At 71.8% G+C, this 56,108-nt stretch carries 47 protein-coding genes and 5 pseudogenes (2 of these 52 only partly in view); 21 read left to right on the plus strand and 31 right to left on the minus strand.

What is annotated here, in order from left to right; genetic code table 11:
* Both ACF9IK_RS36410 and ACF9IK_RS36415 read right to left on the minus strand, forming a co-directional pair.
* Positions 1 to 1,404, minus strand: partial view of a phytoene desaturase family protein gene (locus ACF9IK_RS36410; RefSeq protein ID WP_395298784.1) — the 5' portion only. It extends 30 nt beyond the left edge of the window; the window shows 1,404 of its 1,434 coding nt (coding positions 1-1,404); its start codon is at positions 1,402 to 1,404; its stop codon lies beyond the left edge, outside the window.
* A 180-nt stretch (positions 1,405 to 1,584) separates the two neighbouring features.
* On the minus strand, positions 1,585 to 2,313 hold the full coding sequence (locus ACF9IK_RS36415) for a hypothetical protein (protein WP_395298336.1): 729 nt from the start codon (positions 2,311 to 2,313) through the stop codon (positions 1,585 to 1,587).
* A 286-nt stretch (positions 2,314 to 2,599) separates the two neighbouring features.
* Between ACF9IK_RS36415 and ACF9IK_RS36420 the strand changes: the two genes are divergently transcribed.
* From ACF9IK_RS36420 to ACF9IK_RS36440, 5 genes are all read left to right on the plus strand, one after another.
* The gene (locus tag ACF9IK_RS36420) at positions 2,600 to 3,571 is read left to right on the plus strand and encodes an alpha/beta fold hydrolase (RefSeq protein ID WP_395298337.1); all 972 of its coding nucleotides are present in this window, start codon (positions 2,600 to 2,602) and stop codon (positions 3,569 to 3,571) included.
* An 8-nt stretch (positions 3,572 to 3,579) separates the two neighbouring features.
* On the plus strand, positions 3,580 to 4,086 hold the full coding sequence (locus ACF9IK_RS36425; RefSeq protein ID WP_395298338.1) for an RNA polymerase sigma factor: 507 nt from the start codon (positions 3,580 to 3,582) through the stop codon (positions 4,084 to 4,086).
* Positions 4,080 to 4,559 (plus strand): hypothetical protein, encoded by a 480-nt coding sequence (locus ACF9IK_RS36430; RefSeq protein ID WP_395298339.1) that lies wholly within the window; start codon positions 4,080 to 4,082, stop codon positions 4,557 to 4,559. The genes ACF9IK_RS36425 and ACF9IK_RS36430 overlap by 7 nt, the downstream gene beginning before the upstream one ends.
* Before the next feature lie 274 nt (positions 4,560 to 4,833).
* Positions 4,834 to 5,133, plus strand: coding sequence for a hypothetical protein (locus ACF9IK_RS36435; protein WP_395298340.1), 300 nt, complete (start codon positions 4,834 to 4,836; stop codon positions 5,131 to 5,133).
* Between the two features lie 62 nt (positions 5,134 to 5,195).
* On the plus strand, positions 5,196 to 5,780 hold the full coding sequence (locus tag ACF9IK_RS36440) for a hypothetical protein (protein ID WP_395298341.1): 585 nt from the start codon (positions 5,196 to 5,198) through the stop codon (positions 5,778 to 5,780).
* 42 nt (positions 5,781 to 5,822) lie between these two features.
* On the opposite strand, the gene ACF9IK_RS36445 is transcribed toward ACF9IK_RS36440, so the two are convergent.
* Both ACF9IK_RS36445 and ACF9IK_RS36450 read right to left on the minus strand, forming a co-directional pair.
* On the minus strand, positions 5,823 to 6,977 hold the full coding sequence (locus tag ACF9IK_RS36445; protein WP_395298342.1) for a permease: 1,155 nt from the start codon (positions 6,975 to 6,977) through the stop codon (positions 5,823 to 5,825).
* A gap of 328 nt (positions 6,978 to 7,305) precedes the next feature.
* A complete protein-coding gene (locus ACF9IK_RS36450) occupies positions 7,306 to 7,692 on the minus strand; it encodes a transglycosylase family protein (RefSeq protein ID WP_395292469.1) in 387 nt (128 codons plus the stop codon).
* Positions 7,693 to 8,201: 509 nt separating this feature from the next.
* Between ACF9IK_RS36450 and ACF9IK_RS36455 the strand changes: the two genes are divergently transcribed.
* From ACF9IK_RS36455 to ACF9IK_RS36465, 3 genes are all read left to right on the plus strand, one after another.
* A complete protein-coding gene (locus tag ACF9IK_RS36455) occupies positions 8,202 to 8,327 on the plus strand; it encodes a hypothetical protein (protein WP_395298343.1) in 126 nt (41 codons plus the stop codon).
* A gap of 63 nt (positions 8,328 to 8,390) precedes the next feature.
* Complete coding sequence (locus ACF9IK_RS36460; protein WP_395298344.1) at positions 8,391 to 8,975, plus strand: GNAT family N-acetyltransferase; 585 nt, start codon at positions 8,391 to 8,393, stop codon at positions 8,973 to 8,975.
* Positions 8,976 to 9,094: 119 nt separating this feature from the next.
* Positions 9,095 to 9,466, plus strand: a complete 372-nt coding sequence (locus ACF9IK_RS36465) for a VOC family protein (protein ID WP_395298345.1) — start codon at positions 9,095 to 9,097, stop codon at positions 9,464 to 9,466.
* Positions 9,467 to 9,499: 33 nt separating this feature from the next.
* Here ACF9IK_RS36465 and ACF9IK_RS36470 read toward each other — a convergent pair whose 3' ends face one another.
* The 3 genes from ACF9IK_RS36470 to ACF9IK_RS36480 form a co-directional block, all read right to left on the minus strand.
* Positions 9,500 to 10,411, minus strand: a complete 912-nt coding sequence (locus ACF9IK_RS36470) for an arginase family protein (protein ID WP_395298346.1) — start codon at positions 10,409 to 10,411, stop codon at positions 9,500 to 9,502.
* A 195-nt stretch (positions 10,412 to 10,606) separates the two neighbouring features.
* Complete coding sequence (pntB, locus tag ACF9IK_RS36475) at positions 10,607 to 12,091, minus strand: Re/Si-specific NAD(P)(+) transhydrogenase subunit beta (protein ID WP_395298347.1); 1,485 nt, start codon at positions 12,089 to 12,091, stop codon at positions 10,607 to 10,609.
* 6 nt (positions 12,092 to 12,097) lie between these two features.
* On the minus strand, positions 12,098 to 13,663 hold the full coding sequence (locus tag ACF9IK_RS36480) for a Re/Si-specific NAD(P)(+) transhydrogenase subunit alpha (RefSeq protein WP_395298348.1): 1,566 nt from the start codon (positions 13,661 to 13,663) through the stop codon (positions 12,098 to 12,100).
* A 281-nt stretch (positions 13,664 to 13,944) separates the two neighbouring features.
* On the opposite strand from ACF9IK_RS36480, the gene ACF9IK_RS36485 reads away from it, so the two are divergent.
* A complete protein-coding gene (locus tag ACF9IK_RS36485) occupies positions 13,945 to 14,502 on the plus strand; it encodes a hypothetical protein (RefSeq protein WP_395298349.1) in 558 nt (185 codons plus the stop codon).
* Positions 14,503 to 14,734: 232 nt separating this feature from the next.
* Positions 14,735 to 16,894 (plus strand): RNA polymerase recycling motor ATPase HelR, encoded by a 2,160-nt coding sequence (gene helR, locus ACF9IK_RS36490; protein WP_395298350.1) that lies wholly within the window; start codon positions 14,735 to 14,737, stop codon positions 16,892 to 16,894.
* 138 nt (positions 16,895 to 17,032) lie between these two features.
* Here the strand turns inward: helR and ACF9IK_RS36495 are convergent, their stop codons facing one another.
* From ACF9IK_RS36495 to ACF9IK_RS36515, 5 genes are all read right to left on the minus strand, one after another.
* On the minus strand, positions 17,033 to 17,278 hold the full coding sequence (locus tag ACF9IK_RS36495; protein ID WP_395298351.1) for a hypothetical protein: 246 nt from the start codon (positions 17,276 to 17,278) through the stop codon (positions 17,033 to 17,035).
* Entirely contained in the window at positions 17,275 to 18,435 is a 1,161-nt protein-coding gene (locus ACF9IK_RS36500) for an inorganic phosphate transporter (protein ID WP_395298352.1), read from the minus strand. The genes ACF9IK_RS36495 and ACF9IK_RS36500 overlap by 4 nt, the downstream gene beginning before the upstream one ends.
* A 126-nt stretch (positions 18,436 to 18,561) precedes the next feature.
* Positions 18,562 to 19,299 carry an MBL fold metallo-hydrolase gene (locus ACF9IK_RS36505; protein WP_395298353.1) on the minus strand — a complete coding sequence of 246 codons (738 nt, stop codon included), beginning with the start codon at positions 19,297 to 19,299 and terminating at the stop codon, positions 18,562 to 18,564.
* A gap of 266 nt (positions 19,300 to 19,565) precedes the next feature.
* Complete coding sequence (locus tag ACF9IK_RS36510) at positions 19,566 to 19,937, minus strand: fic family toxin-antitoxin system, toxin component (RefSeq protein WP_395298354.1); 372 nt, start codon at positions 19,935 to 19,937, stop codon at positions 19,566 to 19,568.
* A complete protein-coding gene (locus tag ACF9IK_RS36515) occupies positions 19,934 to 20,179 on the minus strand; it encodes a plasmid mobilization protein (protein WP_395298355.1) in 246 nt (81 codons plus the stop codon). The genes ACF9IK_RS36510 and ACF9IK_RS36515 overlap by 4 nt, the downstream gene beginning before the upstream one ends.
* A gap of 340 nt (positions 20,180 to 20,519) precedes the next feature.
* Between ACF9IK_RS36515 and ACF9IK_RS36520 the strand changes: the two genes are divergently transcribed.
* Positions 20,520 to 20,963, plus strand: a complete 444-nt coding sequence (locus tag ACF9IK_RS36520; protein WP_395298356.1) for a hypothetical protein — start codon at positions 20,520 to 20,522, stop codon at positions 20,961 to 20,963.
* Positions 20,964 to 21,018: 55 nt separating this feature from the next.
* Here the strand turns inward: ACF9IK_RS36520 and ACF9IK_RS36525 are convergent, their stop codons facing one another.
* Positions 21,019 to 22,584 (minus strand): DUF1254 domain-containing protein, encoded by a 1,566-nt coding sequence (locus ACF9IK_RS36525; protein WP_395298357.1) that lies wholly within the window; start codon positions 22,582 to 22,584, stop codon positions 21,019 to 21,021.
* Between the two features lie 280 nt (positions 22,585 to 22,864).
* Here ACF9IK_RS36525 and ACF9IK_RS36530 point away from each other — a divergent pair, with 280 nt between their 5' ends.
* Both ACF9IK_RS36530 and ACF9IK_RS36535 read left to right on the plus strand, forming a co-directional pair.
* Entirely contained in the window at positions 22,865 to 23,533 is a 669-nt protein-coding gene (locus tag ACF9IK_RS36530; RefSeq protein ID WP_395298358.1) for a GAP family protein, read from the plus strand.
* Between the two features lie 16 nt (positions 23,534 to 23,549).
* The gene (locus tag ACF9IK_RS36535) at positions 23,550 to 25,343 is read left to right on the plus strand and encodes a SulP family inorganic anion transporter (protein WP_395298359.1); all 1,794 of its coding nucleotides are present in this window, start codon (positions 23,550 to 23,552) and stop codon (positions 25,341 to 25,343) included.
* A 35-nt stretch (positions 25,344 to 25,378) separates the two neighbouring features.
* Here the strand turns inward: ACF9IK_RS36535 and ACF9IK_RS36540 are convergent, their stop codons facing one another.
* Together ACF9IK_RS36540 and ACF9IK_RS36545 are read right to left on the minus strand one after the other, a co-directional pair.
* Positions 25,379 to 26,101, minus strand: coding sequence for an NUDIX hydrolase (locus tag ACF9IK_RS36540; protein WP_395298360.1), 723 nt, complete (start codon positions 26,099 to 26,101; stop codon positions 25,379 to 25,381).
* A 132-nt stretch (positions 26,102 to 26,233) separates the two neighbouring features.
* A pseudogene (locus tag ACF9IK_RS36545) lies at positions 26,234 to 26,758 on the minus strand (YbaK/EbsC family protein); the annotation flags it as partial.
* A gap of 227 nt (positions 26,759 to 26,985) precedes the next feature.
* Here ACF9IK_RS36545 and ACF9IK_RS36550 point away from each other — a divergent pair.
* Positions 26,986 to 29,298: a family 20 glycosylhydrolase gene (locus ACF9IK_RS36550; RefSeq protein WP_395298361.1), complete on the plus strand. Its 2,313-nt coding sequence runs from the start codon at positions 26,986 to 26,988 to the stop codon at positions 29,296 to 29,298.
* A 40-nt stretch (positions 29,299 to 29,338) separates the two neighbouring features.
* Positions 29,339 to 29,887: a GNAT family N-acetyltransferase gene (locus ACF9IK_RS36555; RefSeq protein ID WP_395298362.1), complete on the plus strand. Its 549-nt coding sequence runs from the start codon at positions 29,339 to 29,341 to the stop codon at positions 29,885 to 29,887.
* A gap of 45 nt (positions 29,888 to 29,932) precedes the next feature.
* Here the strand turns inward: ACF9IK_RS36555 and ACF9IK_RS36560 are convergent, their stop codons facing one another.
* Both ACF9IK_RS36560 and ACF9IK_RS36565 read right to left on the minus strand, forming a co-directional pair.
* A complete protein-coding gene (locus ACF9IK_RS36560) occupies positions 29,933 to 30,259 on the minus strand; it encodes a type II toxin-antitoxin system PemK/MazF family toxin (RefSeq protein ID WP_395298363.1) in 327 nt (108 codons plus the stop codon).
* On the minus strand, positions 30,256 to 30,495 hold the full coding sequence (locus tag ACF9IK_RS36565; RefSeq protein ID WP_395298364.1) for a hypothetical protein: 240 nt from the start codon (positions 30,493 to 30,495) through the stop codon (positions 30,256 to 30,258). The genes ACF9IK_RS36560 and ACF9IK_RS36565 overlap by 4 nt, the downstream gene beginning before the upstream one ends.
* A 225-nt stretch (positions 30,496 to 30,720) precedes the next feature.
* Between ACF9IK_RS36565 and ACF9IK_RS36570 the strand changes: the two genes are divergently transcribed.
* On the plus strand, positions 30,721 to 31,161 hold the full coding sequence (locus ACF9IK_RS36570) for a hypothetical protein (protein WP_395298365.1): 441 nt from the start codon (positions 30,721 to 30,723) through the stop codon (positions 31,159 to 31,161).
* A gap of 124 nt (positions 31,162 to 31,285) precedes the next feature.
* Here the strand turns inward: ACF9IK_RS36570 and ACF9IK_RS36575 are convergent, their stop codons facing one another.
* Positions 31,286 to 32,491, minus strand: coding sequence for a hypothetical protein (locus ACF9IK_RS36575; RefSeq protein WP_395298366.1), 1,206 nt, complete (start codon positions 32,489 to 32,491; stop codon positions 31,286 to 31,288).
* Between the two features lie 67 nt (positions 32,492 to 32,558).
* On the opposite strand from ACF9IK_RS36575, the gene ACF9IK_RS36580 reads away from it, so the two are divergent.
* On the plus strand, positions 32,559 to 33,083 hold the full coding sequence (locus tag ACF9IK_RS36580) for a hypothetical protein (RefSeq protein WP_395298367.1): 525 nt from the start codon (positions 32,559 to 32,561) through the stop codon (positions 33,081 to 33,083).
* Between the two features lie 19 nt (positions 33,084 to 33,102).
* Here the strand turns inward: ACF9IK_RS36580 and ACF9IK_RS36585 are convergent.
* From ACF9IK_RS36585 to ACF9IK_RS36615, 7 genes and pseudogenes are all read right to left on the minus strand, one after another.
* Positions 33,103 to 34,097: pseudogene (locus ACF9IK_RS36585) on the minus strand (IS5 family transposase).
* Between the two features lie 260 nt (positions 34,098 to 34,357).
* Entirely contained in the window at positions 34,358 to 35,929 is a 1,572-nt protein-coding gene (locus tag ACF9IK_RS36590; protein WP_395298368.1) for an IS1182 family transposase, read from the minus strand.
* 200 nt (positions 35,930 to 36,129) lie between these two features.
* Complete coding sequence (locus ACF9IK_RS36595; RefSeq protein WP_395298369.1) at positions 36,130 to 37,410, minus strand: M14 family zinc carboxypeptidase; 1,281 nt, start codon at positions 37,408 to 37,410, stop codon at positions 36,130 to 36,132.
* Positions 37,411 to 37,677 carry a hypothetical protein gene (locus ACF9IK_RS36600; RefSeq protein ID WP_395298370.1) on the minus strand — a complete coding sequence of 89 codons (267 nt, stop codon included), beginning with the start codon at positions 37,675 to 37,677 and terminating at the stop codon, positions 37,411 to 37,413.
* A gap of 392 nt (positions 37,678 to 38,069) precedes the next feature.
* The gene (locus tag ACF9IK_RS36605) at positions 38,070 to 38,657 is read right to left on the minus strand and encodes a hypothetical protein (RefSeq protein WP_395298371.1); all 588 of its coding nucleotides are present in this window, start codon (positions 38,655 to 38,657) and stop codon (positions 38,070 to 38,072) included.
* Positions 38,658 to 38,979: 322 nt separating this feature from the next.
* Positions 38,980 to 39,639 (minus strand): TetR/AcrR family transcriptional regulator, encoded by a 660-nt coding sequence (locus tag ACF9IK_RS36610; protein WP_395298372.1) that lies wholly within the window; start codon positions 39,637 to 39,639, stop codon positions 38,980 to 38,982.
* Positions 39,640 to 40,165: 526 nt separating this feature from the next.
* On the minus strand, positions 40,166 to 44,437 hold the full coding sequence (locus ACF9IK_RS36615; protein ID WP_395298373.1) for an acyltransferase domain-containing protein: 4,272 nt from the start codon (positions 44,435 to 44,437) through the stop codon (positions 40,166 to 40,168).
* Positions 44,438 to 45,009: 572 nt separating this feature from the next.
* Here ACF9IK_RS36615 and ACF9IK_RS36620 point away from each other — a divergent pair.
* Positions 45,010 to 45,312, plus strand: a complete 303-nt coding sequence (locus tag ACF9IK_RS36620; RefSeq protein WP_395298374.1) for a hypothetical protein — start codon at positions 45,010 to 45,012, stop codon at positions 45,310 to 45,312.
* Positions 45,313 to 45,607: 295 nt separating this feature from the next.
* Entirely contained in the window at positions 45,608 to 46,129 is a 522-nt protein-coding gene (locus tag ACF9IK_RS36625; protein ID WP_395298375.1) for an SMI1/KNR4 family protein, read from the plus strand.
* Positions 46,130 to 46,426: 297 nt separating this feature from the next.
* Here ACF9IK_RS36625 and ACF9IK_RS36635 read toward each other — a convergent pair.
* From ACF9IK_RS36635 to ACF9IK_RS36645, 3 genes and pseudogenes are all read right to left on the minus strand, one after another.
* Positions 46,427 to 47,526 (minus strand): annotated as a pseudogene (locus ACF9IK_RS36635) (IS1634 family transposase).
* Positions 47,527 to 47,895: 369 nt separating this feature from the next.
* A complete protein-coding gene (locus ACF9IK_RS36640) occupies positions 47,896 to 48,705 on the minus strand; it encodes a thioesterase family protein (RefSeq protein ID WP_395298378.1) in 810 nt (269 codons plus the stop codon).
* Between the two features lie 322 nt (positions 48,706 to 49,027).
* Positions 49,028 to 49,723: a TetR/AcrR family transcriptional regulator gene (locus ACF9IK_RS36645; protein WP_395298379.1), complete on the minus strand. Its 696-nt coding sequence runs from the start codon at positions 49,721 to 49,723 to the stop codon at positions 49,028 to 49,030.
* Between the two features lie 768 nt (positions 49,724 to 50,491).
* Here ACF9IK_RS36645 and ACF9IK_RS36650 point away from each other — a divergent pair.
* On the plus strand, positions 50,492 to 51,274 hold the full coding sequence (locus ACF9IK_RS36650) for a response regulator transcription factor (RefSeq protein WP_395298380.1): 783 nt from the start codon (positions 50,492 to 50,494) through the stop codon (positions 51,272 to 51,274).
* 716 nt (positions 51,275 to 51,990) lie between these two features.
* On the opposite strand, the gene ACF9IK_RS36655 is transcribed toward ACF9IK_RS36650, so the two are convergent.
* The 3 genes and pseudogenes from ACF9IK_RS36655 to ACF9IK_RS37090 form a co-directional block, all read right to left on the minus strand.
* On the minus strand, positions 51,991 to 53,343 hold the full coding sequence (locus ACF9IK_RS36655) for a transposase (protein ID WP_395298381.1): 1,353 nt from the start codon (positions 53,341 to 53,343) through the stop codon (positions 51,991 to 51,993).
* A 209-nt stretch (positions 53,344 to 53,552) separates the two neighbouring features.
* Complete coding sequence (gene ltrA, locus ACF9IK_RS36660; RefSeq protein WP_395292928.1) at positions 53,553 to 54,983, minus strand: group II intron reverse transcriptase/maturase; 1,431 nt, start codon at positions 54,981 to 54,983, stop codon at positions 53,553 to 53,555.
* Between the two features lie 607 nt (positions 54,984 to 55,590).
* Positions 55,591 to 55,863, minus strand: a pseudogene (locus ACF9IK_RS37090) (IS5/IS1182 family transposase); the annotation flags it as partial.
* Between the two features lie 117 nt (positions 55,864 to 55,980).
* Here ACF9IK_RS37090 and ACF9IK_RS36670 point away from each other — a divergent pair.
* A pseudogene (locus ACF9IK_RS36670) lies at positions 55,981 to 56,108 on the plus strand (integrase core domain-containing protein); its annotated part runs 319 nt beyond the window's last position; the annotation flags it as partial.

Below are 56,108 nucleotides of genomic sequence, written 5' to 3' on the forward strand. Positions count from 1 at the left end.
ACGGCTCCCGCCGAGGTCGCGCAGGGCGGCCTCGGCGGCGTTGGCGCCGCACATGCCGTGGACGCCGGGGCCGGGCGGGGTGGCCGCGGAGCAGAGGTAGTGGCCGGGGACGCCGGTGGCGTAGGGGCGGAGGGTGACGCGGGGGCCGAAGAGCAACTGCGGGAGGTCCTTCGCGCCGGTCATGATGTCCCCGCCGACGAAGTTCGGGTTGTCCGCGGCGAATCCTGCGGTGGTGCGGACGGAGCGGCCGACGATCCGGTCCCGGAACCCGGGCGCGAACCGTTCGATCCGGGAGGTGATCGTCTCGGTGGCGTCGCCGTCGTAGCCGTGCGGCACGTGGGCGTAGCTCCACACGGGGTGGACGTCGCCGACGGAACGCTGCGGGTCGGCCAGGTACTGCTGGCCCACCAGGACGAACGGCCGCTGCGGCATCCGCCCGGCGGACACCTCCCGCTCGGCGGCGGCGACCTCCTCGAACGTCCCGCCGAGGTGCACGACGCCGGCTCGCCGCGCGGGTTCGGCGGTCCACGGGACGCCGCCGGCCACCGCGAAGTCGACCTTGAAGGCGCCCGGCCCGTGGCGGAACCTCCGGTAGGCGCGGGCCACGCGCGGTGGCAGACGGTCGCCGAGGATGTCGGCCACGGCACCGGGCGCCAGGTCGAGCATGGTGATGTCGGCGGGCGGGAGCTCGGCGGCCGAGCGGATCCTCCGGCCGGTCTCGACCGTGCCGCCGAGGTCCGCGAGCAGCGCGGCCAGCGCCCGGGTGATCGAGCCCGATCCGCCCTCGGCCACGGCCCAGCCGTACCGGTGGCCGGCGGCCAGGATGCCGAGGCCGATGCTCGCCGTGAGCGGCCGGTCCAGCGGCCGGAAGGCGTGCGCCGCGACGCCGCCGAACAGGGCACGGGCCCGTTCTCCGGTGAAGGCCCGCGCCAGGACCGCGGCCGGCAGCACGGCCGGCGCGCCGAAACGGGCGAGGCGCAGCGGGTGGCGGGGGAGGTGCAGCAGCGGGCGCATGATGTCCGCGGCGAGCTCCTCGTAGCCCACGGCGGGTGCGGCGAACAGCCGTCGCCAGCGCTGGCCGTCTTCGCCGAGCCCGGCCGCGGTCGCGTCGACGGAACGGTGCAGGACGCCGGCGGTGCCGTCGTCGAGCGGGTGGACGCAGTCGATCTCGGGGAGGCGCCACCGCAGGCCGTAGCGGTCCAGACCGAGGTCGCTCAGGAAGGGGGATCCGACGGTGATCAGGTGGACGGCGGAGCAGTGGTCGTGCAGCAGCCCGGGGAGGATCGCCTCGCCGCTGCGGGCGCCGCCGCCGATCTCGTCGGCGGCCTCCAGCACCGTGACGCGGAGGCCGGCCCGGGCCAGCCCGACGGCCGCGGCCAGCCCGTTCGGGCCGGCGCCGACCACGACGGCGGTCCGCCCGTCGTGTCGCCCGTGGTCGCGTCGTCCGTGCCGACCGCCGTCTCCAGGAGTGCCGTCCACGCCACCAGTCTCCCGTTCGGAACCGCTCGCAGCCCCGCGCCACGGCGGTGGGGCGGCCGATCCGCCGATCGGTCGGGACCGCAGATCCGCCGGGGCGACGGATCGTCAGCGATGCGGCGTGCCGCCGACGGCGTCCTTCAGCGCGTCGATCCAGGTCCGGCGGTCGGGCGGGTAGCGGCGCGCGGCGCGCTCCGCGCGGCGCGAGCCCGGCGGGTAGCGCCAGCGGGCCCACGGTGAGCCCGGCTTGGCCAGCCGGACGGAGGCGACCACGGAGACCAGGGGGACGAGCAGCCCGATCACGCCGAGGGCCGTCTTGCCCTTGAGGATCGCGCAGACGGAGAAGGCCACGTCCACCAGCATCAGTCCGGCGAACGCGAGGTGGTTGGCGGTGCCCGAGCCGACGTCGGAGAAGGGGTTGAACCCGGCGACCAGCAGCAGGCCGACCGCCACCGCCAGGAACGTCGCGTCGATCGACTTGCGTCCCTCGCTGGTCCAGTAGACGTCCTCCAGGTGCAGCCAGAGCGCGAACTCGTCGAGGGTCAGGGCGGCACCGGCGCCGAACAGCACCGCCAGGATCTGCACCCCGGGGCTCTCCGGCCGGTAGGCGAACTCGATCGCGCCCGACACCAGCATCGCGACGATGCCGTACACCTCGTGGTGCAGGTGGGTGCCGCCGACGCTCACGTCGCGGAACGGCCCACGGCCCGCCCGGATCATCCTCGTGATGGCCCGGGTGCCCGCGAAGGTCAGGATGAACGAGCCGAGCATCCAGAGCCCGATCCCCTGATTGGGCACGCTGATCACCACGTCGACTTCGACCTCGTCGTGCGGCACGGCCGCCCCGTTCCGTCAGCGTGGTGCGCGGGCACCGGGAGTGGGTCACGAACTGGCGGAGGGGAGGCGGCGCCGTGGCAGCGGCAAGCCCGGTTCCCGGTGCCTCCTCCGCATTGCCGAGCCTAGGCCAGTCCTGGGTGCGTTCACGGCACCGACCCGCTCCCGGCGGTGCCGCGGCGCCCGGGGGTCGGATGTGACGCGGGTCACGGGAGTGATCGGGGCGCGTGGCCGCTCTTCCTCGTGAACGCGTTCACGAGGGCGCGTCATGACCGCCGAGGAGCCTGCCGTGACGACCACCGAGGAGCCCGACATCGCTGCCGCCGCTCGACCGCCGGCGATCGCCGCCGACGGGCAGCTCCCCGCAGCCCGGGACCGCCCGTTCCCCGCCCTCCCCGGCGTGACCCACCGCTTCGTCACCGCGCGCGGCGTCCGCTTCCACGTCGCCGAGGCGGGATCGGGCGAACCCGTGCTCCTGCTGCACGGCTTCCCCCAGCACTGGTACGCCTGGCGCAGGGTCATCCCCGAGCTTGCGGAGGGCTACCGGCTGATCTGTCTGGACCTGCGCGGCTGCGGCTGGACCGACGCCCCGCGGGGCGGCTACGACTCCGAGGGCCTGGCCGGGGACGTGCTGGCCGTGCTGGACGCGCTGGGGCTGGACCGGGTGCACCTGATCGGACACGAGACCGGCGGCTGGCTGGGGTTCCGGCTCTGCCTCGCCGCGCCCGGGCGGTTCAGCCGCTTCCTCGCCGTCAACGCCGCGCACCCGTGGCCGCGCAGGCGGTTCGGGCTGCCGCTCTACGCGTGGCGCTACTGGTACACCGCCTTCTGGGAGTACCCGGGCATCGGGCGACGGGTCCTGCGGCACTGGCCCGGCTTCACCCGCTTCCTGCTGCGGCACTGGGCCGCCCGCCCGGACGCCTGGGACGAGGCCGCGCTGGAGGAGTTCGTCCAGGCCGTCCGGCCGGCGGAACGGGCCCGGGCGGGCGAGCAGCTGCTCTGGCAGTTCGTACTGCACGACATACCCGCGCTGGCCCGCGGCCGCTATCGTGGGCAGCGACTGCGGGTGCCGACCCTGATGCTGTGCGGGGAGCAGGACCCGGTGACCCGCCCCGGTCCACCGGCCGGCGGCGAGCGGCATGCCGACGACCTCGCGGTCCGATGGGTGCCGGGCGGCCACCTCCTGCCCGAGGAGGCCCCGGGCGCCGTCGCCGCCGCTGCCCGACGGCACTTCGGGAACCCCCTGGGCGGCGGGAGTTGATGACCGCCATGGCGAATCGCGTGACCGTCGACCCGGAGCTGGTCCGGTCCGCCCAGCGCGGAGACCCGATCGCCCTCGGGGAGCTGCTCGACGCGCTGGCGCCGTTCGTCGGCCGGATCTGCGGCCCGATCGCACTGCAGGACGGCCCGGACGCGACTCAGGAGGCACTGATCTCGATCCTGCGGAACATCGGCCGGCTCCGCGACCCGGCGGCCCTGTTCGGATGGGTCAAGGCGATCGCGGCGCACGAGGCGGTCCGGGTGGCCGAGCGGGCCGGGCGGACCGCCGCCGCGTCGCTGGAGGAGCTGCCGGCCCTCGCGGACCCGCAGCTGGCGGCCGACGTCGACGACGTCCTGGCCCGCCTGACGCCCGAACACCGGGCGGTGCTGGTGCTGCGCGATCTCGAAGGGGTGGACGAGGCCACGGCGAGCAACCTGCTCGCCGTACCGCCCGGCACCGTACGGTCCCGGCTCTTCCGGGCCCGGCAGAGTTTCAGGAAGGCGTGGGAATGGTGAGCCCGAACTGGCCGGTCGTCGACCTGGACCCGATCCGGCGCCTGCGGGTGCTGGCCGCGACGGTGCCGGGCGCGGTGCACCACGCCGAGATCCTGATCCCCGCACCGCTCGACCGGGTCTGGTCGGTGGCCTCCGACCTGGAGAACGAACTGCCCGAGCTGCTCGGAACGGTGAAGTCCTTCACGATCACCCGCGCCGAGGGCGAGCGGCTGGAGGCGTACGCGGTCGGCACGCTCGGGCAGCGGGCGCGGTTCGACGTCGTCCTTCGGCCCGGTTGGTGCCTGATGAGCAGCCGGTTCGTCATCGGCGCGATGGCGGTGGTCCAGGAGGACGGCGGCACCCGGTTCGGCTCGCTCGCCGGCTTCCGGCTGCCCGGAGGCCGGCTCCTCCGCCCGGCGGTCGCCTCTCTCGGCGACCGCGCCGTCCGCCGCTTCGCCGCCCACCCCCGCCTCCGGCCGGACGGCGGTGCCTGACGCCGCCCCTGAGCCGCTGTCCGGATGGCCGCCCGGGCCGCCGGACGTGAATGCCCGCCGACCGGCGAACCGCTCGGGCAAGAACGGTGCATGACGGTCCGTCCGGTCCTGCGAAGCGGTGAACGGTTTCGGGGCGATCGCCAGGTCCTCGGCACCGGCGGCCGCCCCGACCTCCGCTCCGTCGTCCTGACTCGCCCGGACAGCCGCCGGTGGACGCGTCGGCGGGCGGTTGACCGGTTTCCCCGCCCCGGGTGTCCCCGCCCGGGAACAATGGGTGTCTGAGACGAGGACCGAAGGGGTGGTGGAACCGCAGGTGACCGACCGGCCCTGGCCCGCCCGCCTCTCGCCGCAGGCCGCGAAGGTCCTCGCCGCGCTGCCCCCGCACGCCCGGGAGACGGTCCGCGACGTCCTCGACATCGCCTCCCGCACTCCGTGGGGGTGGCCGGCGTGGGACACCACCGACCCTGAGGGCGAGGACCTGCGCACCGCCGCCATCGGCGCGCTCACCGTCGTCTACCTGGTCAACCGCCTGGCCGGGCGACTGCACGTCATCGACATCGTGTGGCTCGGCTGACCGGTTCGGCGGCAGGGGAAAGGGGGTCGACCAAGATCACACCGCGCCCCTATGCTGGCGCGATGTCCGACAGCACACCCCCGACCCTGCTCTTCGTCATCGGCCCGGCCGCGGTCGGCAAGATGACCGTGGGCGGCGCCATCGCCGAGCGCACCGGCTTCAAGCTCTTCCACAACCACCTCACCATCGAGCCGCTGCTGAGGCTGTTCCCGTACGAGTCGCCCCAGTTCCAGCGCCTCAACCACGACTTCCGTGAGCAGATCCTCGCCGAGGCCGCCGCGAGCGACCTGCCCGGCCTGGTGTTCACCCTCGTCTGGGACTTCGACGACCCGGCCGACGCTGCACTCGTCGACCGTTATGCGGCCCCGTTCCGGGCGCGGGGCGCCCGGGTGCTGTTCCTGGAGCTCACCGCGGACCAGAGCGTCCGGCTGGAGCGCAACGCCGGCGAGTCGCGGCTGGCGGAGAAGGCCTCCAAACGCGATCTGGAGTGGTCCAACGCCAACCTGGTCGGCATGGACGGGACGATGCGACTGAACTCGGTCGACGACTTCGCCCACCTCCCCGAGGCGCACCTGCTGGTCGACAACACCCACCTCGAACCGGGTGAGGTCGCCCGGCGCGCGGTGGAGCACTTCGGACTCCGCTGACGCGGCTCCGGCCCGAGGCCGGCCGGACCGTCGCCGCCGGCCTCAGGCCGCGTGGTCGCCACCGGCCTGCGGTGAGCCGCCCATCATGCGGAGCATGGGAAGGCCGCCGGTCCGGACGAAGCGCACCAGCAGGACGGCGGCCAGCAGCAGGAAGGCGATGTTGAGGAAGGTCGTGTAGTTCCAGGAGACGCCCTCCATCGGAATGGTCGCGTCCGCGCGGTCCGGGATCAGTCCGAGCGCGCCGAAGCCGAGCTCGATGGCGTACCCGGCGATGACCATGGCCGGGTAGAAGGTCGCGAGCAGGAACAGGGCCATCCTCCGGCCGTAGTACTTCCGGTAGATGTTGAGGATGGGCAGGATCAGCAGGTCGGCGAAGATGAAGGAGATGACGCCGCCGAAGCTGATGCCGCCCTTCCAGAGGACGACGGCCAGCGGCACGTTGCCGATCGAGCAGACGAACGAGGCGATCGCCACCAGTGGCCCGATGAGCGGGCCCCAGACCTTGGACGCCACGGGGTGGCCCTCGAAGAAGAAGGCCTGCCAGAAGCTGTCGGGCACCCAGGCGGCGATCGCGCCGGCGATGAGCAGGCCCAGCACCAGGTCGCGCAGGATGGCGGCCCACTCCATGACGAACACGTGCGAGGTGGCGGTGAAGCCCTCCCCGGAGAAAAGCCGTTGTGCGAACGAGCCCTCGCGCTGCACGGACATGTCCATCGCCGCGTGGCCCTCCATCGAACCGGCCAGGCCGCGCTCGGCCTGGGTACGGGCCTCGCGCAGCAGCCGGTCGTGCAGGAACAGCCGGAAGAGGACCGCCAGCAGCGCGATCATGATCGGCCCGCCGACGAACTCGGCCGCGGTGAACTGCCAGCCCATCAGCAACGCCAGGATCACGCCGAGTTCGATGACCAGGTTGGTGGAGGCGATCTCGAAGGCCATCGCCGCGGTGAAGTCGGCCCCCTTGCGGAACAGTGAGCGGGCCAGCGCCACCGCGGCGTAGGAGCACGACGAGGAGGCCGCCCCCAGACCGGCGGCGACCACGAGCGTCCGGGGCCGGTCGTCCCCCAGCAGGCCGGCGACGGTGGCCCTGTGCACGACCGCCTGGACGACGGCGGAGAGCGTGAAGCCGAGGATCAGCGCCCAGGTGATCTCCCAGGTCATGGACCCCGTGATCGACAGCGCGTGCAGGACGGCATCCACGGGCTCTCGCGCCTTCCGCTCGGCTCCGGACCCGATCCGGGCCCGCTCTCCGCATCCGCGCGCAGCCCACTCCGCCCGCACGCAGCTCCAGGACAAGTTATGCCGCGTCGGCACGAATCCAGCGGCACCGGGCCGACGGCACCGCTGCGAGCCCTGCCGCGCCACCCCGACCGGCCTACCGCCGCCACGCCTCCCGGCCGTCGGTGGACACCGGTCGACTGCCCGCCGCCCGGGGTTTCGTCCAGCGGGCGGCCGCGGGTCTCGAACGGAGGGGTGTGTGCCGGGACGCCGTTGTTCCTGGGGCCGGTGGGGGGATGGGGTGGGGGTGTTACTTGGTGAGGCCGGCCTTGACGGAGCAGACGGGCCAGGCGCCGGGGCCCTGGGCGGCGAGGACCTTCTCGCCGATGGCGATCTGCTGGGCCTTGGTGGCCTGGTGGGCCTGGGGGGCGTAGGCGGTGCCGCCGAAGGCGGCCCAGGTGCTGGAGGTGAACTGGAGGCCGCCGTAGAAGCCGTTGCCGGTGTTGATGGCCCAGTTGCCGGTGGCTTCGCACTGGGCGACCTTGTCCCAGACGGAGGCGGGGGCGGCGGAGGCGGTGTTGGCCGTGACGAGGCCGGCCACCGGCAGGGCGGTGAGGGCCCCGGCCATGAGTGCCATGCGGACGCGGTTGCGGCGCTTGGTGGTGGTGGCGGTGGTGGTCTCGTTACGGATGGCCATGGGGTTTCCTTTCGGAAGGGGGTGTGCGGGCGTGCGGAACCAGGCCCTGGGGGGGGGTGGTTTCGGGGGGTGTGGCTCGCGTGGTCGGGCACCGGGTCGTCCCGGTGGGCGCTGGGCCTTGGTGGGGCGGTTCGTTCGGTGCAACGGGTTCGAAGCTACGGGGGTGGGTGGGGGGTTTCAAGGATTCTGAGGTTTGGGCTGGTCGGGGGGTGGTTACCTGAGGTATCGATCAAGGAATTGTGCTGCTTTGAAGGCAAATGTCCCGTTTTTCAAGATCGAACCTGGCTCGGGAGTGGTCCGCGCCACACGGGTTGGGCTGTGAGGCCGGACACATGGTCGACACCGTGTGACGTCCCGGTGCCGGCGGGTGTGTGAGTCGGTGGTGGTGCGGTCGTCCGGGGGTGGCCCGCACCACAGCCCTCACTCACCGCGCGGGTCCGGCCGACTCTCCGTGACATTCGGCCGGGATCGGCGGGTGCGCGGCCGGTCGGGAGCCTAGGGTGGCTGCCATGGCCGGCTACGAGCTGCAGCGCATCAACGCCTTCCTCGCCGGATTCGCCCGCCGGCAGGCCGAGCACACGGCCGACATCCCCGGTGGGTTCGCCGTGTTCGACGACCGCGTCGTGGTCTCATAACCAGGTGGTCGTCGACCGTGCCGGCGGCGACCCGGACGCGCTGCCGGGCTCGTGGACGAGGTGATGGGGGAGCGGTCGTTCCGCCTCGTCTCCGTGCTCGACGCGGCCTTCGGGGAGGCGTGCGCCGCTCCCTTCGAATGGGCCGGCTACCTGCACCGCACCTACCTGGTGATGCTCCACACCGGCCCGGTCCCCGCCGACCGGTCCGCCGGCGGCTGGCGTACGGCCGAGGACGTCGACCTGGAAGCGATCCGCGCGCCGCTCTCCGCACGGTGGCGCGCCCTCCTGCCCGAGGCCGGCGGCGAGGTGATCGACATGCTGGTCGACCGCCGCCGAACGCGCCTGCGAGGGGCCACCCGCGTGCAGGTCCTGGCTTCACGGGCGGAGAACGGCGAGCTGGCCGCCTGGGGCGACCTCTACCTCGAACCGACCCCCGGCATCGCCCAGGTCGAGGACCTGATGACCGCCGAGGCCCACCTGCGACGCGGCCACGCCGACGCCGTCCTCGCCACCGCCCTCCGCCGGGCGGCCGCCGCCGGCTGCGGGACCCGCTTCCTGACTGCCGACGCCGAGGGCTGGCCGCGCCACTGGCACGAACGCCGCGGCTTCACCCCCATCGGCCACTCCCACGGCTTCCGGCGCACCTGACCCCGGCGGAGCCGGGCCCGGCCGGACGGAGAGGCGGTCGCGAAGCGTGGAGCCGATCACTACGGTGGCGCCACACACGAATTCGAAGTCCGCTGCGCGACAGCCGTCACGGAGGTGCCATGCCCCTGAAGATGAAGCTCACGGCGATAACACTCGACTGCGCCGATCCCGCGGAGCTGGCCGCGTTCTACCGGGAGGCCACCGGGTTCGCGCCCCACCCGAAGTCCGACGGCGACTTCGCCGGCCTCACCCGTGAGGACGGGCTCTTCATCGGTTTCCAACGGGTCGATGGCTACCGGGCTCCGCTGTGGCCCGACCGGGCCGTGCCACAGCAGGTGCACCTCGACTTCGCGGTCGCTGATCTGGACGAGGCCGAGGGACTGCTGCTGGAGCTGGGCGCCGTCAAGCCGGCGTTCCAGCCGGGCGGCGACAGATGGCGGGTGCTCCTCGATCCGGCCGGGCACCCCTTCTGCCTGACCGGGGGAGGCTGACGCCTGAGCGCGGGGCCGCGCCCGGCCCCGGGCTCAGGCGTCCGGGCCGGATCCGGCGCCGAAGGCGTGCTGGAGGAGGTCGGCGAGCAGGGCTGCGCAGGAACCGTCGGGGTCGAGGTCGGGGTCGTAGATGGTGAGGTTGAAGCCGATGCACTGCGGCGAGCCGACCAGGGCCCGCAGTAGTACGGAGAGTTCATCGGGCAGGAGCCCGCCGGGGTCGGGGCTGTCGACGGCCGGCATGACGGACGGGTCCAGCACGTCGGCGTCCAAGTGGACCCAGAAGCCGGCGGTCGGGGCGGCTTCCAGGCTCCGCACCACCGCGGCCGCCAGCTTCCCGACGCCGAGCTCGCGGATCTCTCCGACGGTGGTGTTCGCGATCCTGAGCGCGGTGAGCTCGGCGCGCTCGTCGTCGTAGTCGCGGATTCCGAGGACGTGGACGTCCTCGTCCCGGAGGTACGGGCGCAGCCCTTCGAGGTCGGCCAGGTCGGCCTGACCGCGGCCGGTTCCGATGGCGAGCTCCTCGCCGCCCGCGGCGCCGACGCGGTCGGAGTTGCCGGGGTGGCGGAAGTCTGCGGATCCGTCGACGACGGCGACCCCGTAGCGCCCGATGCGCCGCAGGGCGAGTGCGGCGCCGAGCTGGATCGAGCAGTCCCCACCGAGGACGAGCGGGAAGTCTCCCGCCCGGACGTGGTGTTCGAGCCGGTCGGCGAGCTTGCGGGTGTAGCCGGCGATGGCCTCGGCGTTGAACACGCCGTCGCCCTCGTGCCAGTCGCCGCGGTCGTAGCGGGGCGGGACGACGACACCGCCCTCCGCCGCACCGAGCCGTTGCAGCAGCCGTTGCTCGCGCAGCGCGCCGGCCAGCTTGTAGCAGCCGGGTACGGTGCCTTCTGCCGGCGGTCGAAGGCCGAGGTTGGACGGGGCGTCGACGAGGACGATGCGGCGCATGGTGCCATTCTCGCCGTCAGGAGCACCGTGGTCCAAGGGATTTCGCCGCGTCGGAACCGTGCGCTCCCGTCCGCGTGGTCCGCCCGCGACGATGGTGGCGCCGACGCCGCCGGGAAGGCGCTGGTGCCCCGGCCGAGAGCGAGGCCGGGGCACCAGCGCCACCAGGACGAGCGGTAACCGGAGGGGGGCGGCCCCTTACACCGTGGCCCGGCCGGCCGCGGTGGCCTGGCGGGTGGCCGGTGCCGCGCCGCCGCCCCCGCCCCCGCCCACCGCGTCGAGGGCACGGAGGATGTCCTCGACGCTCTGCTTGGCGTCGCCGAAGAGCATGCTGCTGTTCTCCCGGAAGAACAGCGGGTTCTGCACCCCGGCGTACCCGGACGCCATGGACCGCTTGAACACGATCACCTGCTCCGCCTCCCACACCCGCAGCACCGGCATGCCGGCGATCGGGCTGGAGGGATCGTCGGTGGCGGCCGGGTTGACCGTGTCGTTGGCGCCGATGACCAGGACGACGGACGTCTCGGCGAAGTCGTCGTTGATCTCGTCCATCTCCAGGACGATGTCGTAGGGCACCTTCGCCTCGGCGAGCAGCACGTTCATATGCCCGGGCAGCCGGCCCGCGACGGGGTGGACGCCGAAGCGCACCTCCACACCGCGCTCGCGCAGCCGACGGGTGAGCTCCGCGACCGGGTGCTGCGCCTGCGCCACCGCCATGCCGTAGCCCGGGGTGATCACGACGGACCGGGCCTGCGCGAGCTGCCGGGCCGCCTCCTCGGCGCGGATCTCGCGGTGCTCGCCCTGCTCCCCGCCCCCTCCGGAGGGAGCCTCGATGCCGAAACCGCCGGCGATCACGGAGAGGAAGGAACGGTTCATCGCCTTGCACATGATGTACGACAGGTAGGCGCCGGAGGAGCCGACCAGCGCGCCGGTGACGATGAGCAGGTTGTTGTCGAGCAGGAATCCGGCGGCCGCCGCGGCCCAGCCGGAGTAGCTGTTGAGCATGGAGACGACGACGGGCATGTCGCCGCCGCCGATGGAGGCGACCAGGTGCCAGCCCAGTGCCAGCGCCAGGACCGTCACCGCGATCATCAGACCGAGGCCCGGGCTGACGGTGAACCAGACCGTCAGCGCGACGAACGCGGCGAGCGCGCCGAGGTTCAGCAGGTTCTTGCCGGGCAGCACCAGCGGACGCGAGGCGATCCGGGCGGACAACTTGAGGAAGGCGACGACGGAGCCGGTGAAGGTGACCGCGCCGATGAAGATGCCGATGAACACCTCGGCGTGGTGGATGCCCAGCAGGTCGGCGCCGACGGTGGTCTGCGCGGAACCGTGCGACTCCACCTCCAGGTAGCTGTTCCAGCCCACCAGCACCGCGGCGAGGCCGACGAAGCTGTGCAGCACGGCGATCAGCTCCGGCATCTGGGTCATCTCGACCTGCCGGGCCCGCCACAGGCCGATCGCGCCGCCCATCGCCATCGCGACGACGATCAGGGTGACCGCGCCGGCGGTGATGCTGCGCGAGGCCACGATCACGGTGGCGACCAGGGCGAGCGCCATGCCGGCGATGCCGTAGCCGACACCCGCGCGGGACGTGCGGTGCTGGGACAGCCCGGCCAGACTCAGGATGAACAGCAGCGCGGCGACCAGGTCCGCGGCGTGGGCGGCCGTCGTGGAAGTCATCGGGGCTCAGCCTTTCGAGAACATGGACAGCATGCGGCGGGTGACGGCGAAGCCGCCGAAGATGTTCACGCTCGTCAGCAGGATCGCCACGAAGGACAGCACGGTGACCAGCGCGCCCATGTGCCCGATCTGCAGCAGGGCGCCGACCACCACGATCCCGGAGATCGCGTTGGTCACCGACATCAGCGGTGTGTGCAGGGCGTGGTGGACCTTCCCGATGACGTAGTAGCCGATGACCACGGCCAGTGCGAACACCGTGAAGTTCTCCGCGAGCTGGGTCGGGGCGAAGGCGACCAGCAGGAACATCGCCAGCATGCCGACGCCGATCAGGCCGAACCGGGCCGCCGGGGTGAGCCGGGGCTTCCTCGGTTCCGGAGCCGCCGCGGCGGCCGCGGGCTGCGCGGAGGCAGCGGCGGGCGCGGCAGAGACCGCCACGGGCGGCGGCGGCCAGGTGATCTCCCCGGCGCGGACCACGGTCACGGCGCGCTGGACCACGTCCTCGAAGTCGATCACCAACTGCCCGTCCTTGCCGGGCGTCAGCAGGGTGAGCAGGTTGACCAGGTTGGTGCCGAACAGCTGCGACGCCTGGGCGGGCAGCCGGGCGGCGAGATCGGTGTAACCGATGATGGTGACGCCGTTGCCGGTGACCACCGTGCGGCCAGCGACCGTGCCCTCGACGTTGCCGCCCTGGGCGGCCGCCATGTCGACGACGACGCTCCCGGGCTTCATCGCCGCCACGTCCGCGGCGGTGAGCAGTCGCGGCGCGGGCCGGCCGGGGATCAGCGCGGTGGTGATGACGATGTCCACGTCCTCGGCCTGCTCGTGGTAGAGCTCCGCCGCGGCGCGGTCGTAGTCGGCGGAGGTCGCCTTCGCGTAGCCGTCGGTGCTCGCCTCCTGGGCGGCGTTCACGGCGAGGTACTCGCCGCCCAGCGACTTCACCTGGTCGGCGACCTCCGGGCGCGGGTCGGTCGCCCGGACGATCGCCCCCAGGCTGGAGGCGGCGCCGATGGCGGCGAGCCCGGCCACACCGGCGCCGGCCACCAGGACCTTCGCCGGGGGGACCTTGCCCGCGGCCGTCACCTGCCCGGTGAAGAAGCGCCCGAAGACGTGGGCGGCCTCGATCACGGCCCGGTAGCCGGCGATGTTCGCCATGGAGCTGAGCACGTCCATCGACTGCGCCCGCGAGATGCGGGGCACCGCCTCCAGCGCGAGCGCGGTGATCGGACGTGAGGACAGCGCCTTCAGCAGCTCGGGCCGCTGCGCCGGGGAGAGCAGGCCGACCACGGTCGCACCGTCCCGCAGCCGGTCGATCTCCGCGGTGGACGGCGCGTTGACCTTCAGCACGATGTCGGCGCTCCACGCGTCCGCGATGTGCGCGCCGACCGCGGTGTAGGCGTCGTCGGTGAAGCCGGAGGCCGCGCCGGCCTCGGACTCGACCACGACCTCGTACCCGAGCGCGAGCAGCCCGCGCACCGTGGACGGCGTCGCGGCGACCCGGGTCTCCCCGGCGGTCGACTCGGCGACCACGCCGATGCGCCGCGGGGGGTGGTGGGTGGCGTCCTGTGCAGACATCACTCGTGCCTCTCTCGTCGGAGGAGCCGTTGACGGCGGTTCTGCGAACACGGGGGAGGAGAGTCCTTCCCTCTTGGACGCAGGAACCTACATGCCGGGGCCCGACAGGGGGACGGGGCGAAGCCGTGACGTCCTTCACCCGTGCGTGCCCCGCCGTGCCCCGATCGGCCGGAATCCGCCGCCACCCGGGGCCCGGCAGGGACCGGTCGTGACGGCCGCGAGGCCACCGCTGCGACGGAAGTAGGCTCTCGGCTGATCACACCATCGACGAGGGAGAAGACATGGGTCAGAAGATCATCCGGTTCTCGGACCTGACGGGGAAGCACGCGGAGAACGAGGCTGACCTGGTACGCATCGTCGTCCGCGAGCATCCGGACCTGGCGGACGGCCCGGTGGAGATCGAGGCGTTGGCCGACGAGCTCGCGGCGGTGGAGGAGCACGCGCTCGACCTGGTGACGATCGAGCTGCACCACCCGGACGCCGACGAGCCGGAGACGGTCGTTCTGGAGGCCGAGGTGTTCGACCGGCTGGCCTCGGCCGCTCCGATGGCCGAGGTGCTGCGGGGGGCCAAGCGGGTGACGCGGACGGTCCCCGCCCAGGGCGCGGCACCGGCCGCAGCCAAGGAGCGGCCCAACTACGCCAGCCTGGAGCACGCCGGGAGGCCGCACAAGGGGCGCACCACCGACGCCGAGAAGCAGGTCGTCCGGCAGCACCTGGACGAGATCAACGAGCGGCTGGCCGCCGCCGGCGTCCGGACGATCGACCTCGGCAACGCCGAGCACGTGAGCCGGTACGGCCTGGAGGAGCTGGCACGGGAACGGGGCGTCACGCTCGGTTGACGGGCCCGCGTCCGGCCGGGGCCTCCGGCACCGCCGGGGGTCCCGGCCCGGCGAACGACAGAGGCGAGGAGTCCGCACTCCTCGCCACTCTCAACTTATAGCGCAGTGGGGGGCTTGCGGCAAGGCCCCCGTCCTGGCGCAGAATCGCTGGCCTAGACCTGGACCAGCGCAACCGGAAGATCCGCGAGGCCCGCCCGGGCCCTCGCCGGATCGGCCGCGGAACGGAGCCGCCGTGACGACCCCGACCCCACTGACGACCAGTGCGTTCGACCTCCCCGACCACCTCGCCGCCAAGGCCGACCCGGCGCTGATCGCCGGCGACGAGCGGCACTTCGCCGCCGTCGCGGCGAGCGTGGAGCAGACGGTCGCCGAGCTGTCCGACCGCCTCGACGCCGCGCGCAGGGCGCCCGGCGGCGTCGGCCGGGAGGCGATGGACCGGGACGCCGAGATCCACCGGCTGACCGGCCGCCTGCGCACCCTGCGCCGCTTCGGCCTCGACCTGTGCCTCGGGCGCATCGTCGGCGCGGAGGGCGCCGGGCCCGTCTACATCGGCCGGCTCGGCCTCACCGACGGCGACGGCCGCCGGCTGCTGGTGGACTGGCGCTCACCCGCGGCCGAGCCGTTCTTCGCCGCGACCCACGCCGACCCGATGGGCCTGGCCAGCCGCCGCCGCTACCGCTGGACCCGCGGCCGGATCGGCGACTACTGGGACGAGGTGTTCACCGCGGACGGGCGGGAGGGGCACGCCGCGCTCGACGACCAGTCAGCCTTCATCGCGAGCCTCGGTGCCAACCGGTCGTCCCGGATGCGGGACGTCCTCGGCACCATCCAAGCCGACCAGGACGCCGTCATCCGCGCAGGGTCCCGCGGCGCGCTGGTCGTCGACGGCGGCCCCGGAACCGGCAAGACCGTGGTCGCCCTGCACCGCACCGCCCACCTCCTCTACTCGGACCCGCGCCTGGGACACCGGCGCGGCGGCGTGCTGTTCGTGGGCCCGCACCAGCCCTACCTGGCCTATGTCGCCGACGTGCTCCCCAGCCTCGGCGAGGAGGGCGTGCAGACCTGCACCGTGCGCGACCTCGTCCCCGAGGGCGCCGGCGCGCCGATCGAGACCGACCCGGAGGTGGCCCGGCTGAAGTCCTCCGCCGGCCTGGTGCAGGCGATCGAGAAGGCCGTCGGCATCTACGAGGAGCCGCCCACCGAGGGGATGGCGGTGGAGACCCACTGGTCCGACCTCTGGCTGAGCGCCGAGGACTGGGCGCAGGCGTTCGACGCGCCGGAGCCGGGCACCCCGCACAACGAGGCGCGCGAGCAGATCTGGGACGAGCTGGTCGCGATCCTGATGGAGAAGAACGGCGACGAGACCGTCTCGCCGGAGCTGTTCCGCAGGTCGCTGCTGCAGGACGAGGAGCTGGTCACCACCCTCCACCGAGCCTGGCCGATGCTCGAAGCGGCCGAGCTCGTCGGAGACCTCTGGACGGTCCCCGCCTACCTGCGGCTCTGCGCTCCCTGGCTCGGCCGGGACGGGGTCCGCGCCCTCCAGCGCACCGACGCCCAGGCCTGGACGGTCTCCGACCTGCCACTCCTGGACGCGGCACGCCGGCGCCTCGGCGACCCGGAGACCGCCCGGCGCAAGCGCCGGCAGGCCGTCGCCGTCGCCGCCGAACGCGAGCGGATGGCCCGTGTCATCGACGACCTGCTCGCGGCCGACGACGACGGTGAGGGCGCGGTGACGATGCTGCGCGGGCGGGACCTCCAGGACAGCCTGGTCGACGAGGGCGCGCTGCCCGGTGCCGACCAGGACCGGCTCGCCGGCCCGTTCGCCCACATCGTCGTGGACGAGGCCCAGGAGCTGACCGACGCGGAGTGGCAGATGCTCCTCCGGCGCTGCCCGTCCCGGAGCTTCACCATCGTCGGGGACCGCGCCCAGGCCAGGCACGGGTTCACCGAGTCGTGGCAGGAGCGGCTGGAGCGGGTCGGACTTGACCGCGTCACCCTCGCCTCGCTGAGCATCAACTACCGGACGCCGCAGGAGGTCATGGCGGAGGCCGAGCCGGTGATCCGGGCCGTGCTCCCGGACGCCAACGTGCCCGCCTCGGTCCGCAGCAGCGGGGTGCCGGTCGTCCACGGTTCCGTGGCGGAGCTGGACGCCGTCCTCGACGGCTGGCTCGCCGAGCACACCGAGGGGATCGCCTGCGTCATCGGCGATCCGGCCTTCCGCACGGCGCCCCGGGTCCGGTCGCTGACCCCGGAACTGGCTAAGGGGCTGGAGTTCGACCTGGTCGTCCTGGTCGACCCGGAGCGGTTCGGCGAGGGCATCGAGGGGGCGGTCGACCGCTACGTCGCGATGACCCGCGCCACCCAGCGCCTCGTCGTCCTCACGAGCTCCTGAGCCGCGGGGCCGCTGAGCCGCGGGGCCGCTGAGCCGCAGGACCGGGTCGGCGCCCTCCTCGACCAGGTCCTCGGCACCGCACCACACCTGGCCCGGACCGCGGGCAGGTGGCCCGGACCCGGTGGCCCCGCACGCAGGTCAGCTGTGGTTGACGATGACGTAGATGCCCCAGCCGATCGCCGCCAGCACCACGGCGAAGCACAGGCCGGCCACCGTGTAGCCGAGCGGACCGACCGAGGGCCGGCCGGCGGCGGCCGTTTCGGCCGCCGCCGGGGGATTGAGGGCACGCACGCCGATCGCGAAGAGCGCCGGCAGTCCGGCTCCGGTGAGCAGCCCCACGACGAGGATCCTCCACAGCGCGTCCAGGTTGATCCAGGAGTTCACGAGGCCACCTCGTCCGTCGGGGGCGCCGGGTGGAGCGAACCCGTCCACGCGGCATTGACGTTCTCCGGGGTCACGGCCGGGCGGCGGGAGGCGGCGAAGAAGGCGATCGAGGCCAGGACCAGCACGATGAAGATCGCCGCCACGCCCGCGGTGCCGCCGATCGCGTCCGTGGCCCAGTAGGTCAGGGCGCCGACCAGCCCGGCGGCCGGCAGGGTGAGCACCCAGGCCGCCACCATCCGGTGGGCGATGTGCCAGCGCACCACCGCGCCCTTCCTGCCCACCCCTGCGCCCAGGATCGACCCGGTCGCCACGTGGGTGGTGGAGAGCGAGTAGCCGAAGTCGGTGGAGGAGAGGATCACCGCGGCCGAGGCCGACTCGCTGGCCATCCCCTGTGGTGCCTCGATCTCCACCAGCCCCTTGCCGAGGGCCCGGATGACGCGCCAGCCGCCGAAATAGGTGCCCAGGGCGATCGCCACCGCGCACGAGGTGATCACCCAGGTCGGGGCGTTCGCCCCGGACTGCAGGGTGCCGTTGGCGATCAGCGCCAGCGTGATGACGCCCATGGTCTTCTGCGCGTCGTTGGTCCCGTGGGCGAGCGAGACCATGCAGGCCGAGCCGACCTGGCCGATCCGGAAGCCGTGTGCGCGCGGGCCCTCGGCCACGTCCCGGGTGAGTCGGTAGACGAGGTAGGTGCCGACCGCGGAGACTGCGCCGGCGATCACCGGCGACAGTGCGGCGGGCACGATCACCTTGGAGACCAGCCCCTGCCACTTGACGGCCGAGCTGCCCGCGGCCGCCATCGTCGCTCCGATCACACCTCCGATCAGGGCGTGCGAGGAGCTGGAGGGGATGCCGACGTACCAGGTGGTCAGATTCCAGAGGATGCTGCCCGTCAGGCCCGCCATGACCACGGTGAGGGTCACGTCGGCGGTGTCGACCAGACCGCCGGCGATGGTCGCCGCGACCGCGGTCGACAGGAACGCACCGGCCAGGTTCAACACCGCGGAGACGGCCACCGCGACGCGCGGGGGGAGAGCGCCCGTGACGATCGAGGTGGCCATGGCGTTGCCGGTGTCGTGGAATCCGTTGGTGAAGTCGAAGCCCAGCGCAGTGGCAACCACCAACGCCAGGACCACATCGTTGCCGGTCACGGGCATGAACCTAACCCGTGGCCGGCGCCGACCCCGCCACCGACACCGCGGTGTGCCCGTCGTCGTCGGGCACCATCCGTCCGGACGAATGCGAGGGGGGATCGCCGGTCGGGGTTGGGGGGCGAGACGGCGTCAGAAGGTGAACGCCATGCCCTCCTCGGCGGCGACCACCTCGCCCGCGAAGGTGCTTCGGGCCTCGGCGGTCGAGCGTGTGCGGTCGCTGCCGGGCCAGAAGTGGGTGAGCAGCAGGCGCCCGGCCCCGGCGCGGGCTCCCCACGCCCCGGCCTCAGCGGCGCTCATCAGGTGGGGGTCGCCGTCCCCGGAGCCGACGCCCTGGAGCGTGGCGCCGGCGATGAACAGATCAGCGTCGGCGGCGAGCCGGGCGAGGGCGGGGCCGGGACCGGCGTCGCCGCTGTAGGCGACGCTCAGGCCCGGCGCCGTCAACCGCACGCCCGCATGGGGGACGTGATGCGGCAGCAGCGCGGTGTCGAGCCGGAACGGCCCCACCTGGTGGCCGGACGGAAGCGGGTGGACATCGAAGACGTCGAGCAGGCTCTCCGTGGGTTCCATCGCCTGGACCCGTGTGACCACCCCGGGCGTGCAGTACAGCGGCAGGCGATCGCCGCGCTCCGGCGCGAAGTGGCGTGCGCGGCACAGGGCGCTGAGGTCGGCACAGTGGTCGGGGTGCTCATGGGTGATCACCACGGCGTCCACCTGCCCGTCGGCGCAGTGCTCCGACAGCCGCGGGAACGTTCCGTAGCCGAGATCGAGCACCAGCCGGAACCCGTCGTACTCCAGCAGGAAGCCGCTGGCACTCCGCCCGGCCTCGGGCCAGGCGCCGCACGTCCCCAGAACCGTCAGTCTCCGCACCGGCCGATGCTCTCACGGGTGCCCGCGGGGGTCGACCGGGTTTGAGCCCCGAGCGCCGCACCGGGCGAGCGGCGGTCGCGGCCGGTTCACGTGCGGCCGGGCGGACCGGTCCCGAGCGACTGCAGGACGAGCGGGGAGGCCCGACGCGAGGCGCTCGTCGAACGAGGTGTCCTCCAGGCGGGGTGCGACCCGGCTCGCCGCGGCCCGTGAGGCGCCCGCCGCGACGGTCGCCCCCGCACAGCCGCCCGGTACGGGGCCCGGCTGCGTCAGCGGTACCAGCCGCGGATGGCGACGGCGGTCTCGCGGACGTCGGCCCGCCCGTCGCGGATGCGGGCGGCCAGCTCGACCGCCTGCTTGGGTTCGGCGGTGACGATCACGCCCGAGGCGCTGAGGTAGGAGGCGGCGACGACGGCGGCGAAGTGCTCGTTGGCGGAGTCCAGCGCCGGCACCCGGATGAGCTGGTGCATCAGCGCGCCCGCACGCTGGTGCAGCGCGCCGTACACGGGCACGTCCATGACCTCGTCGACGTGGCGGGCGACCGCGGCGGCGAGGGAGCCGTAGTCGGTGACGTCCGGGTCGGAGGGCAGGAACTGGTGGGCGATGTCGAGCAGCCAGGCCCGGTCGATCCGCAGGATCACGCGGCGTCCGCCGTTCCGGGGCGGGCGGCTTCCTCCGGGTAGGGGCCGAACTCGGCCTCGAAGGCCGGCCCCCATGCCTGGGCGAAGTGCGCCGCGGCGGTCAGGAACCGTTCCCGCCGCTCGTCGGCCTCCTCGGCCAGCACCTTGCGGGCGTAGTCCGGCAGGCTCATCCCCGCCGCCTCGGCGCGCTGTTCGAGGGCCTCGTGGATGCTGTCGTCCAGGCGAACGTTCAGTTGCTTCATGCCTGGTAGCGTATCCACCCGTAGTGGGCGCTACAAGCACACCGGGGGCGTGCCCCTCCGTCGGACGCGGGCCGCGGGCGGACGGAGTCTTGACAGGGGCGAGGGGCGCCGTGAAACTCATCGCACGCGAACCGGTCGAGGGGATCGGCCGGCGTCGTCGCGGGAGAGCGGCGGACCGGGCGCGGCCGAGGCGCGGGTGCGGCCCGTCGGCTCGGCCGCGCGCCGCCCAGGCCGTCGGAGTCCGGGAGGCCGGAGCGGTTCTCGCCGCGGCTTCGGCCGGGCCGCTGCCCGGCGAGTCCGGTCGCGCCCCGACCCGTGGAATCAAGAGGGGTTGTGCGCCATGGCACTTCCGGCGGAGTCCGACAACGTTCCCCGGCGGCGTCCCGCCGGGGCCCTGCGCGGCAGGTGGCCCGGAGCGGTCAGCCGGCCCGGCTCCACGGAGTTCGAGGCGTCCGCCAAGAACTGGCTGTTCGACCTCGCTCCCGCGCGCTGGCGGCACGAGGAGGTCTTCCACCGCAACCCCGTCGAGCTGGCGTGCATGCTCCGCCTGCACCTGGACGCGGAGGTCCTCGCCATGCAGGCCGGTCTGAAGGCCCTGCGCACCGCCCTGGCCGGAAGGCTGCGGCGTGCCGACTCGATCGAGATCATCGAGGCCTACGTCCGGGAGCAGGCCTGGGCCAAGGGGATGCGCGAGCAGGTCGCGCTGGTCGAGGACGCGCTCCACCAGGCCCTCGGCGGCGCCGCGCGCAAGCGGGTCGCCTGGCGCATCGTCAGCGGCCCGTGACCCGCGCCGGGCGCCGCTGACGATGCGGCTCCGGCGTGGGGCCCGCGCCGGGGGCTCAGGCTGTGGCGGGGGCCTGCAGCTCGATCTCGCCGGGGCGCCAGGACCTGTCGAAGAAGGCGGGGAGCGGGCCGTAGAGGCGCAGGATGGCGAACCAGTTGCGGCCGGGCGCGGTCTGCACCCAGTTGCCCTCGGGCACCCCGTCGGGGAGGACGGGGTCGAACCAGAGGCTGACCGACCCGTCCTTGTCCGGGACGGCGGCCGGGGTCGGACAGGGCCGGGAGCCCGCGCGGGGGAAGCGCTGGTCGGTGGCGAGCATCGATCGCGTCTGGCTGTCGTAGAGGGTGACGGACCAGAACCGCTCGGCCGGCACCGCCGGCGGCAGGATCAGCCGGTACGTCCGGTCACCCTCCAGCGCAAGCCCGGTGGAGTCGACGGTCGCGCCGAGGTGCTGGGAGCCGACCCCGGGAAGGTCCACGGACACCGCCGGGGTGACGCCGGTGGCGAGGTAGAAGAACGACGAGCGGGCGTTGAGGTGCTCCACCCCGTGGTCGGGCGGGGGCACGAGGCCCCCGCGGATGGCCGTCGGCTGTGCGGTCCGGAAGCCGCCCCTGCCGCCGGACAGCGGTGACGTCCAGTGGGAGCCGGTGCCGGGGTAGAGGTCGAAGCCCTCGGCGGCGCGCGGCCGCATCGCCACCGCCCGCACGTACGCGTTGGCGGTCGCCGCGGCGTCCTCCAGCACGTCCTGCCAGTAGCCGTCGGGGGCGAACGGGCGGTCCTTGACGATCCCGATCGCGGCGATCGGCGCAGCCGCCTGGGGGTCGAGCGCCGTGGCCGGTTCGGCCTGCACCGCTTCGTCGAGGAGGGTGAAGAACGAGGCGTCCACCGGTGCGACGGTGTTGATGGCCAGACCGCTGCCCTCCACGAAGCGCGGCGTGCGCGGGGAGGCGGGCGGGGCGAGGGCGGCGCGGCCGAGCAGGGCGGAGCCCACCGACGTCCCGTAGCCGCCGGGCGTGTACGGGGTGATCTTCAGCTGCTCCCGGATCCGGCGGGCCGCGGGCGCAGGGTCGTCGCCCTCCGGGAAGCAGCGCCCGAGGAGCCACACCCGGTTCGTCCGCACCCGGTGCACGAACATCCCGCCCTCGGGCAGCGGGCCCCGGTACCCGGGCCCGGCGAAGAGGTAGCGGCCGCCCTCGCCCCGGTCCGGCCCGGGCACTCCCAGGTCCGTCACCCAGCGGAACCACATGTCGTCGGCGACGGTCAGGCAGTCGGGCGGGACGTCCACCACCACCGGGCCCTCGCCGAGGTCCAGGAAGGTCAGGAAACCGACGGTGTCGGCATCGGCGGTCAGGAACAGCGACCGGCAGTCCATCAGCTCGGAGAAGACCAGTACGTCGCCGTCGGCGACCCCGGCGGCTAGCAGCGCCCTGCGCATCGCCCAGAGCGAGACGGCGGGCAGGCCCGCCCGGTAGGCCTCGACGGCGTGCAGGCGGTCCAGTCGGCCGTAGACCGCCGCCGCGGTCTCGGGTGTCGGCATGCCGTCGGCGAAGACGAAGGTACCGGCCGTCGTCTTCACGGTGTCGGGGGTGGTCAGGGAGGCGGGCACGGGGTCGAGCTCGGGCACGGAGGTTCCTTTCGGCGCAGCCGAATACGGTCCGACCCTAGGACGGTAGGACAAATGGCGCATTTCGCCCAGTGGTGCCGATGGTCCACCGGTGCTGATCGCCGGCAGCGCTGATCGCCCGTTAGTGGCACCGCCGGCCCGGTGTCGCACCGCAGGGCGGGCGCGGCCCGTTCGAGGGGGCCGCCGAATGGCGGATGATCATGCCCAAAAGGTGCGAAACCCGTGGGTGTTCCTAGGCTGTTGAGCTGACGTGGCAAGGAGTCGGGAAAGGGGCGGGCCCATGGGTGAGGCGATCGGCTCGATGCTGACATCGGCCGTCGGCATCGCGATCAGCCCGTTGCCGCTGATCGCGGTGATCCTCATGCTGGCCACCCCGCGCGGCCGGACCAACGGCACCGCCTTCACGGCCGGCTGGGTGCTCACCCTCGGCGCCGTGGTGGCCGCGGTCGGCGTGGCCGGCAGCGGACTGGGCACCGGCGAGGCGAAGCCCACCTGGGCCGACTGGCTGAAGCTCGCACTGGGCGTCCTGTTCGTCGTGCTCGCCGTCCGACACTGGCACGACCGGCCCCGGGCCGGTCGCGTGGCCGCGCCGCCGACGTGGATGCGCGCGGTCGACCGCTTCACGCCCGCCGAGTCCGCCGGTCTCGCGGCCGCCCTGGTCGCCGCCAACCCGAAGAACCTCGTCCTGGCGGTCGGCGGCGCGGTGTCGATCGCCACCAGCGGTGCGAGCGGCGCTGGCAAGGCGGTGGCCGGTGCGCTGATGGTGGTCATCGGCTCGCTCTGCACCCTGGTTCCGCTCGGCGTCTACCTGCTCGGCGGCGACCGCGCAGCCCGGGTGCTGGAGGAGTGGAAGGCGTGGATGGCCACCCACAACTCCGCGATCATGACGACCGTGCTGGCCGTCCTCGGCGCCAAGTACATCGGCGACGCCGTCTCCGGCCTCGCCTGACCGCGGAAGCGCCCGGATGCGCCCGGACCGCCCGGAAGAGCCCGACCGGCCGTCCCAGCCGGACGAGCCCCGTCCGGTCGGGCAGGCCGCCGGCCCCGGAAGGCCGGCGAACCTCGCCGCCCGCCTCCGCGGGCTGCGCCGCAGGCTCGGCCGGCCCGAGCCCGCCGACCTCACGTCCGGCATGGTCACCGGGCTGTTCTCGATCCCCGAAGGCATGGCCTACGCGGCGATCGGCGGGTTCAACCCGGTGGCCGGCCTGTACGCGGGCGTGGTGCCGCCGATCCTCGGCTCGCTCACCGCACCCACCGTTCTGATGATCACCACGCTCACCAGCGCGATCGCGCTCACCGGCCAGAGCGTGCTCGCCGACGCCGGCCTCGACCCGCACGACGCGGGCAACGTCGCCGCGCTCACCGTGTTCGTCGGCCTGTTGATGCTGCTGATGGGCGCGCTGCGCCTCGGCGTACTGCTCAGCTTCGTCTCCAACGCCGTCATGGTCGGCTTCTCCACCGGCATCGCGCTGCAGATCATCACCGGTGTGTTCAAGGACGCCACCGGTTACCAGCCGACCGGCCACGGCAAGCTCACCCGGCTCGCCGACTGGCTCGTCCACACGCCCGACTGGCAGCTCTCCGCCAGCCTCGTCGCCGCCGCCACGATCGCCGTCTGGGCGCTGGCCCGCGTGGTGCGGAGGCTCGAACCGGTGGCACTGCTGATCGCCATGGTGGTGGTCAGTGCGGCCGTCGCCGCGCTCGGCACCGACGTCGAACTCGTCCGCGACATCGCCGAGATCCCGGCCGCACTGCCCGGCTTCACCGTGCCCGACTGGGACGCACTCCCGCAGCTGGCGCCGGGCGCGCTGTCGGTCGCCCTGGTCGCCCTCGCCCAGGCCGCCGGGATCCCCCCCTCGGTGCCCAACCCCGACGGCAGCCGGTCCAGCGTCAACGGGGACTTCGTCTCCCAGGGCGTCGCCAACCTGGGCGGAGGCCTGTTCCAGGCTCTGCCCGCGGGCGGCTCCCTCTCGCGCACCGGCGTGGCGGCCTCCGCCGGGGCCCGCAGCCGCTGGGCCGGCGTCGTCTCCGGGGTCTTCCTCGCGCTGGTCGTCCTGATCGCCGGCTCGCTCGCCGAGCGCATCCCGATGCCGGTGATCGGCGGGCTCATCCTGGTCGTCGGCGGCGAACTCGTCTGGGGCAAGCGGGCCGACATCCTGCTCGTCGTACGCACCTCGCGGCTCTCCACCGTCGCGATGGTCGCCACCTTCGTCGCCACCAGCCAGCTCCCGCTCCAGCAGGCCATCATTCTCGGCGCGGTGCTCTCCCTCCTGCTGTACTGCGTCCAGGCCGCCCGCCGGGCCCGCTTCACCGCACTGACCCGGGACGCGGAGGGCCGCTGGTACACCGCGCCCGTCCCCGAACGGCTGCCGCCCGGCGAGGTCACCGTCCTGGACTACGAGGGCACCAGCTTCTTCGCCGAGCTCCCCACGTTGCGCACCTACCTGCCGGACGTCACCGGCGGGCGCAACGCCGTCCTGGTCCTCGTGGTCCGCACCGCCCCCGACATCCCCTCCTCCGCCATCCTCAAGGAGCTCCGCCGCTACACCGACGCCCTCCACCGCGAGGGCGGCCGTCTCGTCCTCGCCGGCGTCCAGCCACCGCTCGCCGTCGTGCTGCGCCGCACCGGCCTCGCCGACCACCTCGGTGCCGACGCCATCACCCCGGCCGGTGGCCCCCTGCTCGCACCGCTCGACCGCGCCCACGCCGAGGCCCGCGCCTGGATCGCCGACCGGGGGAGGGACGACCCCGAGGTGTGAACGGGTGGGCGCGGCGCGGTGAGTCGGTACGTCTCCTACCGCGACGCGTAGCGGTGCAGGGCCGCATCCAGGTACTCCGCGCGGGGACCGGCCAGCCGGGCCACCTCGGCGGGTGAACCGACGAACGCGATCTCGACGAGTTCCCGCTCCGGCGGCAGTGCCGCGAACCGCTCGCACAGCAGCGCCCGCGGCAGAGCGGGCGCGAGGAAGAGCACGCCGATGCTGCCGTACGGCCTGTGCGTGACCGCCCAGAGCTTCAGTTCCTCCGGTGCCGCGCGGACCCCGGTCTCCTCGACCAGTTCGCGGGCCGCCTCCCGCTGCAGGTCGGCGGTGCCCAACGGCCGGCCGTCCGGGCGGGGTTCGACGGAACCGCCGGGTGGCTGCCACCGGCCGGGCGTGGCCGTCGCCGGGGACATCCGGCCGACCAGCAGCCGCCGGTCCGGGGTGGGCTGGAGGACGCTGACCGACAGCGACCCGGTGGGGACCGTCGTGCCGGGCACGCTCCGCAGTGCGTAGTGGCGGTAGGTCGTACGGGTCCACCGGACCACCAGCCGGCCCGGTCCGTCCCACGAGGTCCCCGTGCACGCCACGACCGGCCCGTCGAAGAACGTCGGGTTCCGGCGGACGGCCTGCTCCCAGGCACGGTCCCTGGCCGTGCGCTCCTCCGCCGACAGCCGGAGCGGGGGAGCCTCGACCAGGACCAGCTCGCGCACGTCCAGGACCTCGGAACGGGTCGGCGGCGGCAGCGGATCACACATCCGTTCATGATCCCGAACCCGCCGCCGGCCGTGCCGCACGACACCCGTGCGGACTCGTGGGTCGTGGGTCGTGGGTCATGAGTCGTGGCGGCGTCGGGGCGTGGGTGCCGGCGCGTGCCCGTTGGCCGTCGGTCAGACGCCGAGGCCGGGGAGCACCTCGGCACGGGGAGCCGTGCCACCGCCGAGTCGGGGAGGATCGGTTTGCCCCGGCGCCGCCCGCTGCCGATGAGGACGTGCGGTGCGGCGACCACCGCCTCGTCGACCAGCAGCGCCCAACTGTCCGTCAGACCGACGGCGGTGACGCCGTCGTACTCCATCCCGGTCTCCGCGACGGTGACGTCCATGGGCGCGAACGAGGCCCGTGCGGACGGTCGTGTTGACGTCCAGGCGGGTGTCGGCACGCACCAGACAGGCGGTAAGGGTGACGTCCCGCCACGTTTGGCGGCCGCCACCACGCAGTTGCCGGAGAGTTCCAGCGGTACGTCGTAGGCTTGGGACAAGACGGCGGTATCGGCCTTTGTCGGGATCGGTGTCCACGTACGGCACGGACTCGGCCGCCTCCCGCGCCTCCCAGCTCTTCAGGGCGTCGGCAACGGGGCCGGAAAGGTCGTCACAGAGGTCGAGCGCCGCGCGGACGGCCGTGAAGTTCCCGAACGGAGGGGGGCAGGTGCTCGCTCACGGCGCGGACTGTACCGCAGGCGACCGGGGGCCGTTGCTCCGCCGGAAGCAGCAGTGGGCCGGTTCCGGCGTCGTGACGGCTCCGGGGGTCTTGCGCGTCGAGCAGTTCTGCTCAATCATGCTCGATGCGCTGATGAAGTACGCAGAAATGGCCAATGCGTCAGGCCAGTCCTCGCTCTCCCACACCTCGCACGAGTGGTGATCACATGCGCACACTCCGCCTCGTCACCGTCGTCTACCTGATGGCAACGTTGCTCCTCACACCCGTGACCGCCTCGACGGACGCCCAGGCGGCTTCCGCTTCCGGCGTCCCCGACGTCGTTCCGGCGCTGCGTCAGTGGACCGCCGGTACCGGCACCTACACCTTCACCACCGCGAGCCGGATCGTCGTCAACCCCGCGTACGCCGACCAACTCTCCGACGAGGCCGCCACCTTCGCCGACGACCTCGGGGCGCTGACCGGGCGCAGCGTCACCGTCGCCACGGGCTACGCGGGGGCCGGGGACATCGCGCTGACCCTCGGCGACTCCTCCGTGCCCGCCGAGGGCTACCGGATGGCCGTCGGCCAGTCCCTCACCGTCGCCGCACCCACCGACACCGGCGCGTTCAACGGCACCCGGACGGTGCTTCAGCTCCTGCACCAGTCGCCGACGGTGGCGGCCGGCACGGCGGTGGACTGGCCGTCGAAGCCGGAGCGCGGCCTGATGATCGATCAGGGACGGAAGTTCTTCACGGTCGACTGGGTGAAGCAGCACATCAAGGAGCTTGCCTACCTCAAGCTCAACTACTTCCACTTCCACCTCTCCGACACCTTCGGCTTCCGGCTGGAGTCCGCCACCCACCCGGAGATCGTCTCCGCCGACCACTACAGCAAGCAGGACATCGCCGACCTGGTGGCGCTCGGGTTGAAGTACCACGTCGCCATCGTCCCGGAGATCGACACCCCCGGGCACATGAACCCGATCCTCGCCGCCCACCCCGAGCTGAAGCTCCGGAACAGCGCGGGAAGTGCCAGCGCCGACTTCATCGACCTCTCGCTGCCCGGCACGTACAGCCTGATCAGAGACCTGATCGAGGAGTACCTGCCGCTCTTCCCCGCGCCCTACTGGCACATCGGCGCCGACGAGTACGTCTCCGACTACAGCCAGTACCCGCAGCTGCTCAGCTACGCCCGCGCCACCTACGGTGCCGACGCCACGGCCAAGGACGCCTACTACGGGTACGTCAACTGGGCCGACTCCCTGGTCCGGGCACACGGCAGGACCACCCGGATGTGGAACGACGGCATCAAGCCCGGCGACGGAACGATCGCGCCCAACCCCGACATCCTGGTCGAGTTCTGGTACGACTACGGGCTGACCCCGCAGCAGCTCGTGAACGCCGGGCACGTCGTCGCCAACGAGTCCTGGACCCCGACCTACTACGTGCTCGGCGGCGCGAAGCCGGACACCAGGTGGATGTACGAGACCTGGACCCCGGACCTCTACCAGGGCGGGAACACGATCACCGACGGCACTGGGAACCCCGGCTCGCTGATCCACGTCTGGTGCGACAACCCGACCGCCGAGACCGAGGACCAGATCGCCACCGGCCTCTTCCAGCCGCTCCGGGCTCTCGCCCAGCAGACCTGGGGATCACCCAAGCCGGTCGGCGCGTACGCCGACTTCACCGCGATCACCGCCGTGATCGGCCACAACCCCTCCTGGCCGGCCACCGGGTGGCCGGGCAACCTGGCGCAGAACCGGCCCACCACGGCCTCCAGCACCGAGACCGCGGGCCTCCCGGCGGCGGCCGCCACCGACGGCGACACCGGCACCCGCTGGTCAAGCGCCTTCAGCGACCCGCAGTGGCTGCAGGTCGACCTCGGCTCCACCCGGTCGATCGGGAGGGTCGTCCTGCGCTGGGAGACGGCCTTCGGGAAGTCCTTCCAGATCCAGCTCTCCGACGACGGCGCCGCCTGGCGCACCGTCTACTCCACCACCACCGGCACCGGCGGCGTCCAGGACCTCACCGGCCTCGACGGCTCCGGCCGCTACCTGCGCCTTTACGGCACCCAGCGCGGCACCTCCTGGGGCTACTCCCTGTACGAGCTGGAGGCGTACGCCCCCGGCTGGCCGGCAGGCACCCGCATCCTCTCGACGGGCGGCAGGGCCCTCGACGACCCCGCCTCCGCCACCGCTCCGGGCACCCGGCTGATCACCTGGACCACGCACGGCGGCCCCAACCAGCAGTGGCAGCTCTCCCGTAACTCCGACGGCAGCTACACCATGGTCAACGGCGCGTCCCGGCTCTGCGCCGGCCTCGCCGACGGCTCCACCGGAGCCGGCACCGCCGTGGTCCAGGCCGTCTGTGACAGCGGCGACGGCCAACGCTGGCTGCTCACCTCACGCGGCGGCGGGTACACCGTCGCCAACAAGGCCGGCGGCCTCCTCCTGACCACAGCCACCACCGCCGACGGATCCCCCGTCACCCTGCAAGCCGCGGGCGGCACCCTGCTCCAGATCTGGCAGATCGCCTGATCGTCGGATCACTCCCACGGTCGTGCGGTAGGTTGCGGCCATGACGGAATCCGGACCCGGCGCCTGGCCTCCTGTCCCGATGAGGACGGAACGGCTTCTGCTCCGGGAGTCCGAGGCCCGGGACCGCGGCGCGTTCATCGAGCTGTTCGCATCGCCCGAGGCGGGCGCCTACGTCGGTGGTCCTCGACCGCTTGCCGAGCTTGAGCGCGCGGTCCCCGAAGTACCCGGGCGGCGCCCCGGCCTGTTCGTGATCGATCTCGACGGAGCGATGATCGGCGTGATCACGCTCGATCGGCGCGACGCAGCGCGTCCGGGGCACGTCCGCCCGGATGCCGGGGAGGTCGAGCTGGGCTACATGTTCCTGCCGCAGGCATGGGGGCTCGGGTACGCCGCCGAGGCATGCGCGGCGGCACTCGCCTGGTTCGCCGCCGCGCGCCCCGGCGACCCGGTGGTGCTCTGCACCCAGACCGCCAACGACCGCTCGATGCGCCTCGCGGCGAAGCTGGGGTTCACCGAGGTGCAACGGTTCGAGGAGTACGGCGCCGAGCAGTGGTTCGGCGTGTGGCCCCCGGCCGCCCCGCGCGGCTGAGCCGACGGCTCAGGGTCCCGCCTGGCGCACCGGAGTGCGGCCGGTTCACGGCAGGGCGAGCCGCAGGGTCTCGCTGACGGCGTCCATCGTTCGTTCGTCGAGCCGGCCCTCCTGCAGCTCGACGTCGTAGAGGCCGGGCCGGATGGTGGTCACGAAGTCGGTCAGGACGTGGCCGGCGACGTCGTCCACGGCGCAGGTCTGATGGTCGGCGATGGACACGGCCGTCGGCCACGTGTCGGAGCCGGTGCCGATCTGGGCGACGACGACGGTGTCGAGGACGGCGTTGCGGGTGTCGTTGGAGATCACCACCCACATCCCGCCCATGCCGTCGCGCCCGACGACTATCACGTCGCCGCGCCGAAGCGAGGTCACAGGCTTCCTTCCATGGCGCTGACGGCGAAGTAGGTGGCGCGGTCCGCGAGTGCCGTCTCCTCCGCCCGTCCGAGTGAGCGGCTCATGTGCCGGTAGCCGGCCTCCAGGGTGACGGCCAGTGCCCGGTCGAGGGCCGCGGCGTGGACGAAGCGCTTGACCGGGAGGCCGGCACTGGCCGCCGCTCGACGGATCCGGGTCAGCTCGGCCTCCGTGAAGGAGACATTCAAGGCTGGCATGGCCATGACGGTACCGTCATCCGGTACCGGTGGCCAGGTCTGGCCGTGGATTCGGGTCGGGCCCGCCCGTCGTCAAGACGCGGCAACCGGTCCCCGACCCGGCCCGCGCCGGACAAACCCGCCGTCGATGCCGTCTTGACAGCCCCACCGGCCGGCGGCGGCTGCTCTCCTTGTTCTCCGGCACCACCACCGAGGCGCCATCGCACCCTGACAGGAGAAGCAGCCATGTCCATCCTCAAGACCCGCAAGGCGTTGACCGTCTTCGCGGCGGGCGCGGCACTCGTCGGCGCCACCCTCGCCGCCGCTGCGCCGGCCTCCGCCGCCACGCGGCAGGTCGACTCCCGGGTCGCCTGCGCCACCGACTACTACCACTGGTGCGACGCCGTCAGCGCCAGCGGCGAGTACGCGCAGATGAACGTGTACTGGGGGAGCGACGGCCACGAGTACGTCGACGCGTTCCTCAACACCTCCCACTACGGCCAGAACCTGTGGATCCTGACCTGGAACGGCAGCGGCTGGGACTGGGCCGGGGTTCCCGCCACCATCGACGAGCACAACGGCTACTGGGGAGCGGTCGACACCGGGCGCTCCGACGCCGGTAAGACGATCAAGCTCGCCGTCTACAACTGGGACACGGGCGGATACCTCTACACCAACGCCCACTGACCCGACCGGCTCCAGACCTCCGGAGCCCACGGTCCCGACGCCCTCGCACTCCGTGCGAGGGCGTCGCCGTTCCGCGGGCGGGGGCTCCGCCGGGCGGCGCCGAGCGGTGGCACCGAGCTCGTGGCTACCGAGCAGTGGCCGAGTGCTGTGGGCGGTGCAGCGTGCTGCCCGCGAACGGATCGGCACCGGCCGAGGAGTGACGTTGCCGGGCGCGGGCGGCCTGGGGGTGGTCACCGAGGAGGGTGAGTTCGTGGGCGAGGAGCGGGAGCAGGCCTTCGTCGCGGGGGCCGACGCCGTCGAGGAGGCGGACCAGGGCGCAGCGGGCGAGCTCGGTGCGGCCCTGGCGGCGGGCGAGCCGGGCCCAGGTGAGGCCGGGCTCGTCGTCGGGGTCCTGGCCGTGGTTGGAGTCGTCGAAATCGGTTGCCCAGGTGCGGAGTTGTTCGGGCCGATCGGGGAAGCCGCCGAGCAGCGCCCGGGTGTCGGGGTTCTGCTCGCGCAGGGAGTCCAGTAGGCGGTGATCGGCGGGGTCACCGTACAGACCGATCAGGACGGCGGCGAGGCGGAGTTCTTCGGTAGGGCCGAACCGTGCCTCGGCGAGCAGCAGGTGGCGCAGCACCGGCAGGTCGGCGGGTCGGCGGTCGTACTGGGCGGAGCGCAGCGCGGTGGCGCGGCGGGCGGGGTCGGCGGTCGCCCCGGCGCTGTCGGGGTGGCCGACGGGACGGGCACGGAGCAGGGCGAGGTCGGTGCGCCCGGGTGCGAGGACCGTCTCGTGAAGGGGGAGGCGCGAGCGTTCGGTGAGGGGGGTGTAGGCGTTGAGCCCTTCAGCGTTCAGCAGGAGGTGGTCGGGTTCGGTGCGTCGCAAGGCACGGTGCAGCCGCCGGACCAGTTCGGCGGGCGGGAGGCGGCGCAGGCCGAGGGCGGTGAACAGGGCGTCCCGGTCGGCATCGAGGTCGGGACCGTAGTACTCGGCGAGCTCCTCCTCCGAATCGGCGATCTCGGCGGCCAGTTCGGCGTCGGTGGCGGCGGGATCGAGGAGGACGTGGTCGTGCCAGCAGGGGAGGCCGATCAGGGTCTCCAGAGCCTCGTCCAGGCTGTCGGCGATCAGGCCGGCCTCACCCTCGGACCCGGCGTAGAGTATCGCGCCGTCGGGACACCGGAAGTAGGTGCCGCCGGTGTCGTCGCCGGCGATGGCCGTGAGCGGCCCCCCGGACGCCAGCCGGACGGGCTCGACGTGCTCGGTCCGGTCGAGGTCGAGGTTGAACGGGTCGGCCGCGAGCCGGGCGAGCTCCGGGTTCTCGCGAAGGACCCGGAGGGCGCGGTGATCGGTCATGCCGAAGGACGCTATCAGGCCGCGGTGACAGGACCCGCCGGTCCCTCGGCACGTCTAGGGTTACCGCGTGGACATAGCGGCAGTGGCGATTGCAGCGACCGGTGTGGCGGGGACCCTCGGGGCCGCACTGCTCACCCAGCGGGGCGCCGAACGGGCCAAGCGGCGCGAGCTGGAGCTCGGCCAGGCCTTTCAGGAGGCCCGCGAGAACCTCGCCCTGCGGCGCGGTTGTTACACCCGGCTGTACCGCGACGCCCGACAGTTCGCGACCGCCCTCAACCGGCACCTGCACGTACTGCGTGACCGGAGCCCGGGTGAGGACGACGTCCGGGCGTTGGACGAGGCCAAGGACGCGCACCGCAACCACTGGTCGGAGGCCCTGATGGTCGCGCCCGACGCCGTGATCGCCCCGGGCGACACGGCGAACCAGGCACTCACCCGCGTGTACGGGATGGTCAAACGCCTGGAGCAGGGGGAAGCGCGGCCCGGCGAGAGCCTGCAGTCCGCCGGCGAGGCACAGCACGAGCTGTGGGCGTTGATCAAGATCATGCGGCATGCGATGCGGCGCGACCTGGGGGTGGCCGGGGAGTTCTAGGGCCTGTTCCAAGTTCGGATCATTCGGGTTTGAGGCTGCGGAGCCAGATGACGGCACCGCGCAGGTGGAGTCCGGCGAGGTAGCTGGCGGGGGTCTTGTCATAGCGTGTGGCCAGGCCCCGCCACTCCTTGATCTTGTTGATGCAGCGTTCGACGGTGCTGCGCTCCTTGTAGAGCTCCTGATCGTGGGCAACGGGGCGACCGCCGCGTGAACCCCGCTTCTTGCGGTTGGCGGCCTGGTCGGCCTTCTCCGGGATGACCGCCCTGATCCGGCGGCGGCGCAGGTAGTTGCGGTTGGCGCGGGAGGAGTAGGCCTTGTCGCCGGCTATCGCGTCGGGTCGGGTGCGGGGTCGGCCGACCGGGACGCGGACCTTGATTCGCTCGACCACCTCGATGAAGCGCGGGCTGTCAGCAGACTGTCCGGGCGTGAGGACGAACGACAGTGGCCGGCAGCGGCGCTCGGCCGCGAGGTGGGTCTTGGTGGTCAGCCCACCGCGCGAGCGGCCCAGTTCGGCCGCCCGTAGCCGGGCTCTACGGCGCCGGCGGACACGGCGGCGTTCCTCACGTGCCGGGTCGTCGACAGGGGGTGCCGCCTCCGCTAACGAGGCATTTTGCCCCTTTCGCGAAGCCCCTTTTCCTCCGCGACGGCCTTCTCCAGCTCCTCCAGGAGCGCGGAGTCGACGACCATACCGGCCGCGTGGTGGTGTGCGCGGGCGACTGTGGAGTCCACGCTGACCAGGCTGAGATCGACCTGCCCCCGAGCGGCGGCCTCGGCGATCATCCCGTCCATCAGCGTCTGGAAGGTGCCCGACAGCGCCCAGAGCTGGAACCGGCCATAGACGGTCGACCAGGAGCCGTAGCGTTCAGGGATGTCACGCCACGGACTCCCGGTCCGAAACCGCCACATCACCGCGTTGAAGTGCCTGCGCAGGTCCGGGATCGGGCCGCGCTCGCCCAACGGCAGAAACGGCTCCACCAACTCCCACTCGGCATCAGTCAGATCACCACGCGTCACGCCGAACTTCTACCAGGACGCAACCGCCGAGCGTCCGGAAACGGCGAAACCGAAGATCTGAACTTGAAACAGGCCCTAGGTGACTGGTGTTAATCGGGCTGTCCTGAGCGTGCCTGTTCGCCGTCGACGGCGTCCGGTCCGTGCTTGCCCGCCGGGCAGCTGGCGTCGCTGCGGGCGGCCCGTGCCCTGCTGGTGCCGTACTGGGTCGCTCGTGGCGGCAGGTGTGTCGTTCGCGCGTCCCCGGGCCGCCTCGGGGGCGCTCAGGCGGTCGCCATCGTCCAGTTCCCGCCGTCTGTGGACATGATTCCGAGCACGCCGAGCCGGGCGATGTTCGCGGCGGCGGCCAGCAGGGAGAAGTCGGCGGCGATCTTCGCCCGGCCGCGAACGCGGGCTCGGCGTCCGCCGTGCCGTCGCCGCATGAGGTGGGCGATCTTGCGTTCGACCTTGGGTCGGGTGGCCCGGTAGCGCGCCAGCCAGGCGGGTTCCGCGCTGCGGGCCCGGCCCTGGGCCAGGTGCTCCTCGTGCGGGCCGATGGTGACGACGCGTCCGTTCCTGGCCGTGGTGCACTGGACTGCCAGCGGGCATGCGGTGCAGGCGGCACCGAAGCCGGCCGTCCCACGGCCGTCGGGCTTCGGGCGGATCGGGGCGGTGACCTGGTTCGGGCAGGTAACCTGCCCCGCCTGGAGGTCGACGGTGAAGGCGTCCTTGGAGAACCGTCCTGCGGGCGCATTCGCCGCCTGCACCTTGACCATCGCCTCGACACCCGCGCCAGCCAGCTCGGCCAGCAGCGGCCCGGTGCCGTAGGCGGCGTCGCCGTAGACCTCGACCCGCTCGGCCGGGCCAGGTGCCTGTAGGACGTCGTCCAGCAGTTCGGCGGCGGGCTCGGCGTCTCCGACGTTGCCCGCGGTGACCTCGGTCGCGGTGATGACCTCGCTGTCGGGGTCCTCGGCCACGTGGCCCTTGTAGCCGTCGAAGGACCGGCGCACGGTCTTGTGCCCGTGCCGGGCCTCGGGATCGACGGTGGAGATGACCCGGTCCGCGGCGACCTTGCGGGCGATCTTGAAGACGTCGCCGTCCTGCTCCAGGTCCTGGCCCAGAACGGTGGCCAGCAGGCGCGCGGCCTGGGCAACATCCTCGGGCAAGGCCCGGCCGTCCAGCACGGCCAGCAGCGCGTACCCGTCGCGGGCCCGGGAATCGATCAGGGCCTCCCGCTCGGCCGCGTCCGTCCAGTCGATGACCGGCTTGTCCGTGCTGGTGTAGGCGTCGCCGCTGGACAGCCGCGCGCGCAGTTCGGCCCGCAGCACGTGATCGGCTGCCCGCAGCAGGCCACGGATCGCCGAGCGGATCAGCGTGATGGTGTCCTGCGTGGCCACCGCATCGTAGATCGGCGCGGAGTCCAGCACCCTTCGGCGGCCGATCAGCCCGGCTTGGGTGGCGACCTCCACCGTCCGTTCGAAGATCCGGTTCGGCCGGGCGGACGCGGCCAGCCGCGCCCGCATGTCCACCAGGACGGTGTGCACGAACCCGGGGTGGTCGAAGTCCAGCCCGCCGGCGGCGTACTTCCAGCGCACATCGAAGGCGAACCGCTCGACCGCCTCCCGATCCGACAGGCCCTCCAGGCGCTGCAGGACCATCACGACCGCGACGATCATCGGTGGCACCGACCTGCGGCCGTCCTCGGCGAACAGATCGGTGAACATCTCATCGGGGAACAGCACCCGGCACTCGCGGTGCAGCACCGCGTAGATCGAGTTCGGCGCCAGCCGGCCCTCGCAGAAACCCGCCGTGGAGGAGAGCAACCCCGGCTGCACCGGGGTCCGGCCCACTGCCATCGCTCAACCTCTCCCCACACCCGGCGACCAACAAGCGGCAGCCTGGCACAGGTTGAAGACCCGGCGCGAGCTCCCACGATTAACACCAGTCACCTAGGGCCGTGACCGCGCGGACCCCTCCTTCCAGTCGGCCGAGAAGGTGCCTTCACGGCTCGACGGCCGCCGGGGCGGCTGGATGGTGTTCGTCGACCTCCGTCGCGTCATGCGGCGAAGGAGCAGAGAGCCGTCAGCGCGGCGTGGACCTCCCGTTCGATCTTGGCGTAGTGACCGGGCGGGTTGCCGTACTCGGGATGGAATCCGGACTCCTCCTCGTGCCCGGTCTCGATGGTGAAGGCGAACACCGGCGCTCTGCTCGGATCGTCGAACTGGCGGCGGAAGGCGTAGTCGTCGGTGGTGCCGGTGACCGGGCCGCCCAGCGGGTGGTACAGCGAGGCGCTCTGGCCTACGTCATAGGTGGAGTGGAGGCGCCGGGGGCTCGCAGTGCCGACGGTCGGGTCCACTCCTGCGCTGCGCAGGATGGCGTCGCGCATCTCACCGGCGATGGTGCCGAGGGTCTTGCGGACGAAGTGCGGTGGGGAGTCGGAGACGAACTCGCTGTAGTTGGGGCGGTCCGCCGGTAGACCGGGGCTGCCCGGACGGAGGCCGTCACGCTTGCCCGTCCAGGCCGGTGAGGAGAAGGTCATGGACGGATCGCTGCCGTTGTCCTCGATGCCCCAGCAGAGCAGGACCTTGCGGCCGAACTGGTGGACGTCGACGAAGTAGGCGGCCCTGGTGTCCTCGATGAGCCACTGCACGTTGGACGTCTCAGGCTCGGAGGCCGCGGACGGCCCCCGGTAGGTTTCGTCCCTGTTGTCCGTGGAGGCGGGGCCGTCCCGGTAGAAGGACAGGTAGACCCCCATGTTGTAGTAGTCCTCGAACTTCCACGCGATGTCGTGGTTGCGGTTGATGTCCACGCCGACCTTGGCCGGGTTGGGATGGGGCCGCCGGTTCTTTCGCCAGCCGGCGCGGATCGGGTCGGTCGGCGGATGGAGTTGGTCGAACAGCCGCCCGTCGGGGTTGATCAGCGGTGCGAGGTAGAGGTCACAACCGTTCAGGATCCGCTCCACCTCGGTGGCCGGGATGGTGAACGGAGGGTACTCGACGGCCGGCCCGGCCGGGAGCGGCTGGCACGACATCGCGGGGAAGACGATGTCGGCACCGGTGGTGCGGCTCACCAGGATGTTCTGTGCGAAGTGGACCAGGGCGTCCGGCGGCGCGGACTCGCGAGCGTGGACACCACCGGTCAGCACCACGGCCGGACGGCCGTTCTGCGGTGCGTTCGCGATGCGGACGAAGTGGATCTCCCGGTCCTCGACGCTGCGGTTCGGGAACTCACCGAGCGTGCACAGGGAGGGGAAGGTGGCCGCGAGGTCGGCGAGTGCGGCCTCGATCTGGCCCGGTGTCTGCGGAACGGTCGGTGTGGCGTAGGGCGGGGGCATCATTCACACCTCCCCGCGCTCGGCGCAGCCCCGGCCGATCACGGCCGACATCCGGGCGCGCTGGTCGGCGGCGCTCTCCGAGGAGAGCAGCACCGTCACCCGGGCACCCTGCGCAATCGCTGCCTCGACGGCCTGATCGGAGGCGTACGCCGCGACCTTGTACCGGTCGTCGGGACGGGCCTCCAGGCTGGAACGCACCATGTGGAGCTCCGGCAGGACCTGCACGGCACGCAGGACCTCCTCGGAGCCTTCGATCTGAACCAGGCTCACGGCACTCACCACCTTGCCGGCGGTCCCGCTCGGCGGCTGCGGTGCGTGAGCGCGGGACCGGGCCTGCCCGCCGCGTCCGGCGCCGATTCCGGGCCCGGCCAGCCGGACGCCGGACACGCAGCGTCACCGCTGCTCCGTACCGGCCTGTGTGACAGACGGTGACAAGGGCCGGAGCATCAGAGGCCGGGTTCCCGCTGTCGGGCGCGGGGAACCCACGCACACTTTCAGCCTGGCACACCGGGCTCCGGACGTAAACCGTCGTCGGGCGGCCGCCGGGGCACGACCGGCGTCCGCTTCTCCGACCCGGCCGACGTGGTCGCCGGGGTCGGGCGGAGGCGTCCCCTCGGGCAGTGGTGCGTCGAACGGCCGGGGCACGGAACCGGGTACCGCCCTCAGGCCTCGTCCGTCCGGACCTCCTGGAGCAGGCCCCAGGTGAAGTCGGCGGTGGACGGGTGCGGCCGCCCGTCGTCGTCCGGGGCGGTGAAGTCGAGTTGGAAACGGGCCGGCGCGCTGCCCTCGCGCGGCACGGCGGAAGGGAAGGCGGCCCCGAGGTCGGCGACGACGCAACTCCACGGCGTGAGGTCGGCGAGCGTGCGCAGTACCGGTGGAGGGGTACCCGGCGCGCGCACCAGCCACTCGTTGAACAGCGGGCTCCCGGTGTCGGCGGGGCCGAGCAGGATCTCGAAGCGCAGATCCGGCCAGAGAGGCAGGGTCCACTGCCGTGCGGTGCACGGGAGGTCCCCGATGCGGCGCGGCACGACCACCTCCGCCGGCCCGAGCGCGGCGGCGTAGCGTGCCGCGCCGCGCGGGAAGCGGGGTGCACGGACCATCGCCTGCCAGCGCTTGTTCGCCTCTCGCATGACAGCACGAGTGGTCCCCAGCCGGCGGACCGCGTCTTCCACGAGTCCGGGGTTGAAGTCGGCCATCCGCCGCAGTAGGACCAGCTGGAACTCGGTCGGCCCGAACGCGTTGATCGCCATACCGGCAGCTTATGGCCCCGGCCTGCCCGGCAGCGGGTGCGCTGCGGTGTGGGGTTGGTGGTCGGCGGCCCTGCACTGTCTGGAGCATCTGTTGTCGGGGTCGGGTGGGTGCAGGGCCGTTGGTCGTCAGCGGGTGTCGCGGGTTGCGTGATGTTGGAGTGAATGACTTGTGCAGGTCATGACAATCTTGTGTCCGACGTCGGGTGATGCTCCATGGGTGCGGGTGCGGGTGCGGGTGCGGGTGCGGTTCCGGTTGCGGGTCGGTCGTCGGCGTGTCGGCTGCGCGCCCGTCGCGCGCCGCTCTGTCTCGCCTTCGTGCCGGCTATTGGTTGGGGCTTGGTGTGGTGAGGATGCCTTCGAGGATGAGGTTGAGGGTGGTGTGGAGTTCGTTCGTGAGTTGGCCGGGGGTGGTGTGGGGCTGGCCGCACCAGCGGTAGAGGGATCCGAGGTAGAGGTCGCGGAGGGCGTTGCCGATTTGGTGGGGGGTGAAGTGGGGTTTGAATTCGTGGTGGGTGATGCCGTGGTGGGCGATGTGGGCGAAGAGTTCGGCGAGGTAGGGGTCTTCGAGGAGGGGGCGGCCGGCGCGGACCCAGGCCATGAGGAGGGAGTTGGTTTGTCGTTGGTGGGTTTCGTTGATCTGGCCGAGTGCGGTCATGCAGTGGCGGAGCTGGTTGACGGCGGTGTCGGGGATGGTGTTGTGGTTGGTGGTGTCTGCGGTGTTGGTGGTGAGGGTGGTGAGGAGGGTGTGGCGGCGTTGCTCGCCCCAGGCGCCGAGGAGGTCTTCTTTGCGTTGGAAGTAGTTGAAGAAGGTGCCGCGGGCGACGTCGGCGCGTTCGGCGATTTCGTCGATGCTGGTCTCGTCGTAGCCCTGTTCGGTGAAGAGGGTGATGGCGGCGTCGTAGAGGCGTTCTTTGACTTTGAGTTTGTTGCGTTCGCGCCGGCCGAGGGGGGTTGGTTGGTCGGGGGTGGTGGGGTGGTGCATGGACTGGTCCGTTCTGGTTGACGGCGTGGAAGGTGTGGGTTCGCTGTTCCTTCCGCGTGGGTGGACCACAGTTTAACTATGTTTCAGGGTCAAAGTTGATGGGTGGTGTGGTCGGGGGTTGGTGGTGTAGGGGGTTGGGGTGGGTGGGGTGGGTGTGCGGTGGGGCGTTTTGTGTGGGTGTGGCCGCGTTTCGTGGTTGGTTCGGGGGTGTGTCGGAGGCAGGTGTGTGGGGGTGTGGTTCAGGGCTGGGCCGTGGGCTGGTGGGGGTGTGGGGCGGAGGGGAGGGGCTTTGGTGGGGGTGGGCTTGGGGTGAAGTGGCGGGGTTGATCTGTCTGGCTTTTGACGCTGTGTCGGTTGGTGTCGGTGTGTGGGGGCGGGGGCGGTGCGGTGGGCCTGGTGGGCGTGGGTTCTTGGGGTGGGCGTGGAAACGATAGGCGGGTGGGGGTGGTGTGGGGGCCTGGTGGGGGTGTTCTTGGTCTGTTGGTCGGGTGTTGTTGGGTCTGGGGGGTGGGTTGGGTGGTGGGTGTCAGGGGGTGGGTTGGGGGGTGAGGGTGGTGAGGAGGTGGTGGAGGGGTTCGGGGCCGAGGAGGCGTCCGGCGGTGAGGTTGAGGCCGTGGGTGGTGTGGAGTTCGGTGCGTAGTCGGGTGGCCGTGAGGGAGTCGAGTCCGAGGTCGCGTAGGGGGCGGCGGTGGTCGATGTGGTGTTCGGGGATTTCGAGGAGGTGGGCGATGTGGTGGAGAAGGGTTTGGGCGGGGGTGCTGGTGCCGTTGCCCGTGCCGGTGTTGGTGTCGTTGCTGGTGGGTGTGGGGTGGGTGGTGGTGCGTTGTTCGGGGATGGGGATGGGGATGGGAGTGGTGGTGGGTGCGGGGGTGGTGTGGTGGTGGGTGAGGGTGCAGGTAGGGGTGAGGCGGTGGGTGAGGGTGGTGAGGGTGGTGCGGGTTCTGGTGAGTGTGGTGTGGGGGTTGCGGGGGGTGGTGGGGAGGGGTTGGAGGGTGATGTTGAGGAATTCGGCGAGGGTGTGGCCGTTGGTGTCGAGGAAGAGGACGTCGGCGTGGGCGGGGCCGCGCTTGGTGGGGCGGACACGGGCGAGTGCCCAGTAGTCGGTGTGGGGTTGCTGGTGGATGTGGATGGTGCCGAAGTGGGTGGGGGTGTAGGTGGTGGTGGGTCGGTAGGCGGCGAGGAGGGTGAGGAGGCCGGCTTCCCAGGTGAGGCCGTCGGTTGCGGAGGTGACGGGCAGGGTGCCGGCGGCGTGGGTGGCGTCGTTGGTGGTGGCTGGGTGGGGGGTGGTGGGGCGGAGGCGGGCGATGGCGAGGTTGTTGCGGCGCCAGAGGTGTTGGTGGGCTTGGTGGTGGGGGTCGATGGTGATGCCGTGGGTGTCGGTGAGGTGCTGGAAGTCTTGGGTGGTGTGGTAGTCGAGGCGTTTGGCGAGGGTGTGGTCGAGGAGGGTGCGGCGGTTGTGGGTGGTGGGGGTGGGGTGGGGGTGGAGGGTGGTGTGGGCGCAGGGTTCGAGGGGGGCGGTGGGGGTGCGGCGGATGTGGGCGTGCGCGTGGCGGGTGCCGTCGGGGTTGGGCGGGTCAATGGTGATGCGTAGGTGGGTGTGGGGGATGTCGTGGTGGGTGAGGAGGGTGTTGGTGAGGTGGGTGTTGGTGAGGGTGTGGGGGTGGCCGAGGGCGGTGTGGGCGGTGTGGAGGATGGCGGCGAGGTAGGTGGTGGGTGGGAGGGGGCGTAGGCCGCGGATGGTGATGGGGGTGTGGGTGGGGGTGATGCCCCAGTGGGTGAGGGGGGCTTCCTGGGTGTGGGGGGCAGGTGTGGCCGGGGTGTTGTGGTGGGTGGTGCTTCCGTTGTTGTCGGGGTTGATGCCGCTGGTGCCGGTGTGGGGGGTGGTGGTCTGGGTGGGGCGGCGGAAGTGGTTGGTGTCCCACGTGTAGGTGGGGAGGTCGGGGATGTGGGGTGGGGTGGTGGTGTTGTAGTGACGGTTCCAGTCGATGGTGGCGCCGTGGGTGTGGGCGTGGCCGAGGGTTTCGAGGAGGGTGGTGGGTTCGTGGTGGTGGCGTTGGAGGGTGGGCAGGGTGGTGCCTTCGGCGGTGGTGGTGCGGCGGGTTTCGTCGATGGCGGTGGTGAGGACGGGGTGGGGGCTGATTTCGAGGAAGAGGGTGTCGTGGTTGCAGAGGTGACGGATGGCTTCGGTGAAGCGGACGCTTTGGCGGAGGTTGTCTTGCCAGTACTGGGGGGTGAGTTCGGTGCCGGTGAGGGGTTTGGCGTGGAGGCTAGAGATCAGGGGGGTGTGGGCGGGTTGGGGGGTGATGTCGGTGAGGGCGGTGGTGAGGTCGTGGGCGATGAGGTCCATGTCGGGGGAGTGGGAGGCGACTTCGACGCGGACGGTGCGGCACAGGATGCCGTGTTGTTCGAGGTGGTGGGTGAGGGTGGTGAGGGTGTGGGGTGGCCCGGCGAGGATGGTGGCGGTGGGGGAGTTGTCGGCGGCGATGCAGGCGGTGGCGTAGTCGGGGTGTGAGGTGAGGAGGGTGCGGGCTTCGTCGGCGCCGAGTTCGACGGCGAGCATGGCGCCGCGGCCGGCGAGGCGGCGCATGAGGTGGCTGCGGCGGCAGATGACGGCGGTGGCGTCGTGGAGGGTGAGGGCGCCGGCGGTGTGGGCGGCGGCGATCTCTCCCATGCTGTGGCCGAGGCAGACGTCGGGGTCCAGGCCCATGGCGCGCAGGGTGGTGGCGAGGGCGGTGCCGATGGCGAAGAGGGCGGGTTGGACCTTGTCGATGTCGGTGGGCAGGGTGGTGGCTTCGGTGAGCAGGGTGGTCAGGGACCAGCCGAGTTCGGCGTGGATGGCTTGGTCGCAGGCGGTGATGGCGTTTCGGAAGGTGGGGTTGGAGGCCAGGAGGTCGCGTCCCATGCCGAGCCATTGGGAACCCTGGCCGGGGAAGATGAAGGCGGTGCGGCGGGGGGTGTAGCCGGCATGGGCGATGGCGGCGCCGGCGGTGGGGTTGCCGGTGGCGATGGCGCGTAGGCGGTGGGCGAGGTCGGTGTGGGTGGCGCCGCGGGCCCAGAGCCGGTGGGGGTGGGTGTCGCGGCGCAGCGCGGCGGCCGCGCACAGGTCGCGCAGGCGGTGGCGGTTTCCGTCGCCCTCCAGGTAGTCGGCCCAGGCCGAGGCCAGCAGTGCCAGTGAGCGTGCGGAACGGGCGCTGAGCACCAGCAACTGCTCGTCGTTCTCGGTGTCCTTCGCGGCCTGCGTGTCCGCGGCCGGCGGGCCGGCGGGGGTGGTGGGGGTGTCGGTGGTGGCCGGGGTGTTCGTCGTGGTGGTGTGTCCCGCGTCGGCTGTTTCCCCCACGGCCGTGTCCTCCGCGGCCGTGTGGGTGGTGGCCTCGGGGGTGGTGGTTGCTTGGTTGTTGTTGGTGGTGTGTCCCGTGTCGGCCGTTTCTCTGGCGGTGGTGTGGGGGGTGGTGTTTGTCGTGTCGGGTGTCTCTTCTTTGGTTGTGTGGGTGGGGCGGTGGGTGCCGATGATGATGTGGGCGTTGGTGCCGGAGATGCCGAAGGAGCTGATGCCGATACGGGCGGGGTCGCGGGGGGTGGTGGTGAGGGGGGTGTTGTGGGTGACGATGGTGATGTTGAGCTGTTCGTCGGTGATGACGGGGTTGGGGTGGGTGCAGTGGAGGGAGGCGGGGATGGTGTGGTGTTGGGCGATGAGGATGGCTTTGATGAGTCCGGCGATGCCGGCGGCGGATTCGGCGTGGCCGATGTTGGTCTTGACGGAGCCGGTGGGCAGGGGGTTGTCGGTGGGGCGGGCGGTGGCGTGGGCGAGGGCGCGTAGTTCGACGGCGTCGCCGACGGCGGTGCCGGTGCCGTGGGCTTCGATGTAGTCGAGTTGGTCGGGGGCGATGCCGGCGGTTCTGGCAGCCGTGTGGAGCATGGTGATCTGGCCGCTGACGGCGGGTTGGAGGAGCAGGCCGCTGCCGCGGCCGTCGTTGGTGACGGCGCTGCCGAGGATGGTGGCGAGGATGTTGTCGCCGTCGTTTTGGGCGTCGGTGAGGCGTTTGAGTATGACGACGCCGACGCCGTCGCTGCGGACGAAGCCGTTGGCGTTTGCGTCGCCGAAGCGGCAGCGGCCGTCGGGGGAGAGCATGGCGCCCTGGGAGTAGGCGATGGCGTCGTGGCTGGAGAGGACGACGTTGACGCCGGCGGCGATGGCGAGGTCGCATTCGCCGGTGAGCAGGGACTGGCGGGCGGTGTGGACGGCGACGAGGGAGGAGGAGCAGGCGGTGTCGAGGACGAGGCTGGGGCCGAGCAGGTCGAGGGCGAAGGACAGGCGTCCGGCGGTGACGGCGCGCAGTCTGCTGCCGGCCATGTCCTGGATGTGGGGGCCGCCGGGGTAGGCGGAGACTTCGGAGTACTCGGCGGTGGCCTGTCCGACGAAGACGCCGGCGTGGGTGCCGGCGAGGGTGGAGGGGCGGATGCCGGCGTGTTCGAGGGCTTCCCAGGCGGTGTGTAGGAGCAGGCGCTGTTGGGGGTCGACGGTCTTCGCCTCGGCGGGGGAGATGCCGAAGAAGGCGTGGTCGAAGGCGAAGACGTCGTCGATGAAGCCGCCGTGGCGTGAGGCGGTCTTGCCGAGGGTGCCGGAGTGGGGTGCCCAGTGGGGGGTGATGTCGAAGCGCTCGGGGGGCACGGGGGTGACCGAGTCCGTGTTGGCCAGCAGGTTGTGCCAGAACTCGGCCGGCCCGTCCGCGCCTGGGAAGCGGCACCCGAGACCGATGACGGCCAGCGCAGTGGGGGCGACGTGTGTCGAATGTTCCATGGGATGGGCCCAACCTCTTCATTGAATCCGACCGATGAGGACGTTTCAGCACTGCCGTTGGACGAGCAGGATGCAAACTTACACTGCGAGTCAAGTTTGGCCCTAGTGTTTTCAAAGAGAACCCGGCCGTCTCGGAATGTGGGACGCCCGGGTCGGGTTGACACGCCCCAGCAACACCACCCGTGCCCAGCAGGATGCATGACGCTCCGTCAGCACCACCTGTCTCCCAGGTTCCTCTTGGCAGGGCCTCCGGGGGTTCCCTTCGGGTCGGGGTTCGGCTCTCGTGGCCTGCTCCTTGGTGCTGGGTGGCCCCGGTTCTGGTTCCGCTCGGGTCCGCCGCGGGGAAGTGCTGCCTTCTGAGGGTGTGGTGGGCGTGATTCTGGTGGTCGGGTGCAGGGGTGATGGTTAGTTGGTGGGGGTGAGGTGTCGTGTTTGTTCTTGCGGTGGGGGTGTCGGGATTGCGCCTGTGATGGGGTTGTTGGAGGGGGTCCGAGGGTGTCGTTGGGCAGTAGGCAGGCCGGGCTGCGGGGTACTTGGTCGTTGGCGGCGGCAGGTGTGGCAGCATCACCGTCATGGCTCTGTCTGCCTGGGACTGCGACGGTGATCTGTACTGCGTCCTCACCACCGAGATTGGTGTGGGTGAAGGCCGGACCGTCCATTTCGAGCTCAGCGAAGCGTGCGTGGTTCCAGGCGGAGGCCCTTCTGTGCCTGCCGCACCGGCTCCCGGGGTGGCGGCGGTGACGGTGGTTGCCTACCCTCCCGGGGAGGAGGAGCCGGCAGAGGTGTTCTTCGACGAGGCGCAAACACTGCCGTTCGCGGTCGTGCATCACTTCGCGGTGACTGTCGCTGCACGGCTGCCGATCGCCGGGCTGTAGAGCAGTTGTGAGGCCGAGGCCGCACGGCGGGTCCCCTATCCGACATCACGTGTTCAAGTTCATTGGCGCCGGTGTGTGTTGGGGGGCGGGCTGGGTGTGGGGTGTGCTGGCGCCGGGCTCCGCAGGCTTGTGGATGTTGTGGCCGGGGGGAGTGGATGGGGGGATCGCCGGCATTTCGCGGTGGCGTTCGGGCTGGAGGCGGTTCCCGGGATGGTCGCCGGGTGGGCGGCGGCTCGTAGGCTGCTGGGGTGGAGACGCCGCTCAGGGCGTCCGAGACCGCGGAAGGGGCTTAGTGGTGGCAACGCTTTCACAGATCCGATCCCTGTTGGGTGAACCCCGGTTCAACTGGTCGGATGCGGCGCCATGGGTCGAGATGGAGCGGGAGTTCGGTATCGAGTTCCCCGCGGACTTCCGTGAGATCGTGGACGCCTATGGTTCGGTCCAGATCAACGGGCAGTTGTATGTGCAGCATCCTGCCGGTCATCTTCTGCATAGTCTGGGACGGTCCGTCCGGGGGGATCTTGAGCTCTGGCGCGAGGAGGACATGGCAGAGTTCCTGCCCAGTCCGGTGGGGTCGGGCCCCGGTGAGTTGATGCCGGTGGCGTCGGCGATGACGGGGGAGTGGGTCTTCCTTCGCGTTCCGGATGGGCCGTCGTTGCCTTGGCGTGTCGTGGTTCAGGAGTTCGACAGTCCGGCGTGGACTCTTCATGAGATGACGTTCAGTGATTGGTTGCTGGCCTATCTCAGGGGTGAGGACGTGACGGTGTGTTCTCGCAGGTTCGCGCCTGACCGTCCGTTCTACGAACCTTTGTCCTGAGATTGAACGCGGTGCGTCAGAGCGTGGTCGTCGGGTGAGTCGGTGGCTCGTGAGCATGCTCGTCGACCACCGACTCGCCCGTGTTCGGGCTGTCGGTGCGTCCTCGTCGTCTTGGGCCGGGGGGTGGGTGCATCGGCCACGTGGATGTCGGTTCGACCGGTCGCCTGGTGGGCCCGACTTCATCAGTAGGCGGGCACACGTGGTGGGCGGATTCGCGGGTTGACCTGCGGGAACGGTATGCGGGACTGCTGGAGGCGTGTGTCCACGGCTCTGGTGGATGTTTTCCCAGCTCAGGGGCTATTCGGTGGTCTGGATGCCGCTCATCTTTGGTGGCATCGGTACTCCACAGTCCTTGAAGAGCCGGGCTTGGGTGTCGGTGATGCGGGTGGTCTGCTGCAGGCGTCCGGCCGGCCCGGCGAGGGTGACCTGGTGGATCCGTCCGAGTTCGTTCCTGATGGTGCGCCAGGTGGTGCCGGTGCGGCGTTCGGCGACGCGGATCAGCAGCAGGGCCAGCCAGCACAGCAGCACATGGGCGCGTATCCGCTCGTCCAGGCGGTGGAAGACCGGCCGTAGGTAGAGCGTGGACTTCATCGTGCGGAAGGAACGTTCGGCTTCCAGCAGGTTCTTGTAGCCGAGCGCGACATCCTCGGCGGACAGGTCCGGGTCGGAGGTGGCCAGCAGGTACTTGCCGTCGAGTCGGGACTCGGCGGCGACCTTGGCCCGGTCGATCGACAGGACCGCCGCAGGGCCTCGTCGGATTCTTCGTCCTCGCCGTCGCGTTCGAAGTAGGTGCTGGTGGTGTCGAAGAAGATCAGGTCGACTTCGAGGTTGAGCAGGTGGGCGGCGGCGAAGAACACCGTCTCCTGCACGGCGCCGGTCGCGTCGCCCTCGATGAGCAGGTCCATCGCGCGCAGGGCCTGGTTGTTGCCGTCCAGTTCGGGCAGGCCCGGGATCACCACGTCGCGGGTGGCCCACTCGCCTGCGGCGAGCTTGGAGCCGGGGGCGACGGCGCGGTTGGCGACCAGGGCGAACAGCACCCGCTCGACGTCGGTGCGGAAACGGCGCCCGTCCAGGTGCCGGGCCAGGGCGGTGTCGATGCCGAGCAGCTTCCACAGCTGGTCCAGTAGCCAGATCGTGCCGATCGGGCGGGAGGATTCCACCTGCAGCGGACCGGCCTGGGTCCCGAGCGGGGCCGTGACGTCGTCGTCCTCGCCGAGGTAGCGGTTGATCGAGGCGACCAGGCGGCGCAGCGCGTCCAGGTCGAGCCTGTCCTCACGGCCCAGGTTGACCAGCACTTCGGCCTGCGTCTGCCCGTCCACCCGCCGGTTGTTGGCGAGCTGGACGTACCGCACGGCACTGCCGTCCTTGTTCCGGCGCTGGGTCTTCCGCAAGTACATGCCCGCATGATCACACGACAGGCCAGTACAGAGGAAGATCCTCCCTGAAATCGTGTGCCCACACTTTCGCGGCCCTTCGCCGAGTCACACCGCGCTGACCTGCTACGACACCAGCCCGACCTGGCTCATGTGCCCATCAACTGATGAACTCGGGGTGGGGCAGCGTGGTGAATCCGGTGGTGGTGGTGGCGGTGCGGTGGGCCAAGGTCGGCGCGGGGCTCGGGATGTCGAGGCGGCGTGGGCCGGTTTGCGTCTGCTCCGGGCGGTGATGCCGGTCCGTGTGACGGGTCGGCCCGGCGCTCGGGGTGCCGTGGGCCGCCCGGCCGCCCGGCGGGGCGGGGTGTGGTCCGGGCCGGGCGGCCGCCCGGTTCAGGGGCAGGTGGGGTTCTGCGGGCGCACGGTGAGGATCTGTTCGGCGCGGCCGAGGGGGCCGTGCTGGTCGTGCAGGACGGTGCTGGTGATGCCGTGGCCGGTGGGGCCGAAGCTGACGCTGGTGTCCAGGCCGGTCCAGCGACCTTCGGGGCGGCGGAAGAAGTGGATCGTCAGGTCGGTGTTGGGGAACATCCACTCGGTGGGCGGCTTGCGTGCGGCGATGCCGTTGGCGGTGTCCACCAGGGCGATGAAGGAGGCGTGCGCGGTGCTGGGTTCCCCGGCGACCAGGTCGACGGGGGTGGTGATCCAGGCGGTGGCCCGGCCGGGGGCGCTCTCGCGGCGGCGGACGTCGATCGAGGCGATGTAGCCGCCGCCCCACATTCCGCCCATCGTCCAGGGCTCCAACTCCTCGGGCGCGGGGATACGCCCCTCGTGGGTGCCGGCGACGGCGGCGGTGTCGAGTTCGGCGAGGAACCACGCGCGGGCCCGGACCACGGCGCGATCCCCGATCACCACGGTCGCCTCGACCAGTTCGATGGTGCGCCCGGGCCGGAGGGTCTCCACCGTGATCTCGCACTCCTCCAGGGCGATCAGGCCGAGTATGTCGAAACTGATCCGGGCCAGTGCCAGGCGGTCGCCGCCGCGGCCGGCCCGGTGGCACGCGATCGCGTGGACGATCAGTCCGCCCAGCGGGCTGAAGTGCTGCTCGTCGGGGTGCCAGGCGCCCTGGGCGTGGAGGGTGGGCTTGAAACGGTGCTCGCCGGTGCGCTGGTAGTAGCTGTCGGGCGCGGCGGTGGGGGTGGTCACGTGTGCTTCTCCTGGCTCCGATCGCCGGTCGCCGAACGGGCCGCTGCCGCGGCACGGCGGGCCCCGCTCCCGGAGTCCATGATCGTAAACGGTCCGGAGCACCCCGGGGGCGTGACGGTGACACATCCCACACCCGACACCCCACCTGGCCGACCACCAGTGCGATGGCCTGACCGGTGTCCGACACCCCGCCCGACCGCCCGACCGCCCGACCGCCCGACCGCCCGGCCGTGCGGCGGCGCGCAGGCCGTCGGGCGGTGCGGGTGCGTGGCGCCGCCGTCCGGGCGTGGCCGGGTGGGGGGTGCGTCCCGTCCGGGGTGGTCTATCGACTGCTCGCGGTGCGGGTGTCGGCGCGGGCGCTGACGCCTGCGCCGGGGCGGGGGCGGGGTGGGGGGCGGTGGGGGGTGAGGCCGTGCAGGAGGAGGTTGAGGGCTTGTTGGAGTTCGGTGTCGAGGCGGCCGTGGGCGCGGTCGGCGGTGGGGCGGCTCCAGCGGTGGAGGGCGCCGATGTAGAGGTCGCGCAGGGCGCCGGCGATCTGTTCGGCGCTCGCGGCGGTGTGGATCTCGCCGCGGGCGCGGCCCTGTTCGACGATCCCGGTGAGGATGGCGCCGAGCGGCGGGCCGGGCTGCAGGAGGCGCCCGGTCTGGATCCAGGCGGTGAGCATGGCGGCGCTCAGCTCGGGTTCCTCCTCGTTGAGGTCGCTGAGGGTGGACATGCACGCGCGCAGCGCCCCGACCGTGTCGGAGGCGTCCTGGAGGCGGGGCGCGAGGCGGCGGTGGAGCTTGCGGACGCGTTCCTGGGTCCAGATGTTGATCAGGCAGTCCTTGTGCGGGAAGTAGTTGAAGAACGTGCCGCGTCCGATGCCGGCCTGCTCGGCGATCTGGGCGACGGAGGTGTCCGCGTAGCCCTGGCGGCTGAAGAGGGCGACCGCCGCCGCGTACACGTGCTCCCGGGTGCGCTCCTTCCTGCGCTCGCGTCGCGGCGCGGTGGGCGCTGCTTCGTCCGGGGGCTGGCGCACGGGGCCTCCACTGCATCGACTTCGTTGCATGTTGGTTCACGATTATCCTCTCATACAAATATGGATCTGAGTGCACTTCATGTGAGGGTGGCAGCATCGCCGCCGCGCGATGCCCGATCGGGCAGCGGCGCACCCGCATCCCGTCGTACGGTGGGATATTGATGAACCGTGATCCATCTTTAGCCTGTGGCCATGGAACGGACTGGAGTGTATGTTTGAATCATGGGTCGCCGGGGGCAGGGCGGGCCGGTCGATCCTGGCTAGGGGAGGGCATGGTGACGATCGGTCAGGCGCACGCCCGTGGCGTCCGCTCCGCCGTCCCGTCGCCGTGCCTCGGGCCCGCCGCCGGTACCGCGCGTACCCCGCGTACCGCTTCGGTCGCCCGTATCGTCCGTGCCGCACTGCCCGGCCCCGGGCGGCCCGTACCGCCCACACGGTCCGGGCCGCCCGGGGCCGGGAGTCGCACCGGCGGCGTCCCGCCGCCGGTGCGACCGACCGCCGCTGCCGGGCGGTCGTCCCGTCGTTTCGGTCCATGACCTCGCACACGTCCATCACCGGCCCGGAGGCGTTTCGGGCGGTGGCCGCCGAGCGGATGGCGCGCGGCGCCAGGGCGCTACCCATATGCGCCCGACTGGCTTACGAATCCCCGGGGGAGCAATGACTCAGATGACGTATCAGATGCCCAGAACCGGGGCGCGTTCGGCCCACCGGGCGCGTGCGTGCCAACCGGTGGCTGGGGCGGCGCCGGCCGCTCTCGCCTCCTCGGCGGTGACGGTCCCCTCGGCCGCAGCGGCCACCGGCACCCTGCCCGCCACCCTGCCGCCCGCGGCCCTGTCGTCGGCCGCTCTGCCGTCCGTGATCTTTCCGCCCGCGCAGGGGCAGGGCGCGGGGGTGGTGGCGGTGCTGGTCGTCGCGGGTGATGCCGCGGCCGCGCAGCTGCGGGTGCGGGACCTGCAGCGCCAGGGCTACACGGCGAGCAGCGTCGACACCGGCGCCAAGGCGCTGACCGCGCACCAGGGTTGCGACATGGTCCTGCTGGACCTCGACCTGCCCGACGTCGACGGTCTGGAGGTGTGCCGGCTGATCCGCCGCACCGGGGACAAGCCGATCATCTCCATCGCCACCCACGACACCGAACTCGACCGGGTGCTGGCCCTGCAGGCCGGAGCGGACGACTGCGTCCTCGCCTCCTGCGGGATCCGCGAGATGCTGGCGCGCATCGAGGCGGTGCTGCGCCGGGCCCATCCGCGGCCGCAGGTCTCCCACACGATCTCGCTCAGTCCGCTGCACATCGACGGCACGACCCGTGAGGTGCGGCTGGACGGGCGGCCGGTGGTGCTGACGGCCAAGGAGTTCGACCTGCTGCACACCCTGGCCGCCGATCCGAAGACCGTGCTGTCCCGCAAGGAGCTCATGGCTCGGGTGTGGGACACCACGTGGGTGGCGTCCACCCGCACGATCGACACCCACGTGAGCAACCTGCGGGCCAAGCTCGGCGGCAAATGGATCATCACGGTCCACGGCGTCGGCTACCGCCTGGGCCGCGGCTGACCCCGACCCCGACCCCGACCCCGGTCCCGTCCCCGGCCGCAACCCGCCCTGCCATCAGCCCCGCAACGCGCCCACTCCCGGCGGCCCGGGGCGGCCGCCTTGCCCCGGGCCTGCCGCCCACCGTGTCCGCTCCCGCCCCGCCCACCGTGTCCGCACCCTCGTCCCCGCTCCTCACGGCGAGCCGCCGGTCCGATCCCGTCCCCGGCGCGGGTGTCCCACTCGCCCACCCCTCGGGCCCGGTAGCCCGGCCCCGGTCTCCGGTGCCAGGTCTCCGGCCCGGTACCCCTACTGAGCGGGGGTGCCGGGCCGGGTGCGTCTTGCGCGCCCGGCAGTCGCCCGGCGGTCGGCCGGGGTCCGGGCCGACCTGTCAGGGCCCCAGTCCGAGCGGGCTCGGTGGGGCCGATCCCGGGGCGGGCAGGACCGACAGGGGATCCCCGGTGGACAGGCGGTGCGGCCGCACCGCCGTCCGAGGCGAGCAGCGAACCGGGTGGCGAACCGGGCGGCGAAGATCGGCATCGGCCTTGCCCCCGCTCGTCCCGTTCGTCCTGGTGGAGGCAGAAGGAGGAGCGGCCGCGGACGACGGCACCGTCGGTTGGCGCTGTCGTGCGTACCGGACTGCCCGGCGGGCGTGCCGGGTGCGCCCCGGCGAGGCCGCCACCCGTACCGGATCGGCTTTGTAGCTCCCCGTGACTCTGTTGCTCTATTCGGGTCGGTGATCAGGCCGCGAGTTGGTGGGCGAGCCGTGTGAGTCGGCTGGTCCGGTGGTGTCGGGGGCCTTCGGACCAGTGGGCGTCGAGGCGGATGACGTTGATCGCGGTGGCGGAGTAGGCGTGCTGGAGGCTGGTCTTGGGCAGGCCGCGGTAGCGGGCCCGGCGCAACCCGGTGACGTCCAGGGCCTGGTTGATGGTGCCCTCGACCCCGGCCCGGAGGGCGTACTTGGCCTGCCAGGTATCGGTCCTCTGCTCGGCGCGGGCGGCGGCGACGGTCTCGTGCAGCTCGCGGGGCCGCAGGGTGAGCATGCGGTTGCCGCGCGCGGCGGTGGTGCACTTGTCGCGGGACGGGCAGGTGCCGCAGTGGGAGCGGGCGAACTCGATCACGATGGCATCGTGGCCGTGCTGCTGGACGGGATACCAGCCGGTGCTGGTGCGACCCTCGGGGCAGCGGACCTGACGGGCTGTCCAATCGACGCGGAAGGCGCTCTTGTCGAAGCCTTCGGCGGCCCGGGCCTGCCGGGAGTGGTCGGCCAGCAGCGGTGTGATCATGGTGATGCCCTCGTGTGCGGCGGCGGTGACTAGGTCGGCTGAAGGGTAGCCGGAGTCGAGGTAGTGCTCGCCCGGCTTGACCTGCCGCTCGGTCAGTCGCTGCTGGACGCCGGCGGTGGCGGTCACGTCCGGCGCGGTCGAAACGGTGGTGGCCACGTCCGTGACCAGGTTCGGAGTCCGGGACTTGGCCCCCACCGGGGCGCCGCCGGTGTCGTCGTCGCAGGTCTCGGTGAGGTGGACCTTGTAGCCGCACCAGAACAGCTCGTCTCCCTTGGCGGACCAGCGGGCGTCCGGGTCGTAGGGGGAGGCGAGCCGGACTTGGCCGGGCGGGACGCCGTCCTTCTCGGCCTCCCGCTTCCTGACCACCTCCCGTCCCCGGGTGTCGGTGTGTACGTAGTAGGTCTGTATGAAGATCCGCCGCAGCAGCTGGACCGCCTCGATCTCCCGCAGCCATACCGGGGCGTCGGGTGCGTGGATCGCGTGCAGCAGCTGATGCGCGTCCTGGCCGTAGACCTCGGCCAGCCGGTCCCGCTTCGTCTTCGAGGTGGGCAGCCGCCACGAGTCGACCCTGGCCGCGTAGCGCAGTTCCAGCTCCGCCACCGGCATCGCCCGACCAAGCCAGGCCGGAGCCGCGATGGACAGCGCCTCCAGCGCCGCACGCACGCTCTCGCCCGCCAGCTCCAGCCGGTTCAAGTCCCGCACGGCGCTGATGACATGGGTGGAGTCGGTGCGCTGCTTGCCCCCGGCCGAGATCAGCCCCTCCTGGCGGCAGTGCTCCACCAGCCGGTCGAAGATCAGGCGTTCCATACCGTGCTCGACCAACCGGGCTCGGAACTTGGCCAGCACCGTGAAGTCGAAGCCGGGATCGGCAAGTTCCAGGCCGTGAAGTCGGTCCGGAGCGCGGTTTCGGCCTTTCGACTGGCCCGTTTCTCCGGACCGCTTCCCGCACCCGCCGTGCGCCTCTCAGCGCAACGGGCGCTCCACAAGCCCCGTTTGTCGACCCGTGAGGAGTTCTCTCATCCCGTGGTCGGCCATGGGGAGGGGATGACTGATCCCCGGTAGCGGTAGCGCGTGGTGCCTACCTTCGCCGGGCTGAACAGCTCCCGTTCCTCGCTGGCCGGCCACCAGCCCCCGCCGCAGAAGCGCCGGCGGAGGTCCTTCCAGTTCATCCGGGGGTGCTTTCGCCGTAGCCACCAGATGACCCGGCCCCAGACGTACGAGGTCAGGTACTGGAAGGTGGCGCTGGACACTCCCGGCCGGAAGTAAGCGCACCAGCCCCGCAGCATCCGGTTGAGCTGGATGAGCAGGGTGTCGAACGGCAGGTCAGTGCCTGTCTTTCGGCACTGCGTCCTGACCTTGTCCATCACGGCCGACAGGGCCCTGCGGGACGGGTAGGTGTAGACGTAGTGCTTCTCGGTTCCTCGCTTCCGGTGGCGCTGGATGCGCCAGCCGAGGAAGTCGAGGCCCTCGTCGATATGGGTGATCAGGGTCTTCTCCGGCGACAGGCGCAGACCCATCGTGGCGAGTACCCCAGCGGCCTCTTCCTTGAGCGCCTCCGCGTGGGCACGGGTGCCCGACACGACCAGGCACCAGTCGTCCGCATAACGGATCAGCCGGTAGTTCGGCAGTCCGCGACGACGGCGCTTGAGCCGGTCGTTGAAGGTGCTCGCCGGTCCTCCCGGACCCCGGGCGATGTGCTCGTCCAGGACGGAGAGAGCCACGTTGCTGAGCAACGGGGAGAGGATCGACCCTTGCGGGGTTCCGGTGTTGTTCTCCCGAAGGACGCGGTCCTCACCGAGGATTCCGGACTTCAGGAACGCCTTCACCAAGGCCAGGACGCGTCTGTCCCCGACGCGAGCGCGCACCCGGTCCATCAGGGCCGTGTGCGAGATCTCGTCGAAGCAGGCTTTGATGTCGCCCTCCACGATCCACTCGTAGGAGTGGGAGGTGAGGTGGCGGACCTCGGCCACCGCGTCGTGAGCCCGGTGGTTGGGGCGGAACCCGTAGGAACACGGGAGGAAAACCGCCTCGAAGATCGGCTCCAACACCAGCTTCAGGGACGCCTGCACCACCCGGTCAGTCACGGTCGCGATCCCCAGACGACGCAGCTTGCCGCCCGCCTTGGGGACCATCCGTTCCCTCACCGGGAGCGGGCAGAAACTGCGGTCCCTGATCGAGGTCCGCAGCCCGTCGAGGAAGACCTCGACGCCCCGCACGGTCTCCACGTAGTAGGCGGTCTCACCGTCCACTCCGGCCGTGCGGGCTCCCTTGTTGCCCCGCACCCGAGCCCACGCCACCAGCAGGAACGCGGGATCGGCAACGAGATTGAACAGGTCATCGAACCTGCGATGAGAATCCTCGCGGGCCCAACGGTGCAGCTTCGTCTGGATCTCCAGTACCCGTAGCTCCGCCCCGAACAGGGCGGACTGCAGTTCGTCGGTGTTCACCGGCGACAACCTCCTGGTCTTCCAGTCCTTCCACTGCTGACTTGCTGTCCTCCTTCGCCGTGTACGCGCCTTTCGCGCGCTCGGACTACTACGAGGACTCCGCCACGACCCGGTGCCGTCAGCCGACGACGGGCCTGCCCTTCGCCCAACTGGCTGTTGGACGGGAAGGGCGGCATCGGACCGCTTCCCACGTTCACCACCATCCGGTTGTCGAGTGAGCCGCCCAGCTGTACCCCGGCAGCATCGCCATGCCTACGCCGCAGGCTTTCGGCATGGCCTCCCCACCGGCGCACTTATCCGGCTTCGGAGACGCCCCCGCGCGATTCACGGGGGTCGAGCACTGCTTCCCGGCCCAGATCCACCAGATTGGAGCCGGTGGAAGTGTTACGGGGCTTCAGACGCTGGTTCCTCTCGTACGGCGTCTCGTCTTGCTTGCCGGACCCGCACCGTCTGGCAGTGCCGGTGCGTCCCGTCGTTGTCGGGGCTGCTTGCCGCCCTCCCGCGCGTCTCCGCGGTCAGACTGCCCCCAGCTTCGCTAGTCTGCTGCGACAGACCAGCGGCAAGGGTCTCTCACCCTTGCCCGGAGTGATGGCGCCTCGTGGCGCACGAGCGCGTACTTCCAGTCGATCGCCCGGACCGTCATCCCGGCTGCCTGGCGGTCGGTCAGGTTCTCGGCGAACTGCAGCACCGTGACCAGTGCCAGCATCCCCGGTGACGGACCTGGAGCCCCGCGCACCCCGAACGCAGGTGCGAACGGCTCGTCCGCGAAGACCTCGGCCAGCTTCTCCCGCATCCGCATCGCCAGCGTCCCCTTCGGGAAGGCCGCCGCCGCGACCAGCGCCGTCTGCTCCGGGACCTCCGGCAGTCCCGCCGCTCTCATCGACACTCGCACCACCCCCGCGACCGCCTGCCCACGAGACAACCGCACGAGCGATCATGCCGCAGTCAGCGACCCAGGACCGAATAGAGCAACAGAGTCAAGAAGCGCTCCAAAGTCGGCTACAGCTACCTGCACAACGCCGTCGACGACCACTCCCGCCTGGCCTACAGCGAGATCCTGCCCGACGAGCGCAAGGAAACCGCCACAGCGTTCTGGACCCGAGCCCAGGCGTTCTTCGCCCGGGC

The sequence above is a fragment of the Kitasatospora hibisci genome, from assembly GCF_043950205.1.
In the GTDB taxonomy this organism is placed as follows: domain Bacteria; phylum Actinomycetota; class Actinomycetes; order Streptomycetales; family Streptomycetaceae; genus Kitasatospora; species Kitasatospora hibisci.

Excerpts from the sequence above, each read along its gene's own strand:
- ACF9IK_RS36425 (WP_395298338.1), top strand. The coding sequence starts at position 3,580 with ATGGCGAATCGCGTGACCGTCGACCCGGAGCTGGTCCGGTCCGCCCAG.
- ACF9IK_RS36430 (WP_395298339.1), top strand. The coding sequence starts at position 4,080 with ATGGTGAGCCCGAACTGGCCGGTCGTCGACCTGGACCCGATCCGGCGC.
- ACF9IK_RS36440 (WP_395298341.1), top strand. The coding sequence starts at position 5,196 with ATGTCCGACAGCACACCCCCGACCCTGCTCTTCGTCATCGGCCCGGCC.
- ACF9IK_RS36450 (WP_395292469.1), bottom strand. The coding sequence starts at position 7,692 with ATGGCCATCCGTAACGAGACCACCACCGCCACCACCACCAAGCGCCGC.
- ACF9IK_RS36455 (WP_395298343.1), top strand. The coding sequence starts at position 8,202 with ATGGCCGGCTACGAGCTGCAGCGCATCAACGCCTTCCTCGCCGGATTC.
- ACF9IK_RS36460 (WP_395298344.1), top strand. The coding sequence starts at position 8,391 with ATGGGGGAGCGGTCGTTCCGCCTCGTCTCCGTGCTCGACGCGGCCTTC.
- ACF9IK_RS36465 (WP_395298345.1), top strand. The coding sequence starts at position 9,095 with ATGCCCCTGAAGATGAAGCTCACGGCGATAACACTCGACTGCGCCGAT.
- ACF9IK_RS36470 (WP_395298346.1), bottom strand. The coding sequence starts at position 10,411 with ATGCGCCGCATCGTCCTCGTCGACGCCCCGTCCAACCTCGGCCTTCGA.
- pntB (WP_395298347.1), bottom strand. The coding sequence starts at position 12,091 with ATGACTTCCACGACGGCCGCCCACGCCGCGGACCTGGTCGCCGCGCTG.
- ACF9IK_RS36480 (WP_395298348.1), bottom strand. The coding sequence starts at position 13,663 with ATGTCTGCACAGGACGCCACCCACCACCCCCCGCGGCGCATCGGCGTG.
- ACF9IK_RS36485 (WP_395298349.1), top strand. The coding sequence starts at position 13,945 with ATGGGTCAGAAGATCATCCGGTTCTCGGACCTGACGGGGAAGCACGCG.
- ACF9IK_RS36500 (WP_395298352.1), bottom strand. The coding sequence starts at position 18,435 with ATGCCCGTGACCGGCAACGATGTGGTCCTGGCGTTGGTGGTTGCCACT.
- ACF9IK_RS36515 (WP_395298355.1), bottom strand. The coding sequence starts at position 20,179 with ATGAAGCAACTGAACGTTCGCCTGGACGACAGCATCCACGAGGCCCTC.
- ACF9IK_RS36520 (WP_395298356.1), top strand. The coding sequence starts at position 20,520 with ATGGCACTTCCGGCGGAGTCCGACAACGTTCCCCGGCGGCGTCCCGCC.
- ACF9IK_RS36530 (WP_395298358.1), top strand. The coding sequence starts at position 22,865 with ATGGGTGAGGCGATCGGCTCGATGCTGACATCGGCCGTCGGCATCGCG.
- ACF9IK_RS36535 (WP_395298359.1), top strand. The coding sequence starts at position 23,550 with ATGCGCCCGGACCGCCCGGAAGAGCCCGACCGGCCGTCCCAGCCGGAC.
- ACF9IK_RS36540 (WP_395298360.1), bottom strand. The coding sequence starts at position 26,101 with ATGTGTGATCCGCTGCCGCCGCCGACCCGTTCCGAGGTCCTGGACGTG.
- ACF9IK_RS36550 (WP_395298361.1), top strand. The coding sequence starts at position 26,986 with ATGCGCACACTCCGCCTCGTCACCGTCGTCTACCTGATGGCAACGTTG.
- ACF9IK_RS36555 (WP_395298362.1), top strand. The coding sequence starts at position 29,339 with ATGACGGAATCCGGACCCGGCGCCTGGCCTCCTGTCCCGATGAGGACG.
- ACF9IK_RS36565 (WP_395298364.1), bottom strand. The coding sequence starts at position 30,495 with ATGCCAGCCTTGAATGTCTCCTTCACGGAGGCCGAGCTGACCCGGATC.
- ACF9IK_RS36570 (WP_395298365.1), top strand. The coding sequence starts at position 30,721 with ATGTCCATCCTCAAGACCCGCAAGGCGTTGACCGTCTTCGCGGCGGGC.
- ACF9IK_RS36575 (WP_395298366.1), bottom strand. The coding sequence starts at position 32,491 with ATGACCGATCACCGCGCCCTCCGGGTCCTTCGCGAGAACCCGGAGCTC.
- ACF9IK_RS36590 (WP_395298368.1), bottom strand. The coding sequence starts at position 35,929 with ATGGCAGTGGGCCGGACCCCGGTGCAGCCGGGGTTGCTCTCCTCCACG.
- ACF9IK_RS36595 (WP_395298369.1), bottom strand. The coding sequence starts at position 37,410 with ATGATGCCCCCGCCCTACGCCACACCGACCGTTCCGCAGACACCGGGC.
- ACF9IK_RS36605 (WP_395298371.1), bottom strand. The coding sequence starts at position 38,657 with ATGGCGATCAACGCGTTCGGGCCGACCGAGTTCCAGCTGGTCCTACTG.
- ACF9IK_RS36610 (WP_395298372.1), bottom strand. The coding sequence starts at position 39,639 with ATGCACCACCCCACCACCCCCGACCAACCAACCCCCCTCGGCCGGCGC.
- ACF9IK_RS36615 (WP_395298373.1), bottom strand. The coding sequence starts at position 44,437 with ATGGAACATTCGACACACGTCGCCCCCACTGCGCTGGCCGTCATCGGT.
- ACF9IK_RS36620 (WP_395298374.1), top strand. The coding sequence starts at position 45,010 with ATGGCTCTGTCTGCCTGGGACTGCGACGGTGATCTGTACTGCGTCCTC.
- ACF9IK_RS36655 (WP_395298381.1), bottom strand. The coding sequence starts at position 53,343 with ATGGAACGCCTGATCTTCGACCGGCTGGTGGAGCACTGCCGCCAGGAG.